The organism is Arcicella sp. LKC2W (assembly GCF_034931005.1).
In the GTDB taxonomy this organism is placed as follows: Bacteria; Bacteroidota; Bacteroidia; order Cytophagales; family Spirosomataceae; genus Arcicella.
Map to the genome: position 1 here is coordinate 1 of NZ_JAYGIN010000005.1, position 57,671 is coordinate 57,671.

49 protein-coding genes (1 of these 49 running past the window's edge) are annotated in these 57,671 nt (G+C 34.7%); 25 read left to right on the plus strand and 24 right to left on the minus strand.

Annotation, left to right across the window (positions count from 1 at the left end; all coding sequences use genetic code 11):
• Window positions 1-251 precede the first annotated feature (251 nt).
• Window positions 252-380, minus strand: coding sequence for a hypothetical protein (locus tag VB796_RS05195; RefSeq protein WP_323345455.1), 129 nt, complete (start codon window positions 378-380; stop codon window positions 252-254).
• A 41-nt stretch (window positions 381-421) separates the two neighbouring features.
• On the minus strand, window positions 422-1,843 hold the full coding sequence (locus tag VB796_RS05200; RefSeq protein ID WP_323345456.1) for an aldehyde dehydrogenase family protein: 1,422 nt from the start codon (window positions 1,841-1,843) through the stop codon (window positions 422-424).
• Between the two features lie 199 nt (window positions 1,844-2,042).
• Here VB796_RS05200 and VB796_RS05205 point away from each other — a divergent pair, with 199 nt between their 5' ends.
• Window positions 2,043-3,041: a helix-turn-helix transcriptional regulator gene (locus VB796_RS05205; RefSeq protein ID WP_323345457.1), complete on the plus strand. Its 999-nt coding sequence runs from the start codon at window positions 2,043-2,045 to the stop codon at window positions 3,039-3,041.
• 112 nt (window positions 3,042-3,153) lie between these two features.
• Here VB796_RS05205 and mog read toward each other — a convergent pair whose 3' ends face one another.
• Entirely contained in the window at window positions 3,154-3,681 is a 528-nt protein-coding gene (gene mog / locus VB796_RS05210) for a molybdopterin adenylyltransferase (RefSeq protein WP_323345458.1), read from the minus strand.
• Window positions 3,682-3,984: 303 nt separating this feature from the next.
• A complete protein-coding gene (locus VB796_RS05215) occupies window positions 3,985-4,563 on the minus strand; it encodes a TetR/AcrR family transcriptional regulator (RefSeq protein WP_323345459.1) in 579 nt (192 codons plus the stop codon).
• A gap of 611 nt (window positions 4,564-5,174) precedes the next feature.
• Here VB796_RS05215 and VB796_RS05220 point away from each other — a divergent pair.
• Together VB796_RS05220 and VB796_RS05225 are read left to right on the plus strand one after the other, a co-directional pair.
• A complete protein-coding gene (locus tag VB796_RS05220) occupies window positions 5,175-6,530 on the plus strand; it encodes an aldehyde dehydrogenase family protein (RefSeq protein ID WP_323345460.1) in 1,356 nt (451 codons plus the stop codon).
• A gap of 481 nt (window positions 6,531-7,011) precedes the next feature.
• Complete coding sequence (locus VB796_RS05225; RefSeq protein WP_323345461.1) at window positions 7,012-8,022, plus strand: fatty acid desaturase; 1,011 nt, start codon at window positions 7,012-7,014, stop codon at window positions 8,020-8,022.
• Between the two features lie 239 nt (window positions 8,023-8,261).
• On the opposite strand, the gene VB796_RS05230 is transcribed toward VB796_RS05225, so the two are convergent.
• The 3 genes from VB796_RS05230 to VB796_RS05240 form a co-directional block, all read right to left on the minus strand.
• A complete protein-coding gene (locus VB796_RS05230; RefSeq protein WP_323345462.1) occupies window positions 8,262-10,589 on the minus strand; it encodes a glycoside hydrolase family 65 protein in 2,328 nt (775 codons plus the stop codon).
• Window positions 10,590-10,790: 201 nt separating this feature from the next.
• On the minus strand, window positions 10,791-11,435 hold the full coding sequence (gene pgmB, locus VB796_RS05235; RefSeq protein WP_323345463.1) for a beta-phosphoglucomutase: 645 nt from the start codon (window positions 11,433-11,435) through the stop codon (window positions 10,791-10,793).
• A gap of 4 nt (window positions 11,436-11,439) precedes the next feature.
• A complete protein-coding gene (locus tag VB796_RS05240) occupies window positions 11,440-13,353 on the minus strand; it encodes an alpha-amylase family glycosyl hydrolase (RefSeq protein WP_323345464.1) in 1,914 nt (637 codons plus the stop codon).
• Between the two features lie 238 nt (window positions 13,354-13,591).
• Between VB796_RS05240 and VB796_RS05245 the strand changes: the two genes are divergently transcribed.
• From VB796_RS05245 to VB796_RS05260, 4 genes are all read left to right on the plus strand, one after another.
• Entirely contained in the window at window positions 13,592-15,598 is a 2,007-nt protein-coding gene (locus VB796_RS05245; RefSeq protein ID WP_323345465.1) for an alpha-amylase family glycosyl hydrolase, read from the plus strand.
• A 31-nt stretch (window positions 15,599-15,629) separates the two neighbouring features.
• Window positions 15,630-16,964, plus strand: coding sequence for an MFS transporter (locus tag VB796_RS05250; RefSeq protein ID WP_323345466.1), 1,335 nt, complete (start codon window positions 15,630-15,632; stop codon window positions 16,962-16,964).
• A complete protein-coding gene (locus VB796_RS05255; protein WP_323345467.1) occupies window positions 16,957-17,853 on the plus strand; it encodes an N-acetylmuramoyl-L-alanine amidase-like domain-containing protein in 897 nt (298 codons plus the stop codon). The genes VB796_RS05250 and VB796_RS05255 overlap by 8 nt, the downstream gene beginning before the upstream one ends.
• Window positions 17,854-18,167: 314 nt before the next feature.
• Entirely contained in the window at window positions 18,168-18,776 is a 609-nt protein-coding gene (locus VB796_RS05260) for a porin family protein (protein WP_323345468.1), read from the plus strand.
• Window positions 18,777-19,102: 326 nt separating this feature from the next.
• Here VB796_RS05260 and VB796_RS05265 read toward each other — a convergent pair whose 3' ends face one another.
• On the minus strand, window positions 19,103-19,624 hold the full coding sequence (locus VB796_RS05265; protein ID WP_323345469.1) for a YMGG-like glycine zipper-containing protein: 522 nt from the start codon (window positions 19,622-19,624) through the stop codon (window positions 19,103-19,105).
• 399 nt (window positions 19,625-20,023) lie between these two features.
• Between VB796_RS05265 and VB796_RS05270 the strand changes: the two genes are divergently transcribed.
• Window positions 20,024-20,605, plus strand: a complete 582-nt coding sequence (locus VB796_RS05270) for a hypothetical protein (RefSeq protein ID WP_323345470.1) — start codon at window positions 20,024-20,026, stop codon at window positions 20,603-20,605.
• A gap of 295 nt (window positions 20,606-20,900) precedes the next feature.
• Entirely contained in the window at window positions 20,901-21,758 is an 858-nt protein-coding gene (locus tag VB796_RS05275; RefSeq protein WP_323345471.1) for a glycosyltransferase family 2 protein, read from the plus strand.
• 81 nt (window positions 21,759-21,839) lie between these two features.
• On the opposite strand, the gene VB796_RS05280 is transcribed toward VB796_RS05275, so the two are convergent.
• The 4 genes from VB796_RS05280 to dnaK all read right to left on the minus strand — a co-directional run bounded on the left by VB796_RS05280 (window position 21,840) and on the right by dnaK (window position 27,933).
• Entirely contained in the window at window positions 21,840-22,268 is a 429-nt protein-coding gene (locus VB796_RS05280) for a VOC family protein (RefSeq protein ID WP_323345472.1), read from the minus strand.
• A gap of 516 nt (window positions 22,269-22,784) precedes the next feature.
• The gene (locus VB796_RS05285; protein ID WP_323345473.1) at window positions 22,785-23,810 is read right to left on the minus strand and encodes a hypothetical protein; all 1,026 of its coding nucleotides are present in this window, start codon (window positions 23,808-23,810) and stop codon (window positions 22,785-22,787) included.
• 1,211 nt (window positions 23,811-25,021) lie between these two features.
• Window positions 25,022-25,948, minus strand: a complete 927-nt coding sequence (locus VB796_RS05290; protein WP_323345474.1) for a hypothetical protein — start codon at window positions 25,946-25,948, stop codon at window positions 25,022-25,024.
• 83 nt (window positions 25,949-26,031) lie between these two features.
• On the minus strand, window positions 26,032-27,933 hold the full coding sequence (dnaK, locus tag VB796_RS05295; protein ID WP_323345475.1) for a molecular chaperone DnaK: 1,902 nt from the start codon (window positions 27,931-27,933) through the stop codon (window positions 26,032-26,034).
• A gap of 452 nt (window positions 27,934-28,385) precedes the next feature.
• On the opposite strand from dnaK, the gene VB796_RS05300 reads away from it, so the two are divergent.
• On the plus strand, window positions 28,386-29,303 hold the full coding sequence (locus VB796_RS05300; protein ID WP_323345476.1) for a D-2-hydroxyacid dehydrogenase: 918 nt from the start codon (window positions 28,386-28,388) through the stop codon (window positions 29,301-29,303).
• Between the two features lie 334 nt (window positions 29,304-29,637).
• Window positions 29,638-31,710 (plus strand): T9SS type A sorting domain-containing protein, encoded by a 2,073-nt coding sequence (locus tag VB796_RS05305; RefSeq protein ID WP_323345477.1) that lies wholly within the window; start codon window positions 29,638-29,640, stop codon window positions 31,708-31,710.
• 384 nt (window positions 31,711-32,094) lie between these two features.
• Here the strand turns inward: VB796_RS05305 and VB796_RS05310 are convergent, their stop codons facing one another.
• Window positions 32,095-33,207, minus strand: a complete 1,113-nt coding sequence (locus VB796_RS05310) for an XdhC family protein (RefSeq protein WP_323345478.1) — start codon at window positions 33,205-33,207, stop codon at window positions 32,095-32,097.
• A gap of 754 nt (window positions 33,208-33,961) precedes the next feature.
• Between VB796_RS05310 and VB796_RS05315 the strand changes: the two genes are divergently transcribed.
• From VB796_RS05315 to VB796_RS05330, 4 genes are all read left to right on the plus strand, one after another.
• Window positions 33,962-36,634: a sodium-translocating pyrophosphatase gene (locus VB796_RS05315; protein WP_323345479.1), complete on the plus strand. Its 2,673-nt coding sequence runs from the start codon at window positions 33,962-33,964 to the stop codon at window positions 36,632-36,634.
• Between the two features lie 155 nt (window positions 36,635-36,789).
• The gene (locus tag VB796_RS05320; protein WP_323345480.1) at window positions 36,790-37,215 is read left to right on the plus strand and encodes an antitoxin Xre/MbcA/ParS toxin-binding domain-containing protein; all 426 of its coding nucleotides are present in this window, start codon (window positions 36,790-36,792) and stop codon (window positions 37,213-37,215) included.
• A gap of 10 nt (window positions 37,216-37,225) precedes the next feature.
• Window positions 37,226-37,678: an RES family NAD+ phosphorylase gene (locus VB796_RS05325; RefSeq protein WP_323345481.1), complete on the plus strand. Its 453-nt coding sequence runs from the start codon at window positions 37,226-37,228 to the stop codon at window positions 37,676-37,678.
• 44 nt (window positions 37,679-37,722) lie between these two features.
• Entirely contained in the window at window positions 37,723-38,175 is a 453-nt protein-coding gene (locus tag VB796_RS05330; RefSeq protein ID WP_323345482.1) for a hypothetical protein, read from the plus strand.
• Window positions 38,176-38,274: 99 nt separating this feature from the next.
• Here VB796_RS05330 and VB796_RS05335 read toward each other — a convergent pair whose 3' ends face one another.
• Window positions 38,275-40,773, minus strand: a complete 2,499-nt coding sequence (locus VB796_RS05335; protein WP_323345483.1) for a PIG-L family deacetylase — start codon at window positions 40,771-40,773, stop codon at window positions 38,275-38,277.
• A gap of 145 nt (window positions 40,774-40,918) precedes the next feature.
• On the opposite strand from VB796_RS05335, the gene VB796_RS05340 reads away from it, so the two are divergent.
• From VB796_RS05340 to VB796_RS05350, 3 genes are all read left to right on the plus strand, one after another.
• Window positions 40,919-41,320, plus strand: a complete 402-nt coding sequence (locus tag VB796_RS05340) for a nuclear transport factor 2 family protein (RefSeq protein WP_323345775.1) — start codon at window positions 40,919-40,921, stop codon at window positions 41,318-41,320.
• Between the two features lie 110 nt (window positions 41,321-41,430).
• On the plus strand, window positions 41,431-42,018 hold the full coding sequence (locus VB796_RS05345) for a GNAT family N-acetyltransferase (RefSeq protein ID WP_323345484.1): 588 nt from the start codon (window positions 41,431-41,433) through the stop codon (window positions 42,016-42,018).
• 6 nt (window positions 42,019-42,024) lie between these two features.
• The gene (locus VB796_RS05350) at window positions 42,025-42,921 is read left to right on the plus strand and encodes a carbon-nitrogen hydrolase family protein (RefSeq protein WP_323345485.1); all 897 of its coding nucleotides are present in this window, start codon (window positions 42,025-42,027) and stop codon (window positions 42,919-42,921) included.
• A gap of 125 nt (window positions 42,922-43,046) precedes the next feature.
• Here the strand turns inward: VB796_RS05350 and VB796_RS05355 are convergent, their stop codons facing one another.
• On the minus strand, window positions 43,047-43,403 hold the full coding sequence (locus VB796_RS05355) for a LytTR family DNA-binding domain-containing protein (RefSeq protein ID WP_323345486.1): 357 nt from the start codon (window positions 43,401-43,403) through the stop codon (window positions 43,047-43,049).
• A 143-nt stretch (window positions 43,404-43,546) separates the two neighbouring features.
• Here VB796_RS05355 and VB796_RS05360 point away from each other — a divergent pair, with 143 nt between their 5' ends.
• Complete coding sequence (locus VB796_RS05360) at window positions 43,547-44,374, plus strand: hypothetical protein (protein WP_323345487.1); 828 nt, start codon at window positions 43,547-43,549, stop codon at window positions 44,372-44,374.
• On the opposite strand, the gene VB796_RS05365 is transcribed toward VB796_RS05360, so the two are convergent.
• Together VB796_RS05365 and VB796_RS05370 are read right to left on the minus strand one after the other, a co-directional pair.
• Window positions 44,367-44,993 (minus strand): hypothetical protein, encoded by a 627-nt coding sequence (locus tag VB796_RS05365; protein ID WP_323345488.1) that lies wholly within the window; start codon window positions 44,991-44,993, stop codon window positions 44,367-44,369. The two genes, VB796_RS05360 and VB796_RS05365, sit on opposite strands and share 8 nt — an antisense overlap.
• A gap of 192 nt (window positions 44,994-45,185) precedes the next feature.
• A complete protein-coding gene (locus VB796_RS05370; RefSeq protein WP_323345489.1) occupies window positions 45,186-46,283 on the minus strand; it encodes a LysM peptidoglycan-binding domain-containing protein in 1,098 nt (365 codons plus the stop codon).
• A 500-nt stretch (window positions 46,284-46,783) separates the two neighbouring features.
• Here VB796_RS05370 and hemN point away from each other — a divergent pair, with 500 nt between their 5' ends.
• Entirely contained in the window at window positions 46,784-48,145 is a 1,362-nt protein-coding gene (gene hemN, locus VB796_RS05375) for an oxygen-independent coproporphyrinogen III oxidase (RefSeq protein WP_323345490.1), read from the plus strand.
• A 262-nt stretch (window positions 48,146-48,407) separates the two neighbouring features.
• Here the strand turns inward: hemN and VB796_RS05380 are convergent, their stop codons facing one another.
• The 3 genes from VB796_RS05380 to VB796_RS05390 are packed head-to-tail and all read right to left on the minus strand — an operon-like array spanning window position 48,408 to window position 50,119.
• Entirely contained in the window at window positions 48,408-48,539 is a 132-nt protein-coding gene (locus VB796_RS05380) for a hypothetical protein (protein ID WP_323345491.1), read from the minus strand.
• An 11-nt stretch (window positions 48,540-48,550) separates the two neighbouring features.
• On the minus strand, window positions 48,551-49,363 hold the full coding sequence (locus tag VB796_RS05385; protein WP_323345492.1) for a phytanoyl-CoA dioxygenase family protein: 813 nt from the start codon (window positions 49,361-49,363) through the stop codon (window positions 48,551-48,553).
• A gap of 9 nt (window positions 49,364-49,372) precedes the next feature.
• Window positions 49,373-50,119: an acyl-CoA desaturase gene (locus tag VB796_RS05390; protein WP_323345493.1), complete on the minus strand. Its 747-nt coding sequence runs from the start codon at window positions 50,117-50,119 to the stop codon at window positions 49,373-49,375.
• A 172-nt stretch (window positions 50,120-50,291) separates the two neighbouring features.
• On the opposite strand from VB796_RS05390, the gene VB796_RS05395 reads away from it, so the two are divergent.
• From VB796_RS05395 to rplT, 3 genes are all read left to right on the plus strand, one after another.
• Window positions 50,292-51,059, plus strand: coding sequence for a hypothetical protein (locus tag VB796_RS05395; protein WP_323345494.1), 768 nt, complete (start codon window positions 50,292-50,294; stop codon window positions 51,057-51,059).
• Window positions 51,060-51,147: 88 nt separating this feature from the next.
• Window positions 51,148-51,342 carry a 50S ribosomal protein L35 gene (gene rpmI, locus VB796_RS05400; RefSeq protein ID WP_323345495.1) on the plus strand — a complete coding sequence of 65 codons (195 nt, stop codon included), beginning with the start codon at window positions 51,148-51,150 and terminating at the stop codon, window positions 51,340-51,342.
• A 177-nt stretch (window positions 51,343-51,519) separates the two neighbouring features.
• On the plus strand, window positions 51,520-51,864 hold the full coding sequence (gene rplT, locus VB796_RS05405; RefSeq protein WP_323345496.1) for a 50S ribosomal protein L20: 345 nt from the start codon (window positions 51,520-51,522) through the stop codon (window positions 51,862-51,864).
• Window positions 51,865-51,964: 100 nt separating this feature from the next.
• Here the strand turns inward: rplT and VB796_RS05410 are convergent, their stop codons facing one another.
• A complete protein-coding gene (locus tag VB796_RS05410; protein ID WP_323345497.1) occupies window positions 51,965-52,402 on the minus strand; it encodes a nuclease A inhibitor family protein in 438 nt (145 codons plus the stop codon).
• A gap of 107 nt (window positions 52,403-52,509) precedes the next feature.
• On the opposite strand from VB796_RS05410, the gene VB796_RS05415 reads away from it, so the two are divergent.
• Both VB796_RS05415 and VB796_RS05420 read left to right on the plus strand, forming a co-directional pair.
• On the plus strand, window positions 52,510-53,043 hold the full coding sequence (locus VB796_RS05415; protein ID WP_323345498.1) for a DUF937 domain-containing protein: 534 nt from the start codon (window positions 52,510-52,512) through the stop codon (window positions 53,041-53,043).
• A 125-nt stretch (window positions 53,044-53,168) separates the two neighbouring features.
• A complete protein-coding gene (locus VB796_RS05420) occupies window positions 53,169-54,314 on the plus strand; it encodes an IscS subfamily cysteine desulfurase (RefSeq protein ID WP_323345499.1) in 1,146 nt (381 codons plus the stop codon).
• Window positions 54,315-54,326: 12 nt separating this feature from the next.
• Here the strand turns inward: VB796_RS05420 and VB796_RS05425 are convergent, their stop codons facing one another.
• The 3 genes from VB796_RS05425 to VB796_RS05435 form a co-directional block, all read right to left on the minus strand.
• On the minus strand, window positions 54,327-54,791 hold the full coding sequence (locus tag VB796_RS05425; protein WP_323345500.1) for a hypothetical protein: 465 nt from the start codon (window positions 54,789-54,791) through the stop codon (window positions 54,327-54,329).
• A 93-nt stretch (window positions 54,792-54,884) separates the two neighbouring features.
• Window positions 54,885-55,307, minus strand: coding sequence for a hypothetical protein (locus VB796_RS05430; RefSeq protein WP_323345501.1), 423 nt, complete (start codon window positions 55,305-55,307; stop codon window positions 54,885-54,887).
• Window positions 55,308-55,466: 159 nt separating this feature from the next.
• Window positions 55,467-57,671: the 3' portion of an aconitate hydratase gene (locus VB796_RS05435; RefSeq protein WP_323345502.1), read on the minus strand. Its footprint extends 63 nt past the window's final position; only the last 2,205 of its 2,268 coding nucleotides appear in the window; the start codon falls outside the window, past its right edge; its stop codon occupies window positions 55,467-55,469.

The window sequence follows — 57,671 nt, forward strand, 5'->3', positions numbered from 1 at the left end:
CGATAGCCATCAATATTCACAGAAAAATTAACGGTAGCTCGATTACCAATAGCCAAATTTTATTTCGTGCAAATGTCAAAGAACTTTTCAATATCATTAGAACTTAACAGCCCTGCTCCGATGGAGAGGGGAGAAAAAAGCGGAAGAATGCTCCCCTCTCCATCGGAGAGGGGCTGGGGGTGAGGTTTTTAGGACTTGCATTAATAAGTATACAGTTCCGTTTAGTTTTTACATAAAAAAGCGATATTTCCTCATTTTGAAGAAACATCGCTTTGGATAGAAACACTACTGAATACACTGTTTAATAAGTTTTCTTTGGCAATTTCTCTAAAGTTATAACCCGCAATGGATATTGTTTCGGGAAGTTCTCTGTCAAACATTTTAAGGATAAAATTTATCTGAAAACTCATTCCGCAGGGTACTAAATGTATTTTATAAAAAACTTAATCAATTTAGCTACAAATGGCGTGTAGGGCGGATAAATCATTTTGAAAGTCCCAAATTTTTGACGCATAACGCCACGTTGATTTGAAAACTCGGTAAAACCCCAAATACCACCTGATTTTCCAATTCCAGAATTATTAACACCTCCAAATGGAATTTCTGTATGTCCATAATGAATTACACAATCATTGATGACCGTTCCACCTGCGGAGGTATTATCCATGAAAAACTTTATATTGCTTTCTTTGCTTGAATTGATATACATCGCCAACGGTTTTTCACGACTTTTGATGTGTGCGATAGCTTCTTCGTTTGTACTAAAACTGACAATTGGTAGAATTGGACCAAAAATTTCCTCTTCCATAATTTTCATTGAATCTTCAACTTCAGAAAGTAGAGTAGGAGCAATATAATTTTCAAAGCTATCGGTTTGACCGCCAATTTCAACTTTTGCACCATTTTCAATGGCTTCCTGCAATAATCCATTTAAACGGTTAAAATGTCGATTATTTACAATTCTACAATAATCTGCTGATTCTTTTGCATTTGTTCCATACATGGCTACGATGGCAGATTTTAGAGCTTCAGTTAATTCATTTTCTACACTTTTATGAACCAAAACATAGTCGGGAGCGATACACGTTTGCCCATTATTGATGAATTTTCCCCACGCAATTTTTTCCGCTACTTTTTGAATATTGGCAGTTTTGTCAACTATGCAAGGAGATTTTCCTCCTAATTCCAACGTTACAGAAGTTAGATTTTTGGCTGCTGCCGACATCACGATTTTCCCAATGGCGGGACTTCCCGTAAAGAAAATATGATTAAAAGGCTGATTTAGTAATATTTGAGAAACGTTTGCATCTCCTTCAAAAACCGCTACTTCATTTTCTTCAAATAATTCAGAAATCATTTTTTTTAGCAAAGTAGAAGTATTTGGAGTCAATTCTGAAGGTTTCAGAATAACGGTATTTCCTGCGGCAATGGCTTGTACTAATGGTTTTATAGAAAGATTGAAAGGGTAGTTCCAAGGAGAAATAATTAAACAAACGCCTTTGGGTTCAAATCTGACGTGAGCCGACGTGCCAATCATACTAATAGGAGTTGATACATATTGCGGTTTCATCCAAGATTTCAAGTGTTTTAGTAAATGTTTGATTTCACCTACTACCCCAAGAATTTCCCCTAAATTTGTTTCAGAGGGGTTTTTCTTAAAATCATCAAACAATGCTTTTCCAATTTCTACCTCATGGGCTATCGTCCACGCCAATATTTTACGAAGTTTCCCTTTCCGAATTTGTACATCGGTATTTGCAATATTTTGAGTATTGGATTTTTGTGCTTTAAAAACATGAATAATGTCTTTTTCGATTTCCGTGTTGATGATTTCAGTATTCATAAATTGAGATTGAAGCTTGTATTTGATTAATTATAAAAATACGAAAAAAAAGTCCAAAATTGGCTTTTTCAATATTTTATGGTTATTTTACAATATGATTAGTATTTAAACGTATTTTTTTAGTAAAAGAAATTCTTACTAAGTAGTTTTTGTAAAGTCGCCATACCGCCAAATTCTTCTTAGATTAAACAAACTACCTATGTCCATCGTCAGCAACAATATCAAATACCTCCGTCGGTTAAATGGTTTGACGCAAGAACAATTCGCCAGAAGAATCGGAATAAAACGTTCATTATTAGGTGCTTATGAGGAAGCTCGTGCCAATCCTAATTTAGAAAATTTAAAGACAATCGCTCAAGTATTCGGTACTTCTGTTGACTCACTTATCAAAACGGACATCCGTAAAATTAGAGAAACTCCAGGGATTAGTTTGGCTCAAAGTACAACAGGTATTATGCCGCAGGTTGTGCAGCAAAGTCGTTTGCAACCTGAGCCAACTCCTATTGAACGACCATTTGCTAATACCCCCGAACCACAACCTGTTGCTAAGATTGTGGAGGAGTTTTTTCAAGAAAAGGCTGATGTTCAAATTGCTCCTCAACGCCCAATTCAGCAACGAAGTTATTTAGCAGATAATGAAACATCTTTTCAGCAATTTGTTGATAATCATTTACATACAGTTAGTAATTCTACTAAAACAGAGGTTGAGCCGACACAAAAAAATACCTCAAAACCAATTCCTTACATTAAAAGTGGAGTGGTAAAAGAATATTTAGCAAATTGTCAAAAATCTGATTATTTGCGTTCATTACCTACTTTATCTTTACCATTTATTACATCGGATAAAAATAGAGCATTTGAGATGGGAAACGATTTTCCGATGCAAAATTCAATTGTAATTGGTAGTGGAATTTCGGATTGGTCAGATATTCAAGATGGGAAATTTTATATTTTGGTAACAACTCAGCAAGGGGTGATTTATCGTCGTGTTTATAACCAAGTAAAAATAAAAGGAGCTTTATTATTGAGTTCTGATAATTCAAATATTTCAAGTTTTGAAATTTCAACGAAGGATGTTGTCGAAATTTGGGAGGTAAATTCCTTCATCAGTCAACAATTACCCGAACCTCACATTTCATTAGAAAGGGTAAAGAGTTTGGTTGACGATTTAAGTATTGAATTGGATAGACTAAGATAGGTATGAGGTAGTAGTTATGAGTTATGAGGTAGTAGTTGATGGAAAAAATACCTCATACCTCATACCTCATACCTCATACCTCATACCTCATACCTCATACCTCATACCATACCTAACTCTTCGGTCTAAATTCTTTGATAATTTCTTGATTACAGACCAAATAAGGTCCTTCAATCAGGTCAATACAGTACGGAACGGCAGGAAATACGGCATCCAAACACTGTCGAATCGCTTTGGGTTTACCAGGTAAATTTATGATTAAAGAATTTCCTCTAATACCCGCCGTTTGTCTTGATAAAATTGCGGTAGGCACGTATTTTAAACTTTCTTGACGCATTAATTCCCCAAAACCTGGCATCATTTTCTCGCAAATTGCCTCAGTTGCTTCAGGTGTTACATCTCTTTTTGCTGGACCTGTCCCTCCAGTAGTTACGATTAAGCAACATTTATCAACATCCGCCATTTCTTTTAAAGTCTCCGAAATCAGGTCTTGTTCGTCAGGAATGACTTTATAGACAGTTTCAAATTCAGAAATCAAATATTCTTTTAAGGTTTCAACAACTGCTTTTCCTGGAATGTCTTCATAAATACCCGCACTTGCACGGTCAGAAACATTAATCACACCAATTTTAATAATCATTTTATGTTTTATTAATAGATAAAAGGTCAAATTTTACGACACAATTTCAAAAATACATTCTTTTATTTTGTTCTTCTACACCAGATGCTTTATTTTGTTTAAAAGACACCATAAACAATTCGTAGATGATTATATTACAGTCACAATTGCCAGCAGGAGCTGAGAAATTATTTTCGCTTGGCTTTTTTATACTTTTGTTAGTAGGCTTATATTTTGCGTTTAAGATTTTTAATAAATCTAAAAAGTAGCATTGCTAACCTAAAAAAAATAGGTTTACTCCCGAAAAGTAAACCTATTTTGTGCCTAAGCCTTTTTAATTCCGTCCCAACAGGTAAAAAATGCCAATTCTAAGTCTGAAGATGTCATTTGAAATTCTCCTGACAATTGAAGTTTGATAATTGAAGTGGCACTTCCAATGACAAAAGCTACTAAAATTTTTGGAGGAATATCTCTCAATACTTGTGTGAAAACCGCTTTACGTAAAAAATCGTAAATAGGCATATCCAATTGTGATAATTCAGCTTTTGGGATAGTTGATAAAAATGGAGAATTCGCAAATTGTTCTAAAAAGTAAAACTCTTTTGGGTTTTTGATTGCCTCATTGATCATTTGTAAGTAAAAACCTCTAAATCTGTCTTTAAATGGTTTGGTGGCATCGTCACTTTTGAAAAGACTTTCGATATGTTTTTGTTTCAATTTTATGTATAAGGCACAAATTAATTCATCTTTACTTTTAAAATAATGATAAATTGTACCCGCCGCCACGTCCGCTTGTTTTGCTACTTCTGACATTGGAGAACTATGAAAGCCATGTTTCGAGATAAGCTCTAACATAGCTTTGAATATTGCATCTTTTTTATCGAAATCTTTAACGTTTTTCATTGGTTTTGCACTCAAAATGAAACTTTTGAAGTATTATACAGTGGAATTTCTAAATTTGTGGACTAAAGTAATCAATTCTTATAATTTTTCAGCAATTATAAAATATATACTTTGATAATTGAAATTATTTGACTTTAAGTGTAGAAATAATGATATTAGTATCTGAAACGGTTATAAACTTTAGAAGAATTGTCAAAACAAAATTGCTTAGATTGTTCCAATTATACTTTTTATCTGTGTTGCGGTAATGAATTTAGTTTTGATACGTTGACTTTGTGTTTTTAGTTTTAACCACGTATTCTTGTTAATCGTAAATCTTAAAACCTTGCCATTATTACTTTCTTTGCTCTTTACTTTTTTATTAGACAAATGGAATGCCAAAACAAGGAAATTAATCGGTATTATTAGACTTTCGATATATTTTTTATTTTAAACTTGATTCTTATTATTGTGAATCGTCTTAGCTGAAGCCTCTGAGTTTAATGAATTAAAATTGCTTTATAGGTTTTAGCCTTTTTTGGTGTTTGGGAGATTTTCCAGAATGCTTTTATATTAAAAATTGAAATGAAGGGTGTCGCTGACATCAAATGTATATCTAAAATAATTAGTAGATGAATGTAAGAAATCCACGAACTGGTGAGTTCGACTATGAAATTTTTCCACTTAGTAATGACGAATTAAAAAATAAAATTAACGCTTTGAGAGAAGCTCAAAATGAGTGGAAAGAACAAAGTTTAAAATTCCGAATAGATGCCTTAAAAGCTTGGAAGGAAACTCTTGAAATACAAAAAGACCTCCTTTCTGAAGCATTAATTGTTGATACTGGTAGAAAATTGGAGACTTCAATGGAGGTTGATTTTTTTCTAAATTCAATTGATGAATGGTGTAATTTAGCACAAGGTTTTTTTGTAGAGTCTGTAAAAGAAAAATCTTCGATTATTTCGCTTGATAAACAGTCTCAATTTGTTCCTTATTCGGTAATTGGAATTGTTGCTCCAGCTACTTTTCCTTTATTTTATGCAATTCTCGACGCAATTCCAGCTTTATTGGCAGGTTGTGTCGTAATGGTTAAACCGTCAGATTTAACCCCACGATTTGCAGAAGTTTTACTAAATTCATTTGCCGAATTACCACAAATTGCAAGTGTATTGTCGGTTGTAAACGGTGGTGCTGAAACGGTATTTGAATTAACTAAATTATGCGATAAAATTTGTTTTACAGGTGCAAATGACTCTGTAAAAGATATTTTACGAGTGGCGAATGAGTCTTTAACACCTGTTGACTTAGAACTTTTTGGTAAGAATATCGCTATTGTTTCAGAAACTGCTGAAATAGAAAGAGCAACTTCAGCCATATTATGGGGTAGTGCTTTTAACGGAGGGCAATCTTGTAATTCTATTGAAAGTATTTATGTGCATAGAAATATTTATCATCAATTTCTTTCAAGGTTGGTCGGGAAGGCAAATTTATTAGAATTTACCTATCCTCATCTTGAAACTGGACAAATCGGCCCTGTTATTTCAGAAAAACAAGTTGAGATAATTAATGACCTATTGGCAGATGCCATTCACAAAGGAGCAATCATTAAAGCTGGCGGTAGAGAATGTGAGGAATTAGGAGGAGGGTATTATTGCCGTCCAACCGTACTAATTAATATTTCGCCGTCTATGAAGCTTCTGCAAGAAGAAAATTTAGCTCCTTTACTGCCTGTCATTACTTTTTTTAATTTGGATGAAATCGCAGAATTGAACAATATTGACTTTAAGGGAAGTGCTGCGATTTTTGCAGGAACTGAAGCGGAAGCCTTGCAAATGGCAGAGAAAATAAATGTCAAAACGATTTCAATTAATGATGTAACGTTGAAATCTTTATTACCTGAAATAAATGCGATAAGATTCAATAAATTTTTGAAGAAAAAAACATTACTCATCAATAATCAATCTGAAAAAAGTAGCTGGTGGTATTAATTATTAACGGAACTATCTACAATTTGTTGCAGAATAAAATTAGCCCACAGATTGTACTGATTCAACGGATTTACACGGATAAATTTAAAGAAAAATCAGTGTAAATCTGTTTTATCTGTTCTATCCGTGGTCTAATTTTGTCTTGCGACAAATAGTAGATAATTCCGATTATTTATCTTCATTTTGATAGATGATTTTTATCAAGGCTAAAGCTAACAATAATCAACTTTGACAAATCTTTTTATCCCTTAACTTTGTAAATAATAGTGCGTTTTGTTGATTACAAAATTCTGAAGTTCAAGGCATTAGTTAGCAACCATTTAATTAACAATAATGACCAGTTAATAAATAGTCAAATCATTTTCAAAAATTGTATTATTTGTTAAACAAATTGATAAAACGCTCTGTTCGATGTATATTTGTGGGATTTTTTTAAGATGACCATTAAATCCTTATTCATAAACATTTAACCAAATTGTCAATGGCATATCAACAAGACTTTACCTACGTTGAAGGTGTAGAACCACACCGTATTCGTACAAGAGAAATTTTAAAAGCTCACCCAGAAGTAAAAAAACTTATCACTAAAAACCCTATGACTATGGTTTGGATTCTTGCTTGTGTAGCAATCCAACTTGTTATGGCGTATTTAGTGAAAGACCAAGCTTGGTATATTATCTTAGCTGCAGCATGGTTTATTGGAGCTTTTCCAGTTCATACGTTATTCATTTGTATTCACGAAGCAGCCCATAACTTAATTTTCAAAAAGCCATCTTGGAATATCTATGCAGGAATTGTAGCTAATTTCCCTTCGTTAGCACCAACGGCAATTTCTTTCAAAAACTTTCACTTAAAGCACCATGCTTTTCAAGGAGTTCATGAATTAGACGCTGACCTTCCAGACCAATGGGAAGCAAAATTGATTAACAATTATTTTATTGGTAAGGCTCTTTGGTTATTATTTTTCCCTGTATTTCAAGCAGTTCGTACTCTACGTTGTTTAGAATTAGCCATTTTTGACAAATGGGTTATTATGAATATCGTGGCTCAAATCGCTTTCGATGCCGTTATAGTTTATTTCTGGGGATGGTCAGCATTGGGTTACATGGGAGCAAGTTTTATGTTTTCAGTTGGTTTACACCCACTTGGAGCAAGATGGATTCAAGAGCATTATTTAGTGTTAGATAAGAAACAAGAAACTTACAGCTACTATGGTGGTTTGAACAGTATTAATATGAATGTTGGTTTTCACAATGAACACCACGATATGCCTTCTGTGCCTTGGAATAATTTGCCAAAATTGAAAGCCGCAGCACCTGAGTTTTATGATAATCTATTGTATCATACTTCTTTTGTAAAATTGCTTTTCACTTTCTTATTTAGCCAAGAAGTTGGTTTATATTCACGAATTGTAAGAAAAGAAAGAGGACGTGTTAGTTTGGACGATACTTCAATTCCAGATATTCAGTTAGCTCAAGGAGAAAAAGTATAATTCTTGATGCCTAAAACTAAAAAAGCCCCAATTTGGGGCTTTTTTAGTTTTATTTAGTAAGGACGAATGATATTCCAATACTTTTTATTTAAGGAATTTATTCGCCTAACGCTGGCAGGGTTCAAAACCCTGTCAGCGTTGAAACTGAAATTATCTAAATTTTGAAACGATTTTGGGGTAGTATTGTTCTATTTCCAAAACAACGGACGAATGCTATTCATCCCTACCTTACCGTTAATCTACACCGCTACTGCATCTTTTTGTTCAACTGTAATTGTTGATTTTTCAGTCAATAACTGTTCTTCTCCGTATAAGAAAATACTTGTGTCGCCACCTGCTAAATTTTCAATAATTACTTCGTCAGACGTTGTTTTGATATTCAATAAATTTCCACCAAAACGTACTTTAAATGAGAACGAAGCCCAATTTTCTGGAACGAAAGGAGAGAAGTATGCTTTTCCGTCTCTAACTCGCATTCCGCCGAATCCTTTTACAAGCGACATCCAAGTTCCTGCCATTGAGGTGATATGACAACCGTCTTCTGTATCGTTGTTATAATCGTCCAAATCCAAACGTGCCGCACGATTATAGAATTCATAAGAACGAGCTTTATCGCCTAATTTTGCCGCTAAAATTGAGTGAACGCAAGGACTTAAAGATGATTCATGAACGGTCATTGGTTCGTAGAAATCATAATTACGCTTGATAGTCGCCAAATCGAAATCATCTTCAAAGAAATACATTCCTTGTAAAACGTCAGCTTGTTTGATAAAACATGAACGCAAAATTCTATCCCACGACCATTTTTGGTTAATTGGTCTTTCAGAAGCAGGCAAATCTTTTACTTGGATAAGTTCTTTGTCCAAGAATCCATCTTGTTGTAAATAAACGCCTAATTCTTCGCTTTGAGGGAAATACATATTGTCAATAATATGTTGGAATTTTCCGAATTCATTCGTTTCATCAAAATTTGTGATTGAAACTAATTCGTTAAAACGAGCTTCATCCGTTGATTTGATGTATTCCGTTGCCTCAATAACATATTTCAAACACCAAACGGCAAAGTAGTTGGTGTAGAAATTATTGTTTACGTTGTTTTCGTATTCGTTTGGTCCAGTTACGCCTAACATTACGTACTGTTTCTTCGCTTCCGACCAGTTAACACGCTGAGCCCAGAATCTGGCAATACCCAAAAGCACCTCAAAACCGTATTCTCCTAAATATTTCTTATCGCCCGTGTAATTTACGTAATCATAAATTGCATAAGCAATTGCTCCGTTTCGGTGAATTTCCTCAAAAGTGATTTCCCATTCGTTGTGACATTCCTCACCGTTCATGGTAACCATTGGGTATAAAGCCGCACCGTCTTTGAAACCTAATTTTTGAGCATTTTCAATCGCTTTTCCTAATTGTTTCCATCTGTAAACCAATAAATTACGAGATACTTGTTGGTCGGCAGTTGCCAAATAGAAAGGAATGCAATAGGCTTCGGTGTCCCAATAAGTTGAACCACCGTATTTTTCACCCGTAAATCCTTTTGGACCAATATTCAAACGTGCATCTTCACCTGTGTAGGTTTGGTTCATTTGGAAAATATTGAAACGAATACCTTGTTGAGCAGCTACGTCGCCCTCAATCACGATGTCGTTCATTTCCCATTTAGAAGCCCATTTTTCAGCTTGTTCGGCTACCATTTTGTCAAAACCTTTTGCAGCGATTCTCTTTAAATACGCTTTAGATTTCGACAATAAATCTTCAACATTATGATTTTCAGAAGATAAATTACAAGCATATTTTACCAAAACCGTTTCTTCATTGGCAGTAACGTTTAACGTAACTTGACTCGCCACAAATTTTTCTGCTTTGATTGGAAATCCTTGAAAATCAACTGATTTTCCATTTTGAAAAATCTCAAAACGCTGACCTGTCAATACATGAAACCCAGTTTTTTTAGTTGCTAACTCAATATAGCCTTCTGCAAAAGCAGTTTCTTTTTGAATTTCCTCCCAAAATTTTTCATCGTAATTGGCATCTTTGTTTTTAATGTCTCCGTCGATAAAAGGCGTTAAAACAATTTTGCCGTCAAAATTTAATGGAGTAATTGAATATCGAATTGCTCCCGATTCATCGTCAACAATTGAATTAATGCGTTTTGAATTGACTCTTACTTGTTTTCCAGAAGCTAAAATAGCCGTGAAAGAACGCTCTAAATAGCCGTCTTTCATGTTTAAAACCCGAGTAAAGTCATTTACTTCGCAATTATTCAAATCTAAAATTTCATCTTCTATTTCTACTTTTATTCCAATCCAGTTGGCTGCATTTAAAACTTTTGCAAAATATTCAGGGTATCCGTTTTTCCACCAGCCTACACGAGTTTTATCTGGATAATAAACGCCTGCTACATAGTTTCCTTGTAAAGTTTTTCCTGTGAAAGTCTCTTCAAAATTACCACGCTGTCCCATTCGTCCGTTGCCTAACGAACAAACTGACTCGGTAATTTCGTTGAATTCTCTATGGAAACCTTCTTCGATGATGCACCATTCATCGTGTTTTAGATAGTTTTTCATTGTATTATCTTAAAATGGTTAATGGCAAAGTAAACAAAACTCTTAGATTAACAATAAGAATAATCCATATTTCGCACGAAAATATTGGAAAAGTTCTATTTCTTATTTGTAGTTTTTCATTTTCTGCGAAATTAAATTAAATTACCATAAGATATTTTGCTGTGCTAAGGTGTTTTTTGTATTATTTTTAGATAGCTGATTTTAAAACAATCGGTCGATGGTCATTTCTTCAAAACCTGCAATCACAAAATCTGCTTCGTTAAGAATATCTGCTGAACCAACGCCAATCACTTTCATGCCTCCTGCTTTTCCTGCTTGTACACCTGCGACGGCATCTTCAAAAACTACACATTCTTCTGGTTTACAGTTAGTTGCTTCTGCACCCATTAAAAATACTTGTGGGTCTGGTTTTCCTTTGGTGATATTATTGCCGTCGATGATAGCATCGAAATAATCTAACATATTAATTCTTTCAAGAATCAATTTTGAGTTTTTACTTGCTGAACCCAAAGCAATTTTAATGTTGTTGGCTCTTAAACTGGTCAAAAACTCAGGAACACCTTTTAGCACTTCATCGGGAGTCATTTGTTTTACTAAGTCTAAGTACCAAGCATTTTTGCGAGTTGCCCATGCTACTTTTTCCTCTTCTGAAAGTGTAACATTGCCCCAACCGAGGATTAATTCTAAGGATTCCATTCTTGAAATGCCTTTCAATTGTTCATTTTGGTGTTCTGTAAAGTCAAAACCTAACTCATTTGCCAATCGTCTCCATGCTTGGAAGTGATAAACTGCGGTATCAACAATAACACCGTCCAAGTCAAAAAGACACGCTTTTGTATTTCTCATTATTTTATTTTTGAAGTTCAAGTAAAGTAAATGACATGGCTGGAATTTTCAGAGATTTTAAATCTGAAATAGTAGCATCTGTCATAATATTTTTTGCGGAAGAAAAGCCTCCGATATTTTCTGCAAATCGTTTCGTATCAAGTGTTTTTTCTTCTTTACTCTGACTCATAATTACCATGACCGTTTTGTCAGTAGTATGTCTAAAATATACATAAATACCGTCTTGTGGTAAATATTGGGTTAATTTTCCCGTTGTGATTGCTTCGCTGTTTTTACGATAATTGGCAATTTTCTTCACAAATTCAAAGGCTTCGTTTTCTTTTTCAGTTCTTCCAGAAGCCAAGAATTTATTTACTTTATCGTCAGCCCAACCGCCTTCAAAATCTTTACGGACTTCTGCATCAGAAGGGTTTTTGAAGTTTTTAGTCAAATTTTCAGTTCCATAATACAAATGCGGAATGCCACGAGTGGTCAATAAAAAACCAAGCCCTAATTTATATTTATTCAAATCTTCACCAATCACTGAGAAATAGCGGTCTTGGTCGTGATTATCAACAAAGGTCATATTCAGATTTGCATCTTGATAAAGTGCATCAGCCGCTAAAGTTGAGTAAAGACGATTGAAACCCTTTCCCCAATTAAAATCTTCTTTCAAAGCATCATTAATCGCACTGGCAAGTACAAAGTCGTTGGGAGAAGGCAAATTGCTTTTGAAAGGCGTATTAATATTGTTTTTTACGTAATACGCTTGTGAATACATACTTTGCACCGAATTTTCACCTGTAATTAACATTTTAGGATATTCAGCTTCGAGGGCATCATTTACCCGATTCATAAATGGCAAATCATTGTACTGGTATGTATCAACTCTCCAACCATCAATCCCAAAATTTTCAACCGTCCAAAGTGCGTGTTGTAGTAAATAATTAGCGACAAATTCATTTTTTTGGTTTAAATCTGGTAAAAAAGGCACAAACCAACCGTTTTGCATCACGTTAAAATCTGATTTGTTTCCGTGCGTAATATCTACAACGGGTTCATCTCGGTACGAGGTATTCGTGTAAGTATCCCATTGATTTAACCAATTTTTCATCGGTAAATCCTTCAAAATCCAATGATTAATGCCTACATGATTATAAACGGCATCTTGAATGATTTTTAAGCCTTTTGTATGAGCTGCATCAATTAGTTTTTTGTAGGCTTCATTTCCGCCCAAACGTCGGTCAACATTATATTGGTCTGTAAAACCATAACCATGATAAGCTGAACGCATAGCATCGCCTTCTTTGGTTTGCGGTTGGTCATTTTCAATTACAGGATTCAACCAAAGGGCGGTAACGCCTAATTCTGTGAAATAATCTAAGTGATTTTGGATTCCTAAAAGGTCGCCCCCGTGTCGTAAGTATGGATTTGTGCGGTCGGCTTGTGTATCTGCCATATCCGCAAATTTATCATTTGACGGGTCGCCATTCGAGAAACGGTCTGGAAGAATGAGATAAATAAAGTCTTTTGAATCAACTACTTGAGGTTTTTTCGTTCTGTTTTGCAGTTGAAAAGGCTGTGTGATTTTAACGATTTGGTCAATGAATTTCTTTTTACCCTTCTGAATTTTAATCGTTTTAGATAATTCAATATCCATTTGTCCAGCTTTCGTGTCGGGAGCAATGGTTAAGTCTAAAAACAAATAATTGGGGTTTTCAACTTTGTTTACTTTATCCAACGAAACACCTTGATAATTGATTTTTACCTCGCAGTCTCCAATATTTTTGCCGTAAACCAATAATTGAAGTTTGGGGTTTTTCATGCCAACATACCAATTCGTTGGGTTGATTCTTTGGACAGATGGGGTTTGTCCAAATGGTGAAAATGAATGGAAAATTGATAAGACAATTATCCAAAAGAGAAGATTTTTTTTCATTGATTTATAAAAATGGATGGTTAATGGATATTAATTAGGGCTTAGCATAGGGGTATTTGCGATTAGAAAAGACCTCAATTGTACAGGTTTTGCTAAAGCATAAATACTAAATACTAATTCCTAACTTCAAAATAAAGCATAACCATTATTTTATCATAGAAAAATGATGCTTACTTTTGAAGATAAATTTTATGTACAGGAGGAAGGTAACCCTAATTAACCCCAAAAAACTCTTATAATGATTCACAAATACCTGCTCCCAATGGTGCTTTTTGTGATTTTGATTGCTCCCGCAATAGTTTTTGCTCAAACGACAAACTCAAAATCAACTCAAAAAACAAGCACAACTCAGTCAACAAAAACAAGTGTAAATGTTTCATCGCCCCCTAAAAAATCATTAAAATCAAGCATTGATTCATCAAAAAAAACAAATCCTAAGCTTTCCATGACTAAAACCACTCTAAAAAAATCAACAGAAAAGGATACTTCCGTTTCCAAAAGCTCTAAATCTTCCGTGAACAAAGTAACGCAAATCAAGAATGATAAGTTAATCGTTTATCAAATGATGTTTCATTTGTGGGGGAATAAAAACACGACCAACAAAATGAATGGTTCGGCTGAGGAAAATGGCGTAACAAAATTTAAAGATGTCAATGATTTAGCACTCAAAAAATTAAAAGAGTTTGGCTATTCGCATTTATACATGACAGGCTTAATCGAACACGCAACGATGGAAGATTTAACAACATTAGGTATTCCAAAAGACCATCCCGATGTGGTAAAAGGTCGTTGTGGTTCGCCATTTGCCATTAAAGATTATTATGATGTGAATCCATTTTTTGCCACAAATCCAAAGAAACGAATGGACGAGTTTGAGGCAATGTTGGAAAGAGTTCATAAAAATGGTTTGAAAATGGTGATGGATTGTGTGCCGAACCATTTGGCAAGAGTTTATCATTCAGATATGAAACCTGTAAATATTAAAGATTTCGGGGAGGATGATGACAGAACCAAATCGTTTGCACCGTACAACAACTTTTATTATTTACCGAATACACAATTTCAGATTCCACAAGGTGTAGTTTCACCTGTGAAAGTTGATGCCCCGTATATCGAAAGACCCGCTAAAGTGTCTGGGAATGATGTTTTTTCTCAAAAACCAACTATTGATGATTGGTTTGAAACGGCTAAATTGAATTATGGCGTGGACATTTTAAATGGTCGTAAAACAAATTTTACGCCCATTCCAACCACGTGGATAAAAATGGTCGGTGTGCTGAAATATTGGGCAGCCAAAGGCGTTGATGGTTTCCGTTGTGATATGGCTGAGATGGTTCCTGTTGAATTTTGGAAATACGCCACTACGGAAGTTAAAAAGGATTATCCAAATACTATTTTTATTGCTGAAATCTATAATCCGAGAGAATATCACAACTATATTAAAGTTGGAGGTTTTGATTATTTATACGATAAAGTAGGTTTGTACGATGCTTTGAGACGTTTGGTTGAGCAAAAACCAGAAGCAACGGTTGAAGATATTACTCGTGTGTGGCAGAATGAATCGAATGATATTTCTCAAAATATGCTTCGGTTTTTAGAAAATCATGATGAAGTTCGTATCAATACGCCTGCATTTGCCAAAGGTGACCCTTTTGCGGTAATTCCTGCGATGGTGGTAACGGCTACTTTGCATACTGGCCCATTGATGATATATTTTGGTCAAGAAGTAGGAGAGAGTGCCGACGACCAAGAAGGCTTTAATCAGGCAGATGATAGAACGACCATGTTTGATTTTTGGGGTGTAAAAGCTCATCAAGCTTGGATGAATAATGGAAAATTTGACGGCGGACAATTATCGTCAAACCAAAAATATCTGAGAGAATTTTATGGTGATTTATTGAAGTTTGTGAATGGTTCTGATGCGGTCAAAAACGGTGAATTTTATGATTTACAGTATGTTCAAGGCGAAGGATATGACCGTAAAAAAGTGTATAGTTATGTAAGACACACAGGCAAACAAAAACTATTATTTGTATGTAATTTCAATCATACTCAAGAGCAAAATATTAACCTAAATATTCCAGAAGGTGCTTGGAATGCTATGGGTTTTGATATGAAGACTCCCAAAATTTTGAAGGGTAAATTTAACCAAAAAACTCAGCTAACGGCTGACCCTGAAAAAGCTATTTCACTAAAAATATCTCCGAATTCTGTGGTTATTTATGAGATTTTAGAGAAAAAATAGTAATTTTCAAGTCAATCCATTAACCATATTTATGAACACTATAAAAAAACCACAATTAAGTTTAGGACAAATACTAAACATGAGCATGGGATTCTTGGGAATTCAATTCGGTTTTGCTTTGCAAAATGGAAATGCCTCCCGAATTCTTCAAACATTTGGTGCCGACGTAGAACATCTATCTTACTTTTGGTTAGCCGCACCCCTGACAGGTATGATTGTACAACCTATCATTGGTCATTACTCGGATAATACTTGGGGACGATTTGGTCGTAGAAAACCATTTTTTCTAATTGGAGCATTATTAGCAAGTATCGCACTAATTTTCATGCCTAATTCTTCCATTTTGGCAGGCGTTTTACCTGCGGTTTTTGTTGGGGCAGGTATTCTGATGTTGATGGATGCTTCGTTTAATGTGGCAATGGAGCCATTTAGAGCATTAGTAGCAGATAATCTTTCTGAAAAACAAAATACTTTAGGCTTTTCGGTTCAAACATTTTTGATTGGTATTGGAGCAGTAGTAGGTTCTGCTTTGCCGAAATATTTAGCAGAATGGGGTGTTGATTCAACCGCAGCAGAAGGGCAAGTTCCTAATAATGTGATATATAGTTTTTATGCAGGAGCCTTAATTTTTGTGCTGACCATTTTATGGACGGTCTTAACTACGAAAGAATATTCGCCCGAAGAACGTAGAGCAATGGGGTTTGAAGAGGATTCTGAGACACATTCGCTTTCAGATATTTTTAAGGATTTTTCGGCGATGCCAGTTGCCATGAAACAATTGGGTGTTGTACAGTTCTGTTCATGGATTGCCCTTTTTTCGATGTGGGTTTATTCAACACCAGCCATTGCTCATCACATTTATGGAACTGCGATTGACGACCATTCTTCAAAAGCGTATCAAGATGCAGGAAATCAAGTAGGTTATATTTTTAGTATTTATAATGGTGTTTCTGCCATTTATGCCTTGATGTTACCAACGATTGCCGCTAAAATTGGTAAAAAACTGACGCACGCTCTTTCATTAGCTTGTGGAGGATTAGGTTTAATTTCTATTTACTTTGTCCAAAACCCAGAGATATTACCTTACTGTATGATTGGTGTGGGAATGGCTTGGGCAAGTATTTTAGCGATGCCTTATGCACTTTTAGCGGGTGCAATTCCGTTAAAGAAAATGGGAGTATATATGGGGATTTTTAACTTCTTTATTACTTTCCCACAAATCATCAATGGGGTTTTTGGTGGCTTAATAGTGAAGTATATTTATGGCTCAAATACCATTTATGCACTGGTTTTCGCAGGAATTTTTATGGTTATCGGAGCTTTTTCCGTTATGTTTGTAAAAGAACAAAGAACAATTCATGTCTAAAAAATATTTTATTTCAATTTCAAAAAGCCTTGCAAGTCAGTTCTCGACTCGCAAGGCTTTTTATTTCACCGTGTTAGGTGTTTTTCTGTGCTTCTGCATTAGTTCAAGAACATACAATTTTCAAGATTTGAATGATGAAGAAATCTACAATAAAAAAATTAGCAATGCTAATGGTGCTGCTTTAGATGACTTTACGTTAAACATTGCTAAAAGTTTTCTGAACCGTCGGTATAAGGCTCATACTTTGGATGTTAATACAAACGAGAAACTAATCGTAAATCTTCGTGAATTTGACTGTTCAACCTTTGTTGAAAGTTGTATTGCGATGGGGTTGACGTATCGAAAAAATGAAATTTCTTTTGATAAATTCAAATACTATTTAAAAAGACTTCGCTATTATAATAAAGGTTCAATAAAAGGGTATGAATCACGGATTCATTATTTCTCAGATTGGCTTTATACACACTCGCAAGACGGTTTATTGGAAGACGTAACACCCAAAATGGGAGGGATTACTTGGAAGAAAAATATCAATTTTATGAGTACCCATTGGCATAAATATCCGTTTGCCACAAATACATCACTTCAAGAAAAAATACAAAAAGTGGAGGAGAAAATTAACGGTCAAAATTTTACTTATATTCCCAAAACTCAAATTAAAAAGATTGAAAATCAGTTTTTGAATGGTGATATTATCGGCATTACTACCAATATTGACGGTTTAGATATTGCTCACGAAGGTTTTGCTATTCGGTTGCAGGACAAAAGGGTTTATCTGCTCCATGCTTCTTCAGATTTTAAAAGAGTAATGGTAACTGATAAACCCTTAGTTGAATATATGGCAAAAAATAAAACCCAAACTGGCATTATGGTGGCAAGATTGAAGTAGTTTATTGGTGTTATTATTCCCCAAAAATCCCCATTATTTATTCCATTTCTTTCGTATCCCACTTTTATATAATACTAAGTTTCTGGTTTTGAGATGCTTAAGGTGTCGATGTTATTTATCGATTCTCATATTAAGGCAAAATGGGGAAATATGGGGATTTGTGAATTTGGCTTGATTGAAGCCGATTTTTGTAAGTAATTGTTTTAGAGTAGTTTATATTTTTATCATCGGTAAATATTTCAAAAAAACGGTTGGTATGATGTTTTAATTAATTGCTGAGAGAATAACTCAACTAATTAATGACAATTATTATTATGAAAAAGCAATCAATTTTATTCATCGCAACTTTAATGTTTATTTGCCAACTTTCTGTGGCTCAAAATTTATCCTTTGGTCCGATGGCAGGTGTAAATTTTTCAACACTTTCAGGAACTGAAAATACGAAGTCTAAAACAGGTTTGTTGGCAGGTGCGTTTTTGAATTATAGTAGTAAAAACTGGTTTGGATTGGGCGTGCAAGTGCTTTATAATCAGGCAGGAGCAAGTCTTGTAACTCCAGTAGAATCGGTAAATTTGAATTATTTGCAAATCCCTATTTTAGCTACTTATTATTTTGGAGAAGGTAACAAAACGGGTTCTTTCCGACCTAAATTATTTGCAGGGCCACACGTGAATTTCTTGTTAAATGCACAAAATAAAGATGGTAATGACCTGAACCCAGAAGGGAAATTTTACAAAAATTCTGATTTGGGACTTACTTTTGGTGGAGGGTTTAATTATGCTTTAGCCGAAAAAACGTGGTTGAATTTTGATGTAAGATATGGTCTTGGATTAACAAATATCGCTCAACAGGGCAATATTGATATTATGAATCGTGGTTTAGGATTCACCTTAGGCGTTAGTTTTCCTTTAGGAAATATCTAATCAGGAAGTATGCTAAAAGCCTCAAATCAACTAAATTGATTTGAGGCTTTTTTATGAAATTGAATACGGAATGTCAAAAAACTAAATTTTACATTTTCAAGTTTAAAATTCCGATTTAATATCGGAAGTATAAACTATTTGTCGCAGACAAGATTAGACCACAGATTTAACAGATTCGACGGATTTACACTGGGACGCACAGTCAGATGATTCTTGATTTTATCAGACTGTGCGTTCCAGTATAAATCTGTTAAATCTGTATTATCCGTGGTCTAATTTTATGTTGCGACAAACTCTTTATAGTTCCGTTTAATATTCAAGCTAACTTAATTTCCTTTCTGTTTTTTGTCGATGATTGCTCCAGTTCCTGCTCCAACTCCTGCCCCGATTACTCCACCGATAATTGCTCCTTTTCCTGGTTTATTATTTCTTGAAATTACTGCTCCAGATAATGCCCCAACGCCAGCACCGATAATCGCTCCTTTGGCAACATTACTCATTTTCTTCTTTTTCTTTTTTGCTCTTACAACGGTTGTTGTTTGTTCCTCAGGAGCATTGGTACTTGATGAAAAAGCATTTGGTTTTGAAATTTTAGTAGTCGAACCAAGTGTATTAACTTGACTTTGTTTGACGGCTTTTATTGAATCAATAGTATATTGTTTTGCTTTTTCAATATTTGCCTGTTGAGTCATTGAATCAATTACCGATTGTTTTGCCTCTCTGATTTGTGCTTGTTGTTGCATCGAATCAATGGTCATTTGCTTGGCTTCTTGAATTTCTTTTTTTGAAGAATCATTACAAGCAAATAAAAAATATGAAGCGGTCAGAATGATTGTTACTTTTTTCATGGTCATTAATTTAAGATGAATCTACCATTCTACTTTTGAGAAGGTAGATGAAAAATTACAATTTGCTGAGGATAATTTGTTATTTATTCAGCACTGTTTAATACACTGTTTCATAAGTCCGATAAGTTATCTGGATAATATTATCCCAAAATCTTAGATTGGAGACTTTAGGAAAGTTGAAGAAACTTATTAAACATTCTATTTAATATAATCTACGTTAAAAATACTGTTCCAGATGACTGGGTGTTTGCATACAAAACAGATGAGATTGAGATTTATTGTTATTTTTGATAGGCAATGAGTAAGTGGTTCAAGAATGCGTAAATATGATAAATTCCAACTATTTAAGGTTTACTTGTGTCATTATGATAATTGATAACCTCAAACAATTTTATATCCATGACACAATTAATAAAATTTCTCATTATCGCTTTATTAGGCTTTATATTTTGTACTGCTTGCCAAGAACAAGTCGTTGACGCAAGTTTAAATCAGGAACTTTCTTCCCAAAAAACACTTTCAATTGCTGAACTGCAAGGTACTTGGAAATTGAATAGCACTCTTTTGGGAGATGCCTTAGAATTGCCGTGTTACGAAGCAAGAGGAACCAAAGATTCGCTCAGTAAAGATATTACGCTGGTTATCACACAAGATGCGGCTGAACCTTCAACCCAAAAGATTATTTTGAATGGGCAAGCACCGATAAATCTATATTTTGCCTCAGCAGAAATATTGTCTTATTCCTCCTCAATACAGACTGGAACGCTCAAAGTCTCAGCTTTAGGTTCTACTAAAATGGCAGGAAGTTATGAACTGCTCGCTTGTGAGTCGAGGATTTATAATTTTATCGAAACGGCTAAAGATTTTAGAATTATTGTTGACAAAAAAGGGCAAAAAACACTTTATTGGGGTGTCATCAATAAAGGTAATTCATCTTTAATGTATGCAGGTAATTATCTAATTTTTGAGAAAATAAAATAATGGATTCGTCGGGATGTATTTTATAGGAGTTTGAATTTATGGCTGAAAAGCGAGTTTCAAGGCTAAGTAATCTTCAAAAATTAGTCTGCCTTCGGACGAAATCGTTTAAAATTCACGAGCAAAATTAGATTTGGATGGAATAGTTTTTTGGTAAATAAGTTTGTTGAGAGCAATACAACATTGTTTGTATGTGTATCTACGTATAAGGGTTGTTTCGAAAGCAATCCTTGATTTAAGCATCATTTTATGGATGATTATCTAAGCCGTAGTACCCCAAATTAAACTCATAAGCCTTATGAAATCTGAAAAATTTTCCATTCTTATTCCAACTTGGAATAATTTCCCCTATTTGAAACTCTGCATCGAAAGCATTTGGAATTATTCCGACTATCACCATCAAATTTTGGTTTACGTCAATGAAGGAACGGAGGAGGTAATAGATTGGCTCAACCAAAACCACATCGAATTTAAGCAGTCCGAAGTAAATACAGGTATCTGTTCGGCTTTGAATGAGTTAGCGACACTCGTGAAAACCCCATACATTGTCTATATGAATGACGATATGGTAGCTTTACCTCATTGGGACACCGCTTTTATGGCTGCCATCAAAAAAATGCCCGATAATCTCTTTTATTTGTCCTCCACATTAATTGAACCGCATCAATCTTCCGCACAAAATTCGCCTTTTATTATTGCTGATTATGGAGATGATTTACAACATTTTAGGGAGAAAGAACTCATTGAAAATGTAGATACTTTTAAAAGGAGTAATTGGTCGGGAGCGTCTTGGCCTGTCAGTTTGGTGAGTGCTGAGGTATGGAATCGGATAGGAGGTTATAGTATTGAATTTTCTCCTGGAATGTATTCTGACCCTGATTTCTCGATGAAATTATGGTTTATTGGTGTCAGAGATTTTATTGGAATCGGTGATTGTTTATTTTATCATTTTGGCTCGAAAACTACCAAAAAAGTAAAACAAAAACACGGCTCTCTCAGATTTTTGAATAAATGGGGTATTTCTGCCAATACATTTTATACGCATTATCTGAAAATGAGTCAGCCGTGGAGTGGAAGGTTAGCAGAACCGCATTTGTCTTTTACGCAAGTTTGGCGGAATAATATCAAAAAATCTATTTATGCCTTTAAGCGATAGGTGAATTTGTACCCCTGCTAAAGTTTTCAAACCCTTAGCAGGGGTATAACTGTTTATTCCCTTTCGAGTAGCATGGAATACTTAGACCAGTTTTGAGTCAAAATCAATCATCCATTCAATGCCATATTTGTCTCGAAACATACCAAAATATGAACCCCAAGGACTGTCCGTTAGAGGCATTTCTATTTGTCCACCTACTGAAAGCCCATTAAATAACTTTTCTGCTTCTTCTTTGCTTTCGGCACTAATCGCAATTTTAGACCTGTTTTCGTTTTCATTGGTTTTGCCCATAAATTCGGGGACATCATTAGCCATTAAAATGTTGTTGCCAATCGGTAAAGCAATGTGCATAATTTTATTGGCTTCAGTTTCAGATACCTCAAATTCTGGACTTGCCATATCTTTGAAACGCATAATCTTTGCGAATTCTCCACCAAATACTGATTTGTAGAAATTGAAAGCTTCTTCGGCATTTCCGTTGAAGTTAATGTGGGGATTAATTTGTGCCATCTTTTTATTGTTTAGATTTCGATGATACAAATGTAGTTTTAATGATTTGATAATCAGGACTATTGATGCGTCAATAAGAGGTGGTGTTTACGACAATGAGGTGATATGTTTGAACTATGATTATTGTGATTTTCAGATTTTAAGATTTCTTTAATTGCATCCTAAAATCCCTTAATCCTAAAAATCCCAGTTCAGACAAAACACCCAAACGCCCATAAATGCGTATAGACAAAGCATTACCTTGTCTATACAAAATGTGATTAGGTTTAATTAAACTTTATTTTACTTCGGATTGGAAATCCCTGTTGCCGTTGTCTGTGTCTCCACATACGATACGAGTATTTCTTACATTTTTTGTTTTAATTAACTATAATGGTCGTCTGTGAAGACACAGACAACGGCAATAATGGTCGTATGTGAAGACACAGACAACGGCAATAGGAAAACAACGGCACAAAAAAAGTGTGCCGCTGTTTTGAACCACCTCAACCAACCACGGATGGAGAAACTTGTGCTTTATAGATAAGTTTCGATAAAAATACAAAATGCTTTTGATGATGAATTTGGGTCTGACTTAACGGATATAGGTACTCCATTTTTCCAATATTGTGCAATAGTATTTCCTTTCTTATTGGTTGTATATCCCCCAATATAAACATCTTCATTACGAGTTAAAATAGAGTGTGCCTCACAAGAGGAGGCTTGCGGATCTAAATTTGTTGATATCCCATTTTTCCAATGAAAACCCACAGTACCTTCATTTGTATATACGTTACCAACAATATGAATATCATTCCCTGAAACTGTCATTGAACGAGAAATAACTCGTCCTGTTACTTTTCCTGTATTAAATGTTGTTGGAACGCCATTTCTCCAATAAGTTCCGTAATTATTAGCATTTTTCCTATCTTCATTTCCAGCAATAAATACGTTGTTTTTTAATATAAACAGGGACTTTGCCATTGAATTTTCTTCTAATGTCGTAGATATGCCATTTCTCCAAAGTTTAGCTGCAAAATCATTTCCTTTTGTTCGTTCATATCCAGTAACATAAATATTCTTTCCAATAACTTTAATTGAAAGGGCTAATGCCATACTTTCGCCATTAGATAGGTTTGTAGGTATTCCATTTTTCCAATATTTCGCAGTCGAGTTCCTTTTGTCTCCATATTCTTGACCACATATATAAACATCATTCCCAATTACTTCTATAGAATTAGCAAAAGAAGTTATAGCTCTTTCATACAAAGGAATTGAAATACCGTTTTTCCAATACTTTGCTACTGGTGTGTATCCTGAAAATTCAATCCCGACTACGTGTATGTTATTCCCTTCAACCACCATAGAAAAAGCTTCTGCATCAGAGCTACCATCAGTTAAATATGTGGCAATACCATTTTTCCAATAGGTTGCTATTTTTTTTGCTCCTTTACTTTCGTACCCGCATAGATATATATCTGGTAATTGGGTGTTACTTTTTGTAAATGATAGAGTAGAAATAATTAGAGATAATAGGATAATTTTTTTTTGTAAACTTTTCATAATTCAATGATAATAATTTAAGGATTTTGTTTAGCAACTGCACTCACTTGTATTTTGCAAGTGAGTGCAGAGAGTTTTCTATTTATCTATTGCCAAATTACACCAATTGAAGAGCATTTCAAAGTGAATTTATTAAACGGTTTTTGGGGTGATATTCCATTCTTTTTTCTTTTTCATCGGATTAGAAATCAACGGCAAATAGAGAGCCATCGGCTCGGCTTATCTTATTTATAGCAGAGGGTTTTAGCCCTCCGAAAGATGAATAAAAAGAATATTTTAGTTCCGTAGGAACGGGGAATAATTTAATCTATTGGGTGGGTTGAAACCCACCCCTACAAAATGGGTCGAGCCGATGGCTCTTTGTTTTATTGGATTTGAGGAGGGATTGTCTGAACTATGATTATTTTGATTTACAGATTTTAAGATTTCTTTAATTTTTATCCTAAAATCCATTAATCCTAAAAATCCCAGTTCAGACAAAATACCCTAAACGCCCATAAATGCGTATAGACAAAGCATTGCCTTGTCTATACAAAATGTGATTAGGTTTAATTGAACTTTATTTTACTTCGGATTGGAAATCTCTGTTTCCGTTGTCTGTGTCTCCACAGACGATACGACTATTTCTTACATTTTTTGTTTTAATTAACTATAATGGTCGTCTGTGAAGACACAGACAACGGCAATAAAAATACCCCAAATGCCTATAAATGCGTATAGACAAAGCATTGCTTTGTCTATACAAAATGTGATTAGGATTAATTGAACTATATTTTACTTCGGATTGGAAATCCCTGTTTCCGTTGTCTGTGTCTCCACAGACGATACGACTATTTCTTACATTTTTTTGTTTTAGGGAAATTGTAAAAAATAACGTACCATATCTGGCTTGGACAAACTTCCCGAAAGTTTAAAACTTTCGGGAAGTTCAGCGGCGAATAGTTGGTACTTTCAATTTTACAATTTCCCTTAATTAACTATAATGGTCGTCTGTGAAGACACAGACAACGGCAATAATCCTAAAAATCCCAGTTCAGACAAAACACCCAAACGCCCATAAATGCGTATAGACAAAGCATTGCCTTGTCTATACAAAATGTGATTAGGTTTAATTGAACTTTATTTTACTTCGGATTGGAAATCCCTTTTATCATAAGTTCGAGATTGTCCTTTGGAACATCTCGAATAGCATGGACAGCATCGGTAAACGGTTACTGCGGAGTTAATCTGGATAGAATATATTGATTATTAGTTCTAACAAGAGTCAAATTAGCATTTTGATCAAATACCTTCGTAAAGTAACCATCTGCAATTTCTTTATTAATTATCAAATCTCCAGATAATATTGATTCTATATTTATATCTATTTTGATTAAGGTTACAATTATATTTAGACCTTGTGGCAATGCTATTTCTCCTCTAAGTTCAATAGTATTTTCTAAATTTCCATATACGTCATTTGGAATAGTTAAAATTGTTTTACCAATAATTGCATTTTCATTTTTAAAAGTTCTGTTATGCATAAGAATGAGAATTGTCAATAAAATTAAGTCAGAGTATTTATAAATATTAATCCGATCAATTTTAAATTCATTACTTTCCAAAACTTGAATAAAACTATCCATAATCTCACTACCATTGAACAACTCTTGGATTTTTATAAATCCGAATGCTTGTCGAAAAATTGGCATTATTTTTTTTATCTCAGAAACTTGAACTTCATATTTGCCATTTTTTTTTATTATACAACGTTTAATTAGACTATTGGCGTGTATTTTGTCTAAATTGATTTCAGATTTTAATTTAGTAGAATCACAAATTGCAATCTGATTTATTATAAAATCATATTCCCATTTTTCTAAAGGTTTACTTATGTCTAATTGTGCCTTATTATGTTGATATTTCATATACGCACACATCCTACAATATACATTATACAAAGAATCAAATGTTTTTCCACTATCTCTATTAGGATGTGCAATAAAATGTGCTATTTCTCTAAAAATACTGTCTTTAGGCGAGTGTTCTCTTAGTCTTATTAAAACTAACTCTATATCATCTTCCTCAATTTTACCATTTTGAATTTTATCGATTATTTTGTGTAATTTAATTCTTATACCATCGTGTAAATTTTCCATATTTATATTATTTTAAGTGTATTTCATAGTAAAAACGCCCTCAGAAACAAATCCAAGGGCGTTTTTACTATGAACTCAAAATCTTACTTCACCTCCTCAAAAGGCACATCTTCCGCTTGTGAAGAAGAACCTGAATCGGTAGTTTGTCCAGCGTCACCAGTTGGTTGAGCTTCTTGTCCACCTTGTGCGTACATCTCTTGTGATGCTGCCGCCCAAGCGTTGTTCAAGGCTTCTAAAGCTGAGTCGATTGCCGCTACATCACGTGAACCGTGTGCTGAACGTAAACCTTCTAAAGCTCCTTCGATAGCTGTTTTATTTCCTTCTGAAAGTTTATCACCAAATTCTTTCAATTGTTTTTCCGTTTGGAAAATCAATGAATCAGCTTGGTTGATTTTTTCAATTTTTTCTTTTTCTGCTTTATCTGCTGTCTCGTTAGCTTTCGCTTCCTGACGCATTCTTTCGATTTCTTCGTCAGTCAAACCGCTTGATGCTTCGATACGGATGTTACTTTCTTTTCCTGTTCCTTTGTCTTTTGCCGAAACGTGTAAAATACCGTTTGCGTCAATATCAAAAGTAACTTCTACTTGTGGTACGCCACGTGGTGCTGGTGGAATTCCGTCTAAGTGGAAACGTCCTAATGAACGGTTGTTGGCTGCCATTGGGCGTTCACCTTGCAATACGTTCAATTCTACTGATGGTTGGTTGTCAGAAGCAGTTGAGAATGTTTCAGATTTTTTCGTAGGAATAGTTGTATTCGCTTCGATTAATTTCGTGAAAACACCACCCATTGTTTCAATACCTAATGACAAAGGAATAACGTCTAATAATAATACGTCTTTCACTTCACCCGTCAATACACCACCTTGTACGGCTGCACCAATTGCTACGGCTTCGTCAGGGTTTACACCTTTAGATGCTTTTTTACCCCAGAATTTTTCAACTTCTTCCACTACTTTAGGAATACGAGTTGAACCACCTACCAAGATAATTTCGTCGATGTCTGAGTTTGAATAACCAGAGTTTTTCATCGCACGACGGCAAGGTTCCATCATACGTAAAAACAATGAATCAGCTAATTGCTCAAATTTAGCACGAGATAAAGTACGTACTAAGTGCTTAGGCATACCGTCCACAGGGAAGATATATGGCAAGTTGATTTCAGTAGAAGCACTTGAAGATAATTCTACTTTTGCTTTTTCTGCTGCTTCTTTCAAACGTTGAAGAGCCATGGCATCTTTACGTAAATCAACACCTTCGTCGTTTTTAAATTCTGCTGCTAACCATTCAATGATAACTTGGTCGAAGTCGTCACCACCTAAGTGAGTATCACCGTCAGTAGATTTTACTTCAAATACGCCATCACCTAATTCTAATACTGAAATATCGAAAGTACCACCACCTAAGTCGAATACTGCGATTTTCATATCTTTACCACCTTTGTCCAAACCGTAAGCTAATGCTGCGGCAGTTGGTTCGTTGATGATACGTTTTACTTCTAAACCTGCAATTTGTCCTGCTTCTTTCGTAGCCTGACGTTCTGCATCATTGAAGTAGGCAGGAACAGTAATAACCGCTTCTGTAACAGTTTGTCCTAAATAGTCTTCAGCCGTTTGCTTCATTTTCGTAAGAATCTGAGCCGAGATTTCTTGAGGAGTATAAAGACGGTCGCCAATGCGAACACGTGGAGTATCGTTTGAACCTTGCTCAATAGTGTAAGCAATCGTTTTTAATTCGCTTCCTACTTCTGAGTAACGCTTACCCATGAAACGCTTTATAGAAGAGATAGTGTTTTTAGGATTAGTGATTGCCTGACGTTTGGCTGCATCTCCGACTTTACGTTCACCGTTTCCATTATCTAAGAATGCAACGATTGAAGGTGTAGTACGACGACCTTCTGAGTTAGCGATTACGACTGGCTCATTACCTTCCATTACGGCTACGCAAGAGTTGGTTGTTCCTAAGTCAATACCGATAATTTTTCCCATTTTATTTATTAATTTATTATTTGAATAAGTTTTAATGCTAATTTTCCTTAATTTCAACAATCTTAATGCCAGTAGATTTTTTTCTGACAGATTGTCATAAAATGGCAAAATCGGTGTCATGCTTGCAGAAAAAATGATTTTATGACTGACAAAATATTGTATAATGTCAGTGTTATAGAGAATGACATAACTTATTGGAATAAGAACTTCCCGAAATAACTCCGTCAGGGGTTAAACTTTCGGGAAGTTGAGCCGAATTACTAAATTTTACTTCTAATAAGTTATGTCTCAGTCTATAATTGTCTGAATACTCAAATCCTAAAAATCATAGTTCAAACAATTATAATTCAACAGAATATAATTAACCAATCTATAAAAATCTGCGGTGCTTGCATCTGCGGAATCTGCGTTCTAAATCATTGTCCAAAATCCCCAAATCAGTAAAATATTTTATGAAAATTTACATTCACACAAAATTTCAAGAATCTATTTATCAACAATTCAGAGACGGACTCAAACCCAAATATGAAGTAATATTTGGTGATGGAGAAGTTACGGAAACATTAAATGAACAATTTTTAACTTGTGATATTTGCTACGGAAATGTGCCTTTAGATTGGTTAAATGCCAGTTCTCAATTGAAATGGCTACAACTAAACTCAACAGGACTTGACCCATACCAACAATTAACCGAATACCAATTTCAACTTACCAATTTAAAAGGCTTTTTCGGACAATCAGTGGCTGAAACTACGGTGGCAGGAATTTTAGCGGTTTATCGTAGAATTGATGAATTGACCAGACTCCAAACTAAAAATGAATGGGTAGGCACGCCAATCCGTGAAACGCTTCATTTATTGCACAAAGCTAAAGTTGTGATTTTAGGAAGTGGAGCAATTGGTCTGAAAACGCAACAATTATTAAGCGGATTTGAGTGTGAAACCACCGTTTTAAACTCAAAAACGATTAGCCAATTAGCTGATTATCTTCCTACTACGGATATTTTGATTGCCACACTTCCAGAAACGAAAGAAACCATTGGCTTGATAAATAAAACGTACTTAGATATGCTAAAACCATCGGCATTGTTCGTTAATGTAGGAAGAGGTTCAGCAGTTGATGAAAATACTTTGATTGAAATTCTGAAAGAGGAGAAAATATTAGGAGCAGTTTTGGACGTTACCGAATTAGAACCTTTGCCTACAGAAAGCCCACTTTGGAATATGCCAAATGTATTATTAACACAACATTCGTCGGGCGGTTGGGCAGAAGAAAGTGCTGATAAAGTGGTTTTCTTCTTGAATAATTTAGCACGTTTTGAAAAAGGAGAGGAGTTAGTAAATAATGTTGATTTAGTGAAAGGTTATTAGGTGGTTATTGGTGATTAGAAGACTGGTAAATGGTTTATCCTCGATTTACGATTGAAAATTATATGGAATTATCTACTATTTGTCGCAAGACAAAATTAGACCACGGATAGAACAGATAAAACAGATTTACACTGATTTTTCTTTAAATTTATCCGTGTAAATCCGTTGAATCAGTACAATCTGTGGGCTAATTTTATTCTGCGACAAATTGTAGATAGTTCCGAAATTATAAGCTCATCCAGTACTCTTGCTAAACGTCGGCGAGCTTTAGCCCATATCGGAGCTGTTCGCCGACGTTCTTGTTCATAACTTATTTGAGAAAATTTGAAAAATCATGCTGAACTCTAAAGTATTTAAAACGTTATTGATTGTCATTTTTTTACTGGTTAATCACCAAATTATTTCTCAAGATAACCAACGTTATTTGGCGTTAGTTTTGGTGAATATTGATGAAAAAGATGATAATTTAGGCGTAAAAGAAATTGAAAAAGCTCATCAATTAGGTTTTAATGCGGTAAATATTGCGGTGCTTTGGGATTATGTAAAAGTGTATCGTGCCAATTCTCCCAATCCTTGGATTCAAGTGGATAATCAGATGAAAAAAGCGTCTGAGTTGGGGATGAAAATCGGTCTAAGAATTTGGATTGATGGCTGGTGTGGAGATGACCCGAAAAATCAGTGGTGTTCAAATTTTGATGCAAATGATGTGATGACTGATGGACAAGGACGCTACGATTTGGCACAGTCGGGGCCAGGCAAAAGAAGTATGACCTCTTTTGCGGCAACTTCTACCTTGAACAGAATGAAAAGTTTTACTACGGAGACTATCGAACGCTATAAAAAATACCAAGAAAATGGCGATATTTTATATGTTAGTTTAGCAACAACAGGAGAACAAGAATTAGGCTATCCCTTTGGAAATTCGCATGAAGGGGGACTTTTTGATTATTCGTCACCGATGAAAGAAGCATACAAAGTTTGGCTTAGACGACGTTACTGTAATGATATCAATATCCTAAAAAAAGCATGGGGGAAGGATTATAATAATGTCAAGAGTTTTAATGAAATCAGCCCAAAATATAACTTTTATTTTCAATACTCTTTTGAAGGGCAAGATGGAAAAGATTGGTATAACTTCCGTCATTTTATGTTAAAACGGTTTAGTACCGAATTCATTCAAACCGTGAAAGCAGTAAAAGTAAACCGACCATTCAAAATTGTGAATGATTATGGTTCTGTGTTTGATGATTTGTCGGTTCGACGTGGAACAATGGCTTTTAAAGATTTAGGAGAAGGAACGGACGGAACCAAAATTAATAACGGACTTTCATACAATCACCGATTTGCGATGGATTTACTGCGTAGTAATTTGCCCAATAAATGGATAATGAATGAAGCAGAATTAAAAGACCTAATTCCTTCACAAACCGAAACTGCCGTTTACGAATCTTCTTCATTTCAGCAAATTGACCAAAGTTTTACTCATGGTGCCAAATTAGTAGCTGTTTTCCCGAATGTAAAGGGAAAAAACTTGATGGAAATTTTAGAAAATTCACCCAAATATGTTGAAGTAATTAAAAATAAATGGCTTAAAAATAAAGCTTCACTTCAAATTATTCCTAAAGCAAAATTAACCTTTAAATTATCAGATTTTTTGTTTGAAGGAGGATGTATTACGGGTTCAGGAGGATGTAGTGTTATGCCCGTTTGGCAAGGTTTAACGGCAGAAAACGGAGGACAACCCATTGAGGTAATCCTTGACGAAGACTTTATCAAAGAAATTCCTTCTGTTTGTGAAAATAGTGGTATTAATGCTGAGTATGAGGGGCAATTGCAAAAGGCTGACTGTCAGGGTGGATATGGTTGGATTGTCAACAAAAGTGATATTTCAAAAGCTGTAAAGTATGAAATTTTGTTGGATGGAAAAGTGATAAAAACGAGTTTTGCCGACAGTTTAAATCCTGATTCGCAACGATATTCAGGTAATTCAAATCATGGCTTTTCGTTCAAATTTTCTCAAATTTCAGAAGGAAATCATCATGTCAAAATTAAAATTCCAGAAAGTAGTTATTTGATTGGTAATGCTAAATTAAATTTTACTTGTTCAAATTCTGGAAAGCAAACTGAAGTTATCCCAATTACATTTTGTACTGAATGTGAAGAATTAAATGTCTATCCAAACCCGACCAATCAATTAATTTCATTAGGATTTAACTTGCTGGATTTTAAACCAGTTTTGATTGAGATTTTTGACAATTTAGGCAGAATGGTTTATTATTCAGACACTTATGGTGTAGCAGGTGATAATGATTTAGAAATCGATGTTCAAAAATTTGTCGCAGGAACCTATTTTATCAACGTAAAAATTGACCAGAAATATTATCAACGTAAATTTTTGAAGTTTTAAGGTTTGCCCCAAGTGTAATTTATGGAAGCCGTCCTTCAAAAAACTACGGTTTGTTCGCATTTTTTGGAGCTTTCAAAGCCGAACCTACGGTTTTTGAAAATTTGCTTTTATAGCCAGAATACACTGTTTAATAAGTTATGTCAACTTCCCGAAAGTTGAAGTAACTTATCGGAAGTATAAACTATTTGTTGCAGACAAGATTAGACCACAGATTTAACAGATTCGACGGATTTACATTGGGACGTACAATCAGATTATTCTTGATTTTATCAGACTGTGCATCCCAGTGAAAATCTGTTAAATCTGTATTATCCGTGGTCTAATTTTATGTTGCGACAAACCCTTTATAGTTCCGTAACTTATTAAACAGTGTACCCAGGCTTTTTAACTATAAATTGCTCCTTCTCTAAAAGTCAATCGACTTCCATCTCTTCCAGAAAAAAACGTTTTTATTTCCGCAATAATCGAAATGGCTATTTCTTCGGGCGTAGTTGCACCAATATCCAAACCAACAGGTGTTGCGATTCGTGCCAAATCTTCATCAGAAATGGGCGTTCCATCTTCAGTCAATTTCACAAACATTTTATCCGTTCGTTTTTTAGGCCCTAACATTCCGATGTACTTTATGTTTGTTTTTATGAGATTTTTCATATTTCTAAAATCTGTTTCATAATCATGAGCCATTAAAAGTGCAACCGTATATGGGTCAATGGTTAAGTTTTGACTTTTTTCTCTGTCAATCACCTCGTCTGCCATATCCAATAAATACTTATGGACTTTCAACGGATTACAAATTACAGATACTTTCCAGCCAATCTCTTTTGCCAATTTTACCATTGGATAAATGTCATAGTTACCCCCATAAATTAGTAAATGTGTGGAAGGAATAATTACTTCAATGAAAAACTTGATTTCACCTTGTTCCGTTTTATAAATTTGAGAAGTTGATTTTTCACTTGAAAAACAATTTTCAATTTCATGTAGTAAATCATTTACAATTTCTGAGTTTGAAAATTTTTGAGAGAAGTTTTCCGCATTATCAAATCGAAAAGTTTGTCCGAGAGAAAATTGCTCAAATTTCCCTTTTAAACTTGTTACAGAAAGAACCACATTGGGTGTGCGACTATTGATGCAGCTTTGTAAAGTTAGCACTGCATTATTCTCATTTTTGAAGTCTAAGGGTGTCAGTAATACATCAATAATGCCATTGCAACCTAAGCCTACGCCAATTTGGTAGGGGTCGTCGTCAGTTGTGTCATACGTTACGATGGTTGGTTTTCCTTGAGCCATTGCCAGTTTTGCTCTTTTCAAAGCATCACCCTCCAAACACCCTCCGCTGATACCCCCAATCCACTCGCCAGAGTCGGTAATTAACATTCTTGCACCTGTTCTGCGGTATGAAGAACCTTCAACTCTCACCACTGTTGCAAGAGCGGCTTTTTGTCTTGAAAAGTCAATTTTTTGGTATGTTTCAATAATATTTCTAATCTCTTTCATTACTATTTTTCAAAATTCTAATATGGCTTTAAATTCACAAACCAATTCATTTATCTAAGTACTGGAACAAAATCAAACACGATTTTAAAATCCCACAGACCATTGCTCATCAAGCCTGAGATAATTGTAATTCGAAATTGTCCTTACTTTGGGTTTGTAAAATATACTTTGTTACAACTTGTGTTGATTTTTTCGATAAGTTACTACTAAAGGGCTACATTCAAAACGGAATAATTATAATCATTAGTTTTTGTATTAAGTTTTTTGTCTCAAGTTCGATATAATTACGCCTTAGAATTAGACTGAACGTTCGGATTTTAAATATAAGTTATTGTTTGTTAGGCTATTATGGTTTTGGTGTATTGTTCTGTTATTATTTTAGATAACGAAAGCGTTAAAGCAGGATAAAAGAAATTATTTGTCGAAATAAAGCCAATAAAAATATTTTTTTCTAAAAAAATATCATTTCCACCATTCAAATAAGTGAAAATTCAATAAAATAAATCCAATTTTATCTTGAAATAGTTTTTTATTAACAATCTTAAAAATGTATATTTGTGAAATCCTGTTTTTGTAAGAAACTGTGTTAAATTATAATTTATCCAATAATTTAGAATAGTGCTTCTGACGAGATAAAGATTGCCTTTTAATCATTTCAACGTTTAGTAATTTATATAGTCGATGCACATTTTTCTATAAAAATGGTGTTTACAAAGATAATCACTAAACAAAAAACAAACCCTTAATATAACTAATGAATAACATTATTTACTACGTTCCAGTCTTTGGAATTATTGGATTGCTGTACACAGCATGGCGTTTTTCTTGGGTTTCTAAGCAACCCGCAGGAGATGAAAATATGCAAAAACTTTCTGGCTATATTGCCGACGGAGCAATTGCATTTTTAAAAGCAGAATGGAAAGTATTAGCTTATTTTGCTATTCCAACAGCCGTTTTACTTTTCTTTTTGGGGTCAAACGAAGGTACTGCTGAAAACCCAATTCACTCTTCTCCATTAATTTCAGTTTCATTTTTGATTGGAGCTTTCCTTTCTGCATTGGCGGGTTATATCGGAATGATTGTGGCAACAAAAGCCAATGTTCGTACTGCACAAGCGGCACGTACTTCTTTGTCAAAAGCACTTCAAGTTTCATTTACAGGTGGTTCTGTAATGGGAATGGGCGTAGCAGGGTTAGCTGTTTTAGGACTTGGAGGGTTATTTATTATCTTCTATAACTATTTCGCCAAAGACCAACCCTTGACTTCTGACGAAATGAAAAAAGCTATTGAAGTATTAGCAGGTTTTTCATTAGGTGCTGAATCAATCGCTCTTTTTGCTCGTGTTGGTGGAGGTATTTATACAAAAGCTGCCGATGTTGGAGCTGATTTAGTAGGTAAAGTAGAAGCTGGAATTCCAGAGGACGACGTGCGTAACCCAGCAACTATTGCGGATAACGTGGGTGATAACGTAGGTGACGTAGCGGGTATGGGTGCCGATTTATTTGGTTCTTACGTGGCGACAATTTTGGCAACAATGGTATTGGGTCAAGAAATCAACGTAACTGATAATTACGGTGGATTTTCTCCAGTAATTTTACCAATGATGATTGCAGGTGTTGGACTTTTGGCTTCTTTGGTTTCTACATTTTTAGTGAGAATCAAGAACGAAAATTCTTCAGTGCAAGCGGCTTTAAACTTAGGAAACTGGGCTTCGGTAATTATTACTTTTATTACTTCGTATTTCTTAGTAAAAACTCTTTTACCAGAAACACTAAATCTTCGTGGTTTTGAATTTACGTCAAACGGTGTTTTCTTGGCAATTGTCGTTGGTTTGGTTGTGGGTGCTTTGATGTCAATTATTACGGAATATTACACTGCAATGGGCAAACGTCCAGTTTTATCAATTATTCAAAAATCAGGTACAGGACACGCTACAAATATTATTGGTGGTTTAGCAGTTGGTATGGAATCAACAGTTTTACCAATCTTGGTTTTGGCTGCGGGTATTATCCTTTCTTACAAATTTGCAGGACTCTATGGGGTTTCGATTGCGGCAGCAGGTATGATGGCAACAACGGCTATGCAATTGGCAATTGACGCTTTTGGTCCAATTGCTGATAATGCAGGTGGTATTGCAGAAATGTCTCAATTACCTCCAGAAGTACGTGAACGTACCGATAATTTAGATGCAGTTGGTAACACAACGGCAGCAACGGGTAAGGGTTTTGCCATTGCTTCGGCAGCTTTGACTTCATTAGCTCTTTTTGCGGCTTTCGTGGGTATTGCGGGAATTAAAGCGATTGATATTTACAAAGCAGATGTGTTGGCAGGTCTTTTTGTAGGAGGTATGATTCCATTTATTTTCAGTGCCTTGTGTATTTCTGCCGTTGGAAAAGCAGCGATGGAAATGGTTAATGAAGTTCGTCGTCAGTTCCGTGAAATTCCGGGAATTATGGAATACAAAGCTGAACCAGAATACGAAAAATGTGTGGCTATTTCAACAGAGGCTTCTATCAAACAAATGATTCTTCCTGGGGCAATTGCTTTAATTACGCCCGTTTTAGTTGGTTTTACAATGGGACCAGAAGTTTTGGGTGGTTTATTAGCAGGTGTTACGGTATCAGGTGTTTTGATGGGCTTATTCCAATCTAACGCAGGTGGTGCTTGGGATAATGCGAAAAAATCATTTGAAAAGGGTGTTTTAATTGATGGCGAAATGTATTACAAAAAGTCTGAGCCACACAAAGCATCAGTTACAGGTGATACCGTGGGTGACCCTTTCAAAGATACATCTGGACCTTCAATGAATATTTTGATTAAGTTGATGTCGATTGTTTCTTTGGTAATTGCTCCATATATCGCTGTTCATTCTGACAGTATTACTAAAGCAATGGACGGTATTCATGTAGAAGCGATGACTCCCCAATTAGCGTCTGAATTGCCAGTTTCGGAAGGAATTAAAAATTTAGGGGCTAAATTAGATAAAGCATTATCGTCGGGAGTAACGTTGAATATTCCAGAAAATGGAATTGAAAATAACTTGTTGAAATTTATCGAAAATCCAAGCCAAGCAATTGATAAAAAAGCATGGTTTGATTTTGACCGTTTGACTTTTGAAACAGGTAAATCAACTTTAAAACCTGAATCAGCAGAACAATTGAAGAATATTGCGGAAATTTTGAAAGCATTTCCTTCGGTAAATATCAAATTGGGAGGCTATACCGATAATACAGGTGATGCAAACGCAAACTTGAAATTATCTGGAAACAGAGCTTCAATGGTAAAAGCTGAATTAGTAAAATTAGGAATTACTGATGCTCGTTTAGAATCTGAAGGTTACGGACAAGAAAATCCTGTGGCTACGAATGATACAGAAGAAGGTCGTGCGGCAAACCGTAGAATTTCTGTGAGAGTAACTAAGAAGTAAGAATTTAAAGCCTATGAAAGCCGTTCTGAGAAGGACGGCTTTTTTTTGTTTAAGATTATTAAAGGGAATTTGTCTTGATTTTTTAGACAAATTCCCTTTAATTTACAGTAAGATTTTGAATAGAAGATTCTCATTAAAAACATCAAGAAAAAATCATGGAAGTTCAAGAAGAAGCAGCGATTTACGCTAAATATGCTCCACAAATTCGGGGTAATATTTCTATTGTTCTTAATGCTCGTAAAGGATTGAGTGCAAGTATTTTATATGATATAATTTTATTGACAGGGTTCAAAAAAGAACAAATTGCTACATTGTTTAACACTTCTGCCAAAACGATAACTCGTTATACACAGGAAGGTAAAAACTTGGACGTAGTTAACAGTGAACACGCTCTAAAACTCATTGCATTATTTAAGAAAGGGAATGAAATTTTTGGCGAATTAGAGGCTTTTCGTAAATGGATTATGAAACCTGCTTATGGTTTAGGTTGGGAAATTCCTGCGGAATTAATGGAAACTTCGGGTGGAATTGAGTTAATTATGGAAGAATTATATCGAATAGAATTTGGTGCTACCGCTTAATATTATATCTATGCTTGTTTATAGAATTACAACCGAAAAGTGGGCAGGAAATTTGCGTGGTTCGGGTTACGCTGCGATATGGAATTCAAATGGAATTTTTATGTGTTATACGGCTTCTTCACGGGCATTAGCGTGTTTGGAAATGGTTGTACACTTAAATTCTGATAGATTGAAAACAGCATTTAAAGTAGCCGTTGTAGAGATTCCTGAAGAAATGGAAATTACGAAAATCACGAATTCAGACCTTCCCAAAGAATGGACTGACCATGAGAATTATCAACTATGTCAAGAATTAGGAGATAAATGGATTGAAGATTTTAACACTTGTGTGCTACAAGTACCATCTGCTATCATCAAAAATGAGTTTAACTATTTGTTTAATCCACAACATCCCGACTTTGCAAAACTCAAAATCATAGAAATTGAAGATTTTGAGTTTGATTTGAGGATAAAGGCATCATAATGTTGAACTACTTAATGAATCTATATTGAATCAAAGCTAAAAATATGAAAAATGCACTTACAATTCTGAGAGTCTATTTCATGGTACTTCTACTCACAAATTGTGTCTTTTCGCAAAGAAATGATACAATTACCATAATTGATGCCAAATCAATTATGGAGCCTTTTTTAAATAAAAATCCAGATACAATTGCATATATGTTTAGCGAAAAAGCCGCTACATTTCTTGGAGGAAGAGATTCCTTGAACGCTTATGTAAAAAGGTTTTTACAAAGAAAATCCATAAAGATTGATAAAAACAAGACGATGATTTTAACTTGTATTTTCATCGAAAAGGATGGATGCGTATCAGAAGTACAATTGTTAACTCATAGTAATAATCCAGCGTTAGATGAAGGTTTAATAAATGCAATACTGTTATCTCCGAGGTGGTCATCCGCAACACAGGACGACAAAAAGGTAAGGTTTAAAATGTTTTTACCTTTTAATTTTCCTTAAATCTGAACCATGATTATTTAGATTGATTGATTTTAGGATAAAAAGTAAGCAAAATCTTAAAATCAATCAATCCAAAAAATCATAGTTCAAACAAAATGCCTATTTCCCAGCAGAAATCAAATTAGCAAATAAACGATACGCACCCGAAACACCCGCAGGCAATTGACGGAAGAAAGCGTAACCCGTAAAAATGTAATTTCCCTTTCCGTATTTTGTATAAAGTAAGCCGCCATCTAAAGGCTTTTCATTTGGGTCGTTTGACGATAAGATTGTCTCAAATTTTGGGTCCCATTCATTCGCAAAATACAAACCTCTTTCTTGAACCCAACCTTCAAAATCCTTATTCGTGATTTTATTTGGCGTATTCAATAACGGACTTTCTGGTTTCAAGAAACGAATTTCTGCTTCTTCAACCGTTACACGTTCTCTCGAAACTTTGAAAGGAAAAGGTCCCATACCACCATCAATTTTTTGTAATTGATTATTTACCTGATACTGAACCAACATATTACCGCCTTTCTCCACGTATTCCATCAATTTCTTCTGATAAAATTTCAGTCTTTCTTCGGTATTGTAAGCACGAACACCCACTACAATAGCATCAAATTTTGATAAATCCTCATTAAATTCTTTCTCTGTTAAATTAGTTACAGAATAACCAATTTGACGTAATGCCGCAGGAACTTCATCGCCTGCACCTGCAATATAACCAATTGATTTTCCTTTGGTTTTAATGTCTAATTTCACCGCTTTGGCTTCTGCCAAAGGAAAAAGTGTTTGCGGAGGAATATGGTCGTAAGCAACCGTTCTAATGCCTCTGTCGAACGTTCCGTTTGCCGTTTTTACAATGGCTTTTATTTCGCCTTCTGAATCTTTTACACTTGGTGTTACTTTGAAAACAACTTTTTGCTCTTGGTATTTATTGGCTAAATTAAAATCAATGCTCGCAGGATTTGACTTCCAACCTGTTGGTAATGATAAACTTACACTTCCTGATACACCTGCTTTGGCAGATTTCAACGTAAGTTCAACGTCTTTAGGTTGATTATCAGCAAAAACGTAAACTTTGTCTGCAATATTTACCGCTACTTCTGGACGAATTTCAAAAGTGCGATACAATTCCCCACGCACTTCATCGGTGTATTTGAAAATTACGGGAGATGAAAACTTAAAATTTTGATTGTCAATCGTAAAGGTAAATTCTGCTTGTAAATCCGTAGGTTTTTCAGGTAAACCAATCAATTCGTGATTATCAACTCGGTACATTCCTTTACCCATTTTCTTTTCCGCTAACCAATAGGGTTGCGTATTTGGCTGATTTTTAGCAATTTCTGCTGAAAAGGTAAATCTTTGTAATTCATTATTGCCCAATTCCAATTTCATTATGCTGTCTTTTGCCAAACCGACTAACTTAATTTCTGAAAGGGTAACGGGTAAATCAGAACGTTTAATCACAGTGGCAACCACGTTTATTTTTTCACTCGATGCCGCAGAATATTCATTTGGATTTGCTTCAAAATATAAACCTGAGCAAGCTATAATCAAGTTTTCTAACTCTTTTTTCTTCTGAGTTTTCCAATATTCATCTTCTAAATTATTCACCAATTGATAGGCTTTTACCAAAGTTGGAACGATGGTTGAAGGATTTTCTGGATTGAAATTTTTGATAGCATCATTCACTAAAGTTTCAATGCTTGAACCGCCTTTTACTCTATTCCAAGTAATATCAACGCCGTCAAAAAGGTCTTTTTCGGCTTTTTCTCCAAATTTATGAACCAAATATTCTGGTCTTGCACCACGTCCACGAGGAACACCAAAACCTTGTGATTTATGTTGTGAGCGACTTTCGGCAGCAATTTCGTTGTATGATTTTCCCAATAATGGATTAAACGCTCCGATATCAACTTGAATCCACTCTTTTTCAGCAGGTTTTTGGGTTTGTGCAACCGTCCCAAAATTAAACGTATTCCAAACCACACGTTTCGCTTGCCAAGGTTTTACGTATTTCAATTGTTCTGGAAATTTAGTTGGGTCGCCCGAAAGTTTGAAAGCTTCTTCTGCCAAAACTGCCGATGCCGAGTGATTTCCATGTCCTGCACGTGCATCTGGTGGAAAACGACAAATAATTACATCAGGACGTAAATTTCTGATTCTCCAAACAACGTCAGCCAAAACGGCATCTTTTCCCCAAATTTGCATCGTCTCTTCGGTATTTTTTGAAAAACCAAAGTCGTTAGCACGGGTAAAATATTGCTCTGGTCCATCTATGGAACGTGCGGCTAAAAGTTCTTGCGTGCGGATAAGTCCCAGTAAATCAGATAATTCTGGTCCAACTAAGTTCTGTCCGCCATCACCACGAGTAACCGAAAGATAAGAGGTTCTAACTTTTCGCTCTTTGGCGAGCCAAGAAAGCATGATGGTATTTTCATCGTCGGGGTGTGCTGCTATGTACAGAGCAGAACCAACAACATTCAATTTCTTGAGATTTATTAAAATCTCTCCCGTAGGCATTGGTTTTATTGCTTGCGAAAATGATGAATGTATGAAGCAGTTAGCGGTAAGCAATAAGATAAGTAAGCGTATTTTTGATTTGAGCATTTTGTTTAGATTGAAGTTGGGGTGATTATAAGTTTGTAACACAAATCTACTGATTGTGGTTTGATTTTGTGAAAATATGAATTTGAAACGTTCAAATCTTTGTAGTTTTGCCAATAAAACTGAAAAACCTTTAAAAAATTATCCAATGGCATCATTAGAATTAGTACAACAATACTATCAATATTTTAATCAAAAGAATTGGGACGGAATGTTATCACTGCTTCATCCTGAGGTTCGTCATGAAAGTAATCAAGGCGATGTTCGTATCGGAATAGAAAATTTTACTAAGTTTTTAGAAAAAATGGACGAATGTTACGATGAAAACCTCACGGACATGGTATTTTTTACTGAACCTTCCGACCAAAGAATTGCGGTTGAATTTACCGTAAATGGCATTTACAAAAAAGCTGACGAAGATTTACCACCTGCTCACAATCAGACTTATGTTCTTCCTGCGGCGGCTTTCTTAGGAATTACTGATGGCAAAATCTCTCGTGTAACAACTTATTACAACCTTCCACTTTGGATTGAGTTGGTTTCTAAGTAGCATTAGAAAAAATATTTAGGTTAACGACAAATGGTCTGGCTATCGTCTGACCAATTTTATTACGTCAGACGATAGTCAGACTGAAAATTCATGTAATCATAATTCATGAGATGCTTACTTACAAAGCCTTTAAAGGTAAAGAAATACAATCTGTGATTTTAAATTTAGCACAATTACGGATTATAGTTTTTAAAGATTATCCTTATTTATATGAGGGTACAATTGTTCACGAACAAGAATATTTACAGACATATATAAATTCAGAAAATGCACTTTTATTTAGCGTTTGGGATGATGAAAAAATGGTGGGAGCGACCACGTGTATCCCATTGTTTGATGAAACTGCCGATGTTCAAGAGCCATTTATCAAGGCAGGTATAAATATTGAAACTGTTTTTTACTTTGGAGAAAGCATTTTATTGTCTAAATACAGAGGTTTAGGAATTGGAAATCGTTTTTTTGAAGAAAGAGAAAATCATGCCCGTAGTTTTGAAACATTTGAAAAGACGTGCTTTTGTTCAGTTGTTCGTCCAGAAAATCATCTCTTAAAACCACAAAATTATCAACCGCATGATATTTTTTGGACGAAAAGAGGTTATCAAAAAGATGAAAGTCTGCAAAGTCAATTTGATTGGTTAGATATTAATGAAAGCGAATCGACCGTAAAACCAATGGTTTACTGGGTGAAAAATATTTAGAATTCTATGAAAATAACCATTGCAACGGCTCAATATCCAATCAATTTTCATCAAAGTTTAACTGATTGGCAAAAATATACTAAAAATTGGGTGAAATCTGCGGTTGAACAAAAAGCAGAACTTCTACTTTTTCCAGAATATGGTTCTATGGAATTAACAAGTCTTTTGAGTGAAGAAATCAGGCACGATTTACAGAAGCAAGTTTTGGAAATGGATTCGTTGAAAGATTTTTTTTGTGAAACTTATTCCTATTTAGCCAAGAAATTTGAGGTAATTATTGTAGCTCCGAGTTTCCCAGTTTTAGAAAATGACAAAATTTACAATCGAGTTTTTGTTTTTTCAAAAAAAGGATTGGTGGGTTTTCAAGACAAATTTTTCATGACTCGTTTTGAAAATGAAGAATGGGGAATTGCATCAGCCCCCAAAGTTTTATCTGTTTTTGAAGCCGTTTGGGGAAGTTTCGGGATTCAGATTTGTTATGATATAGAATTTCCAATCGGTTCGCAATTACTTTGTGCCAACGGATCAAACTTAATTTTAGCACCAAGTTGTACAGAAACACTCAGAGGGGCAACCCGTGTACACGTAGGAGCAAGGGCAAGGGCTTTGGAAAACCAATGTTATGTGGCTGTTTCTCAGACGATTAATAATGCTGAATGGTCGCCAGCGGTGGATATAAATTTTGGATATACTGCGATTTATGCAAGTCCCGATAAAAATTTACCAGAAGAAGGTATTGTGTCAATTGAAAAACCTCAAAATGAAGGGTGGTTAATTCAAGAATTAGATTTTGATTTGCTCAAAAATATTAGGGAGGACGGACAAGTTTTCAATTTTAAGGATACCCAAAAAGTGAACGTTAAATTGGAGGAAGAAATTGAGGTAAAAAGAGTGAAAATTTAGCAAAAAAACGATGTCATTTTGACATCGTTTTTTGTTTTAATGTGTCACGAACTATTAATTATCAAATGGTAAATGTAGAAATCATTAAAGAACCATTTACTAAGTATCGAGTTTACCGTGAAACTTTACGATAAATAATTGAGCTGAACTTCAAAGTCCAGTTTTTTTCTTCGAGAGGTTGTTGCCTTTACATTTCCTGTTAAATATACCTCTCCCAAATCAGCATTATAATTTTTCAAATGGGCGTAGTTAATTAAAAATGTTCTATGAATTCTGTAAAAATTATGATTCGTTAATAAATCTTCGAAAAGTTTAAGTGTTTTTGGTACTACGAGTTTTTTGCCGTTGCATAAATACAGGCAGGTGTAGTTTTTGTGTGCTTCTAATAAAACAAGATCAGCAATTGAAATTTTAGTTTTTTCTTTATAAAGCAACAACTGATTATTCTTCACAAATACGACAGGGAAAATTGAAGAATTCATAGTTTTTTGAGGTTTAAAACTGTTTATCAAACAGCGAATATTAAAGATGTTTTAGCCATTAATATTCTACAAATTTGTAACTTTAAAAATCATAAAAATACCTCTCTTGGAGAGGTAATAATTCTAACATTGAAAATTGACCTATGAAAGTAAAAAAAACACAACTTGAAGAATTTAAAAGTTTAAAAGAGTTTACCAAAAAACAGTTTTTAGAAAATCAAAGTGAAGACCTTTTGGTTAGTGAAAAAGAGCAACAAGATGAATTGATGATGCTCACAACGGGCTTACGATATGAGCAGTTTTTCTTTATCGTCAATGTCTCCGATTTTAGTATTGTTTATGCCAAAGGCTTGGAAGAAATTGGCTATCATTCAGACAATTTTGATATGATACAGTACGTACAAGCCATTCCGTCTCCAGGAATTTTACAATTAATGTCTTTGATGTGGAGGAAAATTTTTGAATTTAATATGGAAGCCAAAACGCTGTTAGCCTTCCTAAAACCCAAATTTATTGTACAACTTCCCTTCAAAAATTCACAAGGAGAATTGATGCTCGTGAAGCGAACAATTTCTCCTTTTCAGTTTACCAGTGACGGTAAATTGTTGCAGTATCTTTCTGAATTTACGGTCATCAAAAAGGGATTTAATAATGAAGCACCCGAACCACGATTTACGGATATTCCCCCTGATTTAGTGGACAAATACAATGTGTTTATTAATAGGGCGTTTATTTGGGAAAACTCTCCATTCTCTCCCAAAGAGATGATTATTTTACAAGCATACGCCAGCGATACCGAGAATAAGTCTTTGGATGAATTTGCGAAAGTTACAGAGGTAACAGCTTCAACCTTAAAGTTTTATAACAAAGAAATTATCAACAAAGCAAAAGAATACTTTGGTGAGCATTATACTTTTAGCACTGCTAAAGAAGTTGCTCATTTCTTAAATCGTTGTGGTGTACTCAATTAGATTTTTGTGCTTTTTTAAATAATTTCAGAAAAGAATACTGAAGAACTACTGAAATGGCTCGAAGGATAAATTCATTGGTTGGGCAATAATAAAGCATCACCAATCCTTTTGAATGCCCAGTAATTTTTAAAGATTTATTTATGACAGTTTTGAGAATAATATGAGGCATTAATTTCATTTGCATTAATTGAATTTTCTTCTCGAAGCTACCTCCTAAAATGCCTTTTTTATGCCAAAATTTGGCAAATTTGTAGGTTTTTGATAATACCTCAACATAAAATAGCACTCGGTACATGGGTGCTATTTTTTTGTCTAAGAAAATGCAACAAATTTCCATCAAATGAGACTCTTCAAGGTCTTCAATATCCAATAATAATTCAATCTCCTCATCGGTTTTAATGATTGAAAAATACCTTAAAGGCTTCATTTTTCCGTCATTGATGATAAATCCGCCGACTAAATTTTCTCTGAAATAGTATAAAATTGAATGACAACCTAAAATGTATTCCTCCGATACAGGAAGTAATCCAACTTTTTCATAAGTTTCTTTGTAAAGTTTTGCATAGTGGTTTGTATTGGCGGTAACTTTTCGCCAATGGGGTAATAAAGTTTTTTTCATTAGTGGTGTGATGAATGAATCCGAAATCTTAGAAGCTGTTTAGGTTAATTTTTTGAACGTGAAAATGATAAGTTTTTGAGTAAAAATCATTCATAAAATTTAAGCATAACAGCGTTACGTTTCAATTTTATGAATGATTTGTAGCCTAAAAATTACTTTTTTTAACTCGAATAAATTAACCTAAACAGCTTCTTATTTTAGAAAGCTAAAGCCACTATTTAAGATTTTCAAAACTCTTTGTTTTTTCCAAGCTTCAATATCGTTTTGTGCTACCATTTCAACAACTCTTTTTTCATTAATTTTTGATAAATCTTTAATGCCTGATTCTGCCACAACTTGTTCAATAGCTTTTTTCAGCACAATTAATGAACCTCCTAATCCACGATTTACACATAAATCTACCCTTAATGCAAAACCTCCCTGTGTTTTAAGTATTTGATTTAGAGCAATATTTACGCCATTAATTACAATCATTTGGGTAGGAGAGAGGGCTTTTAATACATATTCCTCCAAGGCAATTTCTACTTGCGAACGAATCATACTTCGTCTGAATCCGCTGGCAATAAATGCCGTAGTTAATGGTAAATTATTGGCGATTTCCAAATAGGCAGCGTCTCCTTCTTTTATACCAGTGGTGGTTTCAACTTGAAAAAGTGGCACCTTATAGTTTTGAACATTCATACCATATTTCCCGAAACAATCATTAAAGGCATATTCATCTTTGGTTTTGAATCTTTGTAAAACCCTCGTTAGCATCGAACCACTTGCTAATCCTCCTGTAAATTGAATAAAACCGAAGGAGAAAATGGCTCTGTCATAACTATTTACGGCATCGAAACACCCTTCATTTTTGGCAATGTAATGAAGCAAATCAATGTAAAATGTTTGTTGACATAAATCTGAAAATAATGGAATATTGGTCTGAAAAAGAGATAATCCTGAATAACTGACTCCTTTGGGATTTGCTATATTGGGAGATGGATAATTATCCCGCATCATGCCAGTATTTACATTTCCAGTAGGAGTAGGATACGTCAAAACATAGTTATTGTAAGTGCCTTTATTCTCTTTTTTTACCAGAAAAACATTTCTCAGGGTAAAAACTGTATTATGAGTAGGTACAGGTTTTGGGGTGGTCGTGACAGGGGTAGGCAAATCAATTTTAATAACTTGTCCAATAAATAAATTATTAGATTTTAAGCCATTAATTTTTATTAATTGGTCAACATTGGTACTGTATTTTTTGGCGATACTAAACAAAGTTTCTTTAGCTTGTACGGTATGTGTCATCGAATGAATTTTGCTTGAATATTGGTTCTAAAAAAATAAAATGGTGGTTCAGAATATAATGTAGCCTATTTTTAAATTTTCAAATTTGAAATAAAATTAATTTTTTTTTATCCTTAAAAAAATCGAAAAAAATCAGAATTATCAAATTTACACAATGAAGGAATGTTTTTTCTGAAAAAAGTTAAATTTTGTTTGTCTGAATAAATTAACCTTCGTAATCTTATGTACTTGAATATCAGTATGTTCAATATTGATTCCTTTATTTGCTCTGAATTGAGAAAGAAGAATAATGAAAATTTATACCGTAACGTACTTTTAATAGACAACGAAATAATTGAAGAGTATTCTTCAAAAAAGATAAACAAAGTAAGGATTATAGAAAAAGGGCTTCTCATTGGGAAGCTTCTTTTTTTGCCCAAATTGTCAGGTTTAGCACTGATTAAAATCATCATTATCAATTTGGCGAAGTCTTAAATTTGGGAATAAATACATCCCCAAATATGAATCCACTCATCTCAAAATATAATGTAGCAGGGCCACGATATACCAGCTATCCAACAGTACCTTATTGGCAGTCAGATACATATAGCAATTCTTCATGGTTATCTTCGCTAAATTTAACTTTTCAAGCCAGTAATAATTTCACAGGGATAAGTTTGTACATTCATCTGCCTTATTGTGAAAGTCTCTGTACTTTTTGTGGTTGTAATAAACGCATTACCAAAAATCACGAAGTTGAGAAACCTTACATTCAGGCGGTTTTGAAAGAATGGCAGTTATACTTAAACCATTTTACAGAAAAACCTCGAATCTCAGAAATCCATTTAGGCGGTGGAACTCCCAGTTTTTTCAAACCCGAAATGCTTAAAATGCTGATTGAAGGTATTTTAGATTTTGCTATTTTACACGATAACATAGAATTTAGTTTTGAAGGTCATCCCGCAAATACTTCATCTAAACACCTCCAAACTTTGTATGATTTAGGTTTTAGAAGAGTCAGTTTTGGTGTTCAAGATTATGACCCAATTGTTCAAAAAGCCATACATAGAATTCAAAGTTTGGATAGTGTTCAACGAGTGACTAATTGGAGTAAACAGATTGGTTATGAATCTGTTAGTCATGATTTGGTTTTTGGTTTGCCTTTCCAAACAAAAAATTCTATGATTGATACCATTCACAAAACATTGGCTCTTCAGCCAGACCGTATCGCTTTTTATTCCTACGCTCATGTGCCTTGGTTGAAAGGCAACGGGCAACGTGGTTTTAAAGATGCTGATTTGCCTTCTGCCGAATTAAAACGTGAATTGTATGAAATTGGAAGAGATTTATTTGAAAAGAATGGATATGTTGAAATCGGAATGGATCATTTTGCTTTAGCACATGATTCTATGTTTAAGGCAATGCAAAATCAAACACTTCATCGGAATTTTATGGGCTATACAACTACTCAAACGAAAGTTGTATTAGGTTTGGGTGTTTCCTCAATCAGCGATTCTTGGAGTGGTTTTTCTCAAAACGTGAAAGATATTGATGAATATCTGGAAATGCTTGAAAATAACCAATTACCACTTTTACGTGGACATATTCTCACAGAGGAGGATTTGGTCGTACGTCAGCAGATTTTAGATATTATGTGCCAATTTAAAACTTCTTGGCAAACTGATGATTTTACTGATGAAGAAAGAGCGAATTTATTTGTAAAGTTGGAAGGCTTTAAACAAGATGGATTGTTAAGCTTTGATGAAAACTCATTGATAGTTCAGGAGGCAGGAAAACCATTTATTCGAAATATTTGTATGGCTTTTGATAAAAGAATGTTACGTGAACAAATTGTTGGGAAATTATTTTCGCAGACGGTTTAGTTTTACTTTCGGGAAGTTGGACGGTAAATACCCTAATTTTCATCGTTATTTTGAAGTGCCACAATAGAATTTTCCCAATTAACTTGAGCAATATTATCAAAAATATTACCTGAAATTTCATTTTGGCGTATTTTAGCGTAAAAACTATTTACTAATTGATGTTACGCACACATTAAGGTTAAGCATCTCCGATGCTAAGACTACCATTTTTGCATTTTCTACAAAGGTTGTACTTCTCCGAAGTAGTATCGATATAATTACTTCAGAGAAGTATAACCTTTGTAGAAAGAAAAGTAGAGGTCAAAATAGCATCGGAGATGCTCAACCTTAAATCTTGCGTAACATCAGTTACTAATAATTCTATATCTTGATGATTTTCGACGTCCTTTTTCATAATTTCAAAAATTATTTTACAATCAATTTTCCTAATTTATGATAGAATGGCGTTTTACTTTGTTGATTTTTGGGCTGGTATTTCCCTTGAACAATCGGAAAATACATCACTCTGCGTCTTGATTTTTCACCTGTAAAAGGGCAAACTTCTACTCTATGCCACAAGTCACCATCATGAACGGTCAAATCTCCTGCTTCGATATTTAAGCCAACTTCTTTCTCGTCTGGTTTGTGGTCGATGAACTGTTTTTTCAAGAACAAAACTTTTATTTTGCTTAGTTTGTGTGTGCCTGGAAGAACACGCAACCCGCCATTTTCCATCGGACAATCATCTAAATGCGTTCCGACATTGAGCATTTTTAATATTTTTTGTCCTAAAAACAAATCTCTCGGGCTATCTGTATGCCAGCCCATTTGAGAGAATTTGCTATTATCGGCATTCACATAATGATTAAAAACCAAGCCATCCTTTTCGTCTTCACCAATACGATTTTCGTTATCTGGAATTAACGCTAAAAGTGCTTTTAAGCGTGGGTCTTGTAAATATTCATGTAAAGTGCCACTGTGTTGTGACAAAAAGCATAAACGTTGAATCATTGGATTCCCCTTTTCGTCTTTTCCGAATTTTAAAGGAATGCCATTCATTTTGTCAATTCCAGCGGTTAGCCACTCTTTTTCAACACGTTGAGCTTCCTTTTTGAAACTTTCAACAACCTCTTTTGAAATGAAATTTTTGAAGTGTATGAAGCCGTGTTGATTGAAAAAATCTTTTTGTTCCTGTGTTAATTTTTCGGTTAGAATGAATGTTTTTGTGTTGATTTCCATCTTATAATTTTACATATAATTTAAGTCATTATTTAATTTTAGCTTGATGATATGAAGTGAATTCAAAAGCAGGATAATGGGGTAAGTGGGGTCAAATTCGTGCCATTTTATGCCAAAATTTGCTCTACCTCCTAATTTATGATGATTGTTGTGGTAAGATTCGCCCATCATCAAAAAATCGAAGGGCAATAAATTTTTAGCGGTATCATTTACTTTGAAATTGATATATCCGTATTTATGGGCAAACCAATTGATAATCACACCGTGAACGGGACCCATTAAATAGTGAATTGGCAATAAGGCATATTCCCAAGCATGAGTTGCAAATTTCATATAAAACAAAGTGTATAAAACGCCCCAAGCAATTCTGACGAACCATTTATCGCCCAATTTTTCAACGATTTCATAATAGGGAACACCTTTCAAAAATTTAGGCTCAATGCCTGCTCTATCGTTCAAAACGGCATTGTAATAATCTTTCGTTTTCCACATCATCTGAAAAAGATTATCGGAATAACTGGGTGAATGTGGGTCTTTATCTGTGTCTGCGTAAGCGTGATGTAAACGGTGCATAATTCCATACGCTTTTGGACTTAAAAACGATGAACCTTGGGTAACGAAAGTGAACCAATAAAAGAATTTTTCCCAATTTTTAGACATCGTAAACATCTGATGGGCAGCGTAGCGATGTAAAAAGAAGGTTTGTGAAAATAAGGATAAATACCAGTGGGCTAAAAAGAATATTAAAATTGCCATAATTGTTTTTCTTACAAAATTAAGCAGATGGCAAAATTGGCGTTATGACAAAAATCAGGAATTTGAATGATGAACTATATTTATTTTATCTCGGTTGAATTATCATTATTCACGCAAAAAACTATACTTTTGGGTAAATAACAGATACAGCAAGCAAAAGAATTTTAATAAAATGCTAATTACAGAACTAAAACATTTAGAAATCAAATTCGAAACGGCGGATATATTACCTCCACCTTTTTCTCATCAAATATTATTAAGTTTAGATTTCCAAAATGACTTTATTGATACAAAATTTGAAATAGCTTATACCTACCGTGACGAACTTTCGGATGAGGAGATTTTAGATGAAGGTTTCACAGGAGAAGAAAACGTTGCATGGGCTGGAGAACTTTCAAATGCTTGGAAAGAACCGATTTTGAAATTGTTAACACAAATGCCCGAAAAGGCTAATCAAAAGGCAATTCAAGAAGAGCAGAATTTTTTGGAGCTGGTCGTGAATGGAAAAACCTATGGCAACCCCAAAAATCAAGAAGAATGGGAGTATTTATTACAAGAGCTTTCTCAAGCAGTTTATGAAACGTATGGTAAAGAACTACCCTTTGCTCTGACTTTCAAAAAAGTTGATTCAAATAAAAGTGTTTCTCTTTTTGAATTAAAACTTCATTATACCGACCGCCGAGTTGAGGCATCTACTGAAATAGAATCTTTAAGAAGAAGCCGCAGTATTTCTTGGGAAGAAGCCAATGATTTAATCGGACAAGTATTTATTGGTGATTTTCTAACCGACAAAGCCTCTAAAAACGAACCCAAATCAATCGGGAAATTTATCACTGTTGGAGATGGCTTATGGTACGAATTCACAAAGAGTTTAAAGAATCCAAACGGAAATAGAACCTATATTACCTCATTATATCAGCGTTTTGAAGAGTATTTTTAGGATTCAAATAGCAGATATTCATTTTTTCCGTATCTTTGCAGACTATTTTACAAATTTTATACTTTTTCATTTTTAAACGTTTAACAAAATGCCAAAAATTAAAACCAAATCTGGAGCTAAAAAACGCTTCAAGGTTACAGGAACAGGCAAAATCAAGCGTAAACACGCTTACCATAGCCACATTCTTACTAAAAAATCTACAAAACGTAAGCGTAACTTAGTTCACGCAACGTTAGTAAGTTCAGCAGATATGGACAGAGTAACTTTAATGTTAGTTATGTAATATCTTTTCAGTGAACAGTAAACCATTAACAGTGAACAGTTTAAAATAGAATACATTTTTATTTTCTGATAACTGATAACTCATTACTGACAACTGATTTTAGTTATTGTTCAACCAGAAAATTGGCTTTTTAAGTGTTAAAATTTAACCGCCAAATTTCAAAAAACAAACAAAATTATGCCACGTAGCGTCAATCACGTAGCGTCAAGAGCAAGACGTAAAAAAGTGCTTAAATTAGCCAAAGGCTTTTACGGAAGAGGTAAAAACGTTTGGACGGTAGCCAAAAACAAGATTGAAAAAGGTCTTCAATATGCGTACCGTGACCGTAAGGTTAAGAAAAGAGATTTCCGTTCGTTGTGGATTCAGCGTATCAACGCTGCCGCTCGTCAGGAAGGAATGTCTTACTCAGTTTTAATGGGTAAGTTAAACAAACAAGGAGTTGAGTTAAACAGAAAAGTATTAGCTGACTTAGCAATGAACCACCCAGAGGCGTTCAAAGCAGTAGTAGCTAAAGTAAAATAGAAAAATCAGAGCGGTTCAATTGAATCGCTCTTTTTTTGTGGAATAATGTAACACAGACTTTAGTCTGTATCTTTTAATTTTTAACAGACTAAAGTCTGTGTTACGTTTCTATCACCTTTGTTTTGAGTCCCACCCATTTGCATTCTTCTGCTTTCCCAAACAAATAAACATCAATTGATATTTCTCCAACTTTAAATATTTGAACGTCTTTGGTTTTTTCTGTCAAAAGACTTTTTAAGGTTAGACCATCTGTTGCCCATTTTTTTTCTTCTTCACCATACCAATCTTCGATTTTGATAAGAGGTTTAAAAAAAGCCTCAAAATCCATTTCAGTAATATTGATTTCTGGTTTGATACCATTGAACATTCTAAAATTAGCTTGATTTATCTTCTCTTCCGTCGAAAGCTCCATTTCGAAATATTCAATTTTTTCATCAGATTCTGATGGATATAATAAACCTGTTGTTAAAACTTGAATTTGCTCTTTTAAAAAAAAAGATGCCGTTTCCTGTGACTCTAAGCCCATATTCTCTGTCATAAGCACGCAATTTGAAATAAACGTATAATTATTTCTTGAAATTAGAAAAAGTCTATCTATTATTGCATTTAAAATTGAAAAATAACCAATTATAACAGAAGAAAACCATGTTAGAACAATTAATGGGTCTAATTCAAGACCAATCACAAGACGCAATCGTTAACAATCCCGCCATCCCTAACGAACACAATAATGATGCAATGCAAACTATTTTAGGTGCTATCACTGGTGGAATGCAACAACAAGCTCAAAGCGGTCAAGGTGGATTAGCTGGTTTAGCAGGACTTTTAGGTGGACAATCTGGTCAAGGTGGTTCAAGTTTAATGTCGAACCCAATTGTTGCAGGTATTGCTCAACAAGCGATTGGTGGTTTAATGCAAAAATTCGGCTTAGGCAACAGTGCTGCTGCTGGGATTGTATCTCAAGTACTTCCAGGTGTTTTAGGTTCAATGATTTCTAAAACGAACGACCCTAATGATAATTCATTCAATATGACTGATATCATGGGCGTTATGGCTGATGGAAAAGTTGATATGTCAGACGTTATGAATATCGCAGGTAAATTTATGGGAGGTGGCCAACAAGGTGGAGCCGCAGGTGGATTAGGTGGTCTTCTTGGTGGTTTATTCGGAGGGAAATAAGAATTTATAGCCATATTTAAAGTGGGGTAAACAAACGTTTACTCCACTTTTTTTGTTAAAGTAGCACAGGTTTCTAACCTGTTTGATACTCGTAACATGATAGGTTGAAAACCTGTCCTACCTTTATGAAATTACCAATTTACCTTGATTATAACGCAACCACACCCGTTGATAAACGAGTTTTAGAAAAGATTTTACCTTATTTTACTGAGCATTTTGGTAATGCTGCTTCACGGTCACATTTGTTTGGTTGGACTGCCCAAGAAGCCGTCGAAAATGCCCGTGAGCAAGTAGCAGATTTGATAGGAGCAGAGGTAAAAGAAATTGTTTTTACCAGTGGAGCAACAGAGGCTAATAATTTAGCAGTCAAGGGTTTGTGTGAATTGTATTCTTCATCTAAAAATCATATTATTACCGTCCAAACGGAGCATAAAGCCATATTGGATGTCTGTAAACATTTAGAAAAATTGGGTTGTGAAACGACTTACTTACAGCCTGATTCGAGGGGGGGAATTTCTTTAGAGCAAATTGAAAATGCCATCAGACCAGAAACTTTTTTGATTTCAGTGATGTACGCCAATAATGAAATTGGAACAATTCAGCCCATAAAAGAAATAGGTGCATTAGCACGAAAAAATGATATTCTTTTTCATACTGATGCAACCCAAGCAGTAGGAAAAGTAGAAATAGACGTTGTTGCAGATAATATTGATTTATTGAGTTTGTCAGGACATAAATTATATGCTCCCAAAGGAATTGGAGCTTTGTATATCAGAAAAAAATCAAAAGCGAGCCAATTAATTGCTCAAATCGACGGAGGAAGACACGAAAGAGGTTTCCGTTCTGGAACGTTAAATGTTACGGGAATTGTGGGTTTGGGCGAAGCTTGTGAAATTGCAAAATATGAGTTATTGGCTGAAAATCAAAAGATTAGTATTTTAAGAGATAAATTAGAACAAGGAATTTTACAAAATATTGATGATGTTCAAGTGAATGGAAATGTTGAAAATCGCTTACCTAACTTGACTAATATTTCTTTCGGCGGTGTTGATGGCGAAAATCTTCTGATGTCCTTTCGAGACATTGCCGTTTCGAGTGGTTCAGCTTGTACTTCTGCTACCGTCGAACCTTCTTATGTGCTGAAAGCCATTGGGTTAGACGATAATTTGGCTTACGCCACCATTCGTTTTAGTTTAGGAAAATATACGACTGAGGAAGAAATTGATTTTACGATAAAATATGTAAAAGAAGTGGTGGAATCGTTGAGGTAGTGAAAGGATTTCTCAATTATTGTACTGTTCAATTTTCACTTGATGAGATAAATCATATTGCTTTTTTGAACCTTTGACTAAATCCCAAATATAGTTTGTTTCTTTTTTGGAAGAATCCGTTTTCTGTCGCTCGGTGACAATCAATTGCTTTACTTCCCAATTGAGACTATCGCTACTCGTAACAATTGCTTTAGCCATGAAATTACTATCTTCTCCAGTAATTTTCAACTTGTAATCGGCTCTTAACTTTCTGGTTTTCAATTGGGGTTTATTGGGAAAATTATGAATAGCAATGGTATCAGATAGAGTAAAATCGGCAATCTTGATTTCTTTAATCTTAAATTTTTTGTTCAATTCGAGTGTATCAATTGTCTTTTCTAATTCGATAAAAGAAGCCTGTGATTTGTCATCTGTTAAATTACATCCTGTGATTAACGTAATAAAAATGAATAGGGTAGTAGCGATTTTAGCTTTCATAGTTGAGTTTAAATTTTTATAGAAAATTAAATTTACAAAAAAAGCGCCTAAAAATTGATTTAAGAGCTTTTTTGTTTTTCAATGGATTGGAAATTATTTTGTAAGTTTTCCAATGACAATCATGCTTAAAAATAGCCAGATAACTGCACAGATTCCCACAATTACAACATACTTTGTGTACTCTTTATGAGTTTTTTTATCAAATTCTCTATCAAAATAATCAAAATATTTACGAATTGAATCTATTTTCATTCTATAAATCCAGAAGAATATTCCTGATAATACTATCATAACCATTGCTATTGAGACTCTTCTTTCGAGAAAATATGTATCATCATCCCAGTATTTGATAGCCCCTGATTTGGATGAAATATAAAATACAATAGGTGATGTGTAGAGAAAAAGAAATGTCAATAAGACGAAAAAAGATTGTACTTTAGCATTAACTAAATCATTGTTATTTTTTGAATAATATCTATATACTCTGTAAATAATATAAATTATGAATTCTTTCATTTATTAGGTTATTAAAAAACTCCTTGATTCTAAATATAGAACTCTTTTATGTAAACCCAAAAGAATGAAAGCTTTATTTTACCTAAACAAAAAAATGCCCTAAACTTCCGTCAAGGGCATTTTTCGTATATTTCCAAAATCGAAAAACTAACATCAAAACTACTTCCCAACATTAGCACGAATAATATTCAAAGCACCACCTGCTTTGAACCATTCTACTTGTTGGTCGTTGTAAGTATGATTTGCTAAAATTTCCTCCGAAGTTCCATCTGCATGGTTTAAAACTATCGTCAAAGGTGTATTTGGGGCAAATGTCGCTAATCCTTTGATGTCGATAGAATCGTCTTCTTGGATTTTGTCGTAATCTGCTTCGTTAGCGAAAGTTAAGGCTAACATACCTTGTTTTTTCAAATTCGTTTCGTGAATACGAGCAAATGATTTTACTAAAACTGCACGCACTCCTAAGAAACGTGGTTCCATCGCAGCGTGTTCACGAGATGAACCTTCGCCGTAGTTTTGATCACCCACCACAATTGAACCAATACCCGCTGCTTTGTACGCACGTTGGGTAGCAGGAACAGGGCCATATTCACCCGTTAACTGGTTTTTAACGTTGTCAGTTTTATCGTTAGCAAAGTTCACCGCTCCAATCAGCATATTATTAGAAATGTTATCCAAGTGTCCACGGTATTTCAACCAAGGCCCCGCCATTGAGATATGGTCAGTTGTACATTTCCCTTTTGCTTTGATTAATAATTTCAAACCAACTAAGTCGGTACCTTCCCAAGCCGCAAATGGGTCTAATAATTGAAGACGGTCAGACGTTGGAGAAACTTTTACTTCAACGGCAGAACCATCTTCCGCAGGAGCTTGGTAGCCAGCATCTTCCACAGCGAATCCTTTCGTTGGTAACTCATCACCCTTAGGAGCGTCTAATTTTACTTTTTCGCCAGCTTCGTTAATCAAATAGTCCGTTAAAGGATTGAAAGTCAAATCTCCTGCAATCGCTAAAGCTGTTACGATTTCTGGTGAGCCTACAAAAGCATACGTATTTGGATTTCCGTCGGCACGTTTAGCGAAATTACGGTTGAAAGAGTGGACGATGGTGTTTTTTTCTGCTTTTTCAGCACCTGCTCTTGCCCACTGACCGATACATGGCCCACAAGCATTAGCGAATACTTTTCCACCGATAGATTCAAAAGTTTCAATAAATCCGTCTCGCTCGATGGTATAACGGACTAATTCAGAACCAGGTGTTACAGTATATTGTGCTTTTGTTTTCAAACCTTTCGCAGCTACTTGACGAGCCAATGAAGCAGCACGAGAAATATCTTCGTAAGATGAGTTGGTGCATGAGCCAATTAAACCAACTTCTACTTTTGTAGGCCAACCATTTTTCTCCGCTAATTCTTTCATTTTAGAAATAGGAGTGGCTAAATCGGGCGTGAAAGGACCATTTAAGTGTGGTTCTAAGGTATCTAAATCAATTTCAATTACTTGGTCGAAATAAGATGATGGGTCTGCATATACTTCTGGGTCGGCCGTTAAATGCTCACGGATTTCATCTGCTAAAGCTGCTACTTCCGCACGTCCTGTTGCTTGTAAATAACGAGCCATTGAATCATCATAACCAAAAGTTGAAGTCGTAGCACCGATTTCAGCCCCCATATTAGCAATTGTTCCTTTTCCTGTACAAGACATTGACGTAATACCTTCACCGAAATATTCAACCACCGCACCAGTTCCACCTTTTACGGTTAAAATACCTGCAACCTTTAAAATAACATCCTTTGCAGAAGTCCAACCATTTAATTTACCTGTCAATTTTACCCCGATTAACTTCGGAAATTTCAATTCCCATGCTAAACCTGCCATTACGTCGCAGGCATCAGCACCACCCACACCGATGGCAATCATTCCCAAACCGCCTGCATTTACTGTGTGCGAGTCCGTGCCAATCATCATTCCTCCAGGAAAAGCATAGTTTTCTAAAACCACTTGGTGAATGATACCCGCCCCAGGTTTCCAGAAGCCTAAACCGTATTTATCTGAAACCGATGAAAGGAAATCATAAACTTCTTTGTTTTTATCAACCGCCACAGAAAGGTCTGTTTTTGATTCAATTTTAGCCTCAATTAGGTGGTCGCAGTGAACCGTTGAAGGAACAGCCACTTGCGGGCGACCTGCTTGCATAAATTGCAAAAGAGCCATTTGAGCCGTTGCATCTTGCATAGCTACACGGTCGGGAGCGAAATCCACGTAAGATTTACCTCTTTCAAATGTCGTTGTTGGAGTTCCTTCCCATAAATGAGAATAAAGGATTTTTTCGGTCAAAGTAAGCGGTCTGCCCACTAATTTACGAGC

Bases quoted from the DNA above. Each gene is read 5' to 3' on its own strand.
- VB796_RS05320 (WP_323345480.1), top strand. From the start codon at position 36,790: ATGGAAGTTCAAGAAGAAGCAGCGATTTACGCTAAATATGCTCCACAA.
- VB796_RS05270 (WP_323345470.1), top strand. From the start codon at position 20,024: ATGACACAATTAATAAAATTTCTCATTATCGCTTTATTAGGCTTTATA.
- rplT (WP_323345496.1), top strand. From the start codon at position 51,520: ATGCCACGTAGCGTCAATCACGTAGCGTCAAGAGCAAGACGTAAAAAA.
- VB796_RS05335 (WP_323345483.1), bottom strand. From the start codon at position 40,773: ATGCTCAAATCAAAAATACGCTTACTTATCTTATTGCTTACCGCTAAC.
- VB796_RS05200 (WP_323345456.1), bottom strand. From the start codon at position 1,843: ATGAATACTGAAATCATCAACACGGAAATCGAAAAAGACATTATTCAT.
- VB796_RS05205 (WP_323345457.1), top strand. From the start codon at position 2,043: ATGTCCATCGTCAGCAACAATATCAAATACCTCCGTCGGTTAAATGGT.
- VB796_RS05345 (WP_323345484.1), top strand. From the start codon at position 41,431: ATGCTTACTTACAAAGCCTTTAAAGGTAAAGAAATACAATCTGTGATT.
- VB796_RS05275 (WP_323345471.1), top strand. From the start codon at position 20,901: ATGAAATCTGAAAAATTTTCCATTCTTATTCCAACTTGGAATAATTTC.
- VB796_RS05315 (WP_323345479.1), top strand. From the start codon at position 33,962: ATGAATAACATTATTTACTACGTTCCAGTCTTTGGAATTATTGGATTG.
- VB796_RS05285 (WP_323345473.1), bottom strand. From the start codon at position 23,810: ATGAAAAGTTTACAAAAAAAAATTATCCTATTATCTCTAATTATTTCT.
- VB796_RS05370 (WP_323345489.1), bottom strand. From the start codon at position 46,283: ATGACACATACCGTACAAGCTAAAGAAACTTTGTTTAGTATCGCCAAA.
- VB796_RS05385 (WP_323345492.1), bottom strand. From the start codon at position 49,363: ATGGAAATCAACACAAAAACATTCATTCTAACCGAAAAATTAACACAG.
- VB796_RS05425 (WP_323345500.1), bottom strand. From the start codon at position 54,791: ATGAAAGCTAAAATCGCTACTACCCTATTCATTTTTATTACGTTAATC.
- VB796_RS05220 (WP_323345460.1), top strand. From the start codon at position 5,175: ATGAATGTAAGAAATCCACGAACTGGTGAGTTCGACTATGAAATTTTT.
- VB796_RS05420 (WP_323345499.1), top strand. From the start codon at position 53,169: ATGAAATTACCAATTTACCTTGATTATAACGCAACCACACCCGTTGAT.
- VB796_RS05310 (WP_323345478.1), bottom strand. From the start codon at position 33,207: ATGAAAGAGATTAGAAATATTATTGAAACATACCAAAAAATTGACTTT.
- VB796_RS05330 (WP_323345482.1), top strand. From the start codon at position 37,723: ATGAAAAATGCACTTACAATTCTGAGAGTCTATTTCATGGTACTTCTA.
- VB796_RS05290 (WP_323345474.1), bottom strand. From the start codon at position 25,948: ATGGAAAATTTACACGATGGTATAAGAATTAAATTACACAAAATAATC.
- VB796_RS05240 (WP_323345464.1), bottom strand. From the start codon at position 13,353: ATGAAAAAAAATCTTCTCTTTTGGATAATTGTCTTATCAATTTTCCAT.
- VB796_RS05225 (WP_323345461.1), top strand. From the start codon at position 7,012: ATGGCATATCAACAAGACTTTACCTACGTTGAAGGTGTAGAACCACAC.
- VB796_RS05215 (WP_323345459.1), bottom strand. From the start codon at position 4,563: ATGAAAAACGTTAAAGATTTCGATAAAAAAGATGCAATATTCAAAGCT.
- hemN (WP_323345490.1), top strand. From the start codon at position 46,784: ATGAATCCACTCATCTCAAAATATAATGTAGCAGGGCCACGATATACC.
- VB796_RS05360 (WP_323345487.1), top strand. From the start codon at position 43,547: ATGAAAGTAAAAAAAACACAACTTGAAGAATTTAAAAGTTTAAAAGAG.
- VB796_RS05415 (WP_323345498.1), top strand. From the start codon at position 52,510: ATGTTAGAACAATTAATGGGTCTAATTCAAGACCAATCACAAGACGCA.
- mog (WP_323345458.1), bottom strand. From the start codon at position 3,681: ATGATTATTAAAATTGGTGTGATTAATGTTTCTGACCGTGCAAGTGCG.
- VB796_RS05300 (WP_323345476.1), top strand. From the start codon at position 28,386: ATGAAAATTTACATTCACACAAAATTTCAAGAATCTATTTATCAACAA.
- VB796_RS05260 (WP_323345468.1), top strand. From the start codon at position 18,168: ATGAAAAAGCAATCAATTTTATTCATCGCAACTTTAATGTTTATTTGC.
- VB796_RS05245 (WP_323345465.1), top strand. From the start codon at position 13,592: ATGATTCACAAATACCTGCTCCCAATGGTGCTTTTTGTGATTTTGATT.
- VB796_RS05380 (WP_323345491.1), bottom strand. From the start codon at position 48,539: ATGAAAAAGGACGTCGAAAATCATCAAGATATAGAATTATTAGTAACT.
- VB796_RS05365 (WP_323345488.1), bottom strand. From the start codon at position 44,993: ATGAAAAAAACTTTATTACCCCATTGGCGAAAAGTTACCGCCAATACA.
- VB796_RS05350 (WP_323345485.1), top strand. From the start codon at position 42,025: ATGAAAATAACCATTGCAACGGCTCAATATCCAATCAATTTTCATCAA.
- rpmI (WP_323345495.1), top strand. From the start codon at position 51,148: ATGCCAAAAATTAAAACCAAATCTGGAGCTAAAAAACGCTTCAAGGTT.
- VB796_RS05230 (WP_323345462.1), bottom strand. From the start codon at position 10,589: ATGAAAAACTATCTAAAACACGATGAATGGTGCATCATCGAAGAAGGT.
- VB796_RS05355 (WP_323345486.1), bottom strand. From the start codon at position 43,403: ATGAATTCTTCAATTTTCCCTGTCGTATTTGTGAAGAATAATCAGTTG.
- VB796_RS05410 (WP_323345497.1), bottom strand. From the start codon at position 52,402: ATGACAGAGAATATGGGCTTAGAGTCACAGGAAACGGCATCTTTTTTT.
- VB796_RS05195 (WP_323345455.1), bottom strand. From the start codon at position 380: ATGTTTGACAGAGAACTTCCCGAAACAATATCCATTGCGGGTTATAAC.
- VB796_RS05305 (WP_323345477.1), top strand. From the start codon at position 29,638: ATGCTGAACTCTAAAGTATTTAAAACGTTATTGATTGTCATTTTTTTA.
- VB796_RS05390 (WP_323345493.1), bottom strand. From the start codon at position 50,119: ATGGCAATTTTAATATTCTTTTTAGCCCACTGGTATTTATCCTTATTT.
- VB796_RS05325 (WP_323345481.1), top strand. From the start codon at position 37,226: ATGCTTGTTTATAGAATTACAACCGAAAAGTGGGCAGGAAATTTGCGT.
- VB796_RS05280 (WP_323345472.1), bottom strand. From the start codon at position 22,268: ATGGCACAAATTAATCCCCACATTAACTTCAACGGAAATGCCGAAGAA.
- pgmB (WP_323345463.1), bottom strand. From the start codon at position 11,435: ATGAGAAATACAAAAGCGTGTCTTTTTGACTTGGACGGTGTTATTGTT.
- VB796_RS05265 (WP_323345469.1), bottom strand. From the start codon at position 19,624: ATGAAAAAAGTAACAATCATTCTGACCGCTTCATATTTTTTATTTGCT.
- VB796_RS05250 (WP_323345466.1), top strand. From the start codon at position 15,630: ATGAACACTATAAAAAAACCACAATTAAGTTTAGGACAAATACTAAAC.
- VB796_RS05255 (WP_323345467.1), top strand. From the start codon at position 16,957: ATGTCTAAAAAATATTTTATTTCAATTTCAAAAAGCCTTGCAAGTCAG.
- VB796_RS05395 (WP_323345494.1), top strand. From the start codon at position 50,292: ATGCTAATTACAGAACTAAAACATTTAGAAATCAAATTCGAAACGGCG.
- VB796_RS05430 (WP_323345501.1), bottom strand. From the start codon at position 55,307: ATGAAAGAATTCATAATTTATATTATTTACAGAGTATATAGATATTAT.
- VB796_RS05340 (WP_323345775.1), top strand. From the start codon at position 40,919: ATGGCATCATTAGAATTAGTACAACAATACTATCAATATTTTAATCAA.
- dnaK (WP_323345475.1), bottom strand. From the start codon at position 27,933: ATGGGAAAAATTATCGGTATTGACTTAGGAACAACCAACTCTTGCGTA.